Here is a 56,606-nt window from a genome sequence, read left to right on the forward strand (position 1 = left end):
GGGCCCCGGAGCGGCGTGGCAGACCGGTTTTCCGGTGACCCGAATGGCCACACCGGGGGCACGGACTTCGGGTGCGCCCATGTGGGGGAGTGGTCGTCGGGGTTACCGGCCGGGGAGCTGGGCACAACGCAGGCAGGCTCGCCTTGCCGCGGGCATGGGCGGGTGGGAAACGGCGGCGAGCCCCGTTGCCGCGGACCCTGGGCCGATTTATCGTCCCAGCACGATTCGCGAGCAAGATCACAAAATGTGAAGGGGCCGCGACATGGTGGCGAAGAAGACCGCCGCGAAGAAGACCTCGGCCGCCGGCCCCGCCGGTGCGGACGGGGCGGCCAAGGCCGTGAACGGCAAGAAGTCCACGGCCGCGAAGAAGGCGGGCACGGCGGCCCCGGCCCGGAAGAGCGCGACCACGACCACGACCGCGGGGAGCACCACCGCGACGAAGACGGCGAAGAGGACCGCCGCCAAGCGGACGGGTGCGAAGCGGGCCGCCGCCTCGGACGCCGCCGCGTCCGGGGTCGCGGCGGACGGGGCCGGGACGGTGGCGGGGACGGACGGTACCCCGGTGGGGAAGGCCGCCGTCCGGAAGGCACCGGCCAGGAAGACCGCAGTCAGGAAGAAGGCCGCATCCGCGGCACGGGTGGAGAAGACAGGAGCCAGGACGGTGGCAGCGAAGAAGACCGCGGGTGGCGTGACGACGGCCGAGGACGGGGCAGCGGTGCCCCAGGCCCGCGCCGGCGAGCTCGCCGTGCGTCCCGGCGAGGAGCCGTGGACGCCCGAGGAGGTCGCCGAGGCCCGTGCCGAGCTGGAGAGCGAGGTGCTCAGACTCCGGTCCGAGCTGCTCCACTCCCAGCAGGAGCTCACCGGTCTGATGCGGGACTCCGGGGACGGCGCGGGGGACGACCAGGCCGACACCGGCACGAAGAACATCACGCGCGAGCACGAGCTGGCGCTGGCCGCGAACGCCCGGGAGATGCTGGAGCAGTCCGAGCACGCCCTGGAACGGCTCGACGCGGGCACGTACGGCCTCTGCGAGGTCTGCGGCAAGCCCATCGGCAAGGCGCGGATGCAGGCGTTCCCGCGGGCCACCCTGTGCGTCGAGGACAAGCAGAAACAGGAGCGCCGCGGCTGACGGCGCCGCACGGCCGTGCCGTACCCTCGTGCACAGTCAGGCACCTAGGTTGAGGGACTCACGTGACAGAGGCGGAGCGCGTCATCGGTACGCCGGATTCAGCAGGGGCCGACGAGGCGGCGGCTCCCGCAGAGCTGCCGAAGGGCAGGCGGAAGATCGTCGCGCTGCTCGTGGTGGCGCTCGTCGCGTACCTCGTCGACCTCGGCAGCAAGATGCTGGTCGTCGCCAAGCTGGAGGGCCACGAGCCGATCCGGGTCGTCGGCGACCTGCTCAAGTTCGACGCGATCCGCAATCCCGGCGCCGCGTTCGGCATGGGTGAGGCCTTCACGATCATCTTCACCTGCATCGCGGCGGTCGTGATCGTCGTGATCATCCGGCTGGCCCGGAAGCTCTACAGCACCGCGTGGGCCATCGCGCTCGGCCTGCTGCTCGGCGGTGCGCTGGGCAACCTCACCGACCGGATCTTCCGCGCCCCGGGCGTCTTCGAGGGCGCGGTGGTCGACTTCATCGCGCCCGCCCACTTCGCCGTCTTCAACCTGGCGGACTCGGCGATCGTGTGCGGCGGCTTCCTGATCGTCATCCTCTCCTTCCGCGGTCTCGACCCGGACGGGACCGTCCACAAGGACTGAGGGCGGAACCGGTCACCGGCGGCGTCCGGCATACTCGACGGGTGAGTACGAGTCCCGAGGTCCGCACCCTGCCCGTTCCCGATGGCCTGGAGGGCGAGCGCGTCGACGCCGCCATCGCCCGAATGTTCGGGTTCTCCCGTACGAAGGCGGCCGAGCTGGCCGCCGCCGGGAAGGTCCAGGTCGACGGCTCCGTCGTCGGCAAGTCCGAGCGGGTCAGCGGCGGCGCCTGGCTCGAGGTCGAGATGCCCGGCGCGCCGGCGCCGGTCCAGATCGTGGCCGAGCCCGTCGAGGGCATGGAGATCGTCCACGACGACGACGACATCGTCGTGATCATGAAGCCCGTCGGGGTCGCCGCGCACCCCAGCCCCGGCTGGACCGGCACGACCGTGATCGGCGGCCTGGCGGCCGCGGGCTACCGCATCTCCACCTCCGGCGCCGCCGAGCGCCAGGGGATCGTGCACCGGCTCGACGTCGGCACCTCCGGCCTGATGGTCGTCGCGAAGTCGGAGCGGGCGTACACGCTGCTCAAGGCCCAGTTCAAGGAGCGGGTCGTCGACAAGCGCTACCACGCGCTGGTGCAGGGGCACCCGGACCCGATGAGCGGCACGATCGACGCGCCGATCGGCCGGCACCCGAACCACGACTACAAGTGGGCGGTGACCGCCGACGGCAAGGCGTCCGTCACCCACTACGACCTGATCGAGGCGTACCGCGCGGCCTCGCTGCTCGACATCAAGCTGGAGACGGGCCGCACGCACCAGATCCGGGTGCACATGTCGGCCCACCGCCACCCGTGCGTCGGCGACCTCACCTACGGCGCGGACCCGACGATGGCCAAGCGGCTCGGCCTGACCCGGCAGTGGCTGCACGCCGTGCGGCTCGGCTTCGAGCACCCGGAGGACGGCCGGCGGGTCGAGTTCTCGTCCACCTACCCGGCGGACCTCCAGCAGGCGCTGGACCGGATCGCTGCGGAGAGCCAGTGAGCGCCGGCGCGGGCTTCTCGGTACGGGAGGCCGTCGCGCCGGACGACCGCGCGGCCTGCTTCGCCGTCCGCAAGGACGTCTTCGTGGTCGAGCAGCGGGTCCCGCAGGAGATCGAGTACGACTCCTACGACGAGACGGCCGTGCACGTGCTGGCGATCCGCGACGACGGTCTGCCGCTCGGCACCGGCCGGCTGCTGTACGGCGCGGACGCGGCGGGCAAGACCGGCGGCGACGCGGCGGTGGGCTCCCTGGGGCGGCTCGCCGTCACCAAGGCGGCCCGGGGCCTCGGTGTCGGCGCGGCCCTGGTGCGCGCGATCGAGGACGCGGCGCGCGAGCGCGGCCTGGCGGCCGTGGACCTGCACGCACAGACGCACGCCCTCGGCTTCTACGAGCGCCTCGGCTACGCGGCCTACGGACCCGAGTTCCCGGACGCGGGCATCGCGCACCGGGCGATGCGCCGCTCGATCTGAGCTCCGGCGGCCCCTGGGGGCCGCCCCCCGACGGCCGCGCCGCGAGCGCGGCCGTCGTGCTTTCCGCGCCGTCCGGCGCCCTCCGCCGCGGCAGCGGTCCTCCGGCAGTGTCGCGCCCACGGTGCTTTCGTCTGATTCGGGGCGTTCGTGGCAGGGTTGGGACCCTGATCGTCGACGCGCCGGAAGGCGGAGGGCTCCCCGTGGACCAATTGGCCCTGTTGTTCCTGCTGTTGCTCGGCGCGCTGCTCACCGTGCCGCTGGGGGAGCGGCTGGGGCTGCCGGCTCCGGTCCTGATGACCCTGATCGGGATCGTGCTGGCCTTCCTGCCGTTCGTGCCGAACGTCGACATCCCGCCCGAGTTCATCCTGCCGCTGGTCCTCCCGCCGCTCCTCTACGCCTCCGTGCAGCGCACGTCCTGGCGGCAGTTCGCGGCGAACAGACGGCCCATCTTCCTGCTCGCCGTCGCCCTCGTCTTCGTCACCACGGCCGCCGTCGCCGCCGTGGCGGGCGCCCTCGTCCCCGGGCTCCCCCTCGCCGCCGCCGTGGCCCTCGGCGCGCTCGTCGCGCCGCCCGACCCGGTCGCCGCGACCGCCGTCGCCGGCTCTCTCGGGCTGCCGCGCCGTCTCGTCTCGATCCTGGAGGGCGAGGGCCTCTTCAACGACGTGACCGCGATCGTGCTCTACCACGTGGCCATCGGCGCGGTCGTCGGCGGCTCCTTCTCCTGGGAGGAGGCGGGCGCCGAACTGGTCCTCTCCGCCGTCGTCGCCGTCGCGGTCGGCCTCGGCCTCGGCTGGATCAGCAACAAGCTCATGGCCCTGCTCGGCGAGGCCACGCTGCAGACCGGACTCACCCTCCTCGTCCCCTTCGTGTCGTACGTCATCGCCGAGGAGCTGCACGGCTCCGGCGTCCTCGCCGTCCTCGTCGTGGCCCTCTATCTCGCGCACCACGCGACCGACGCCGACGACGTCGTGGGGCGGCTCGCCGGGCAGACCTTCTGGGAGATCGTCGACACGCTCGTGGCGGGCATCGCCTTCGGGCTCATCGGGCTGGAGCTCCACGTCGTCTTCGGGACCGCCGAGGGGCACCTCGGCGAGATGATCGGCTGGGGTGCCGCGGTGGCCGGTGTCGTCGTCGCCGTCCGGCTGGTGTGGCTGCTTCCCGCGACCTGGCTGGCGAAGCGGCTGCACACCCGGCGCGACTACGACGAGGAGGTCCCCATGAGCTGGCGGGAGACCGTCGTCATGTGGTGGGCCGGGATGCGGGGAGTGGCCTCGGTGGCGCTGGCGCTCGCCATCCCGCTGCGCACGGACGACGGCGCGCCCTTCCCCGGCCGTGACCAGATCATCTTCATCGCCTTCTGCGTGATCATCGCCACGCTCGTCATCCAGGGTCTCAGCCTGCCCTGGCTGGTGAGGCGGCTCGGGGTGCGGGCCGACACCGACGCCGAGCGGGAGCTGGAGCGGAACCTCGCGATCCGGGCGGCGAAGGCGGCGCGGCGCCGGCTGAAGGACATCGAGGACCTGGAGGAGCTGCCCGAGGAGGTCCAGGAGCGGCTCCTGCGCGGGGCGTTCGACATCGGGGCGCGGATCAGCCCGGACATGCTGGACGAGGAGCGGCGGGCCGCCTTCGCCGAGCGGGCCGGGCGGATCAAGGCCGTCCAGCGGATCCAGCGCGAGATGATGTCGGCCGCGCGCCACGAGGTGCTGTCGGCCCGGAACGAGCCGGGCGCCGATCCCGAGGTGGTCGACCGGGTGCTGCGCCGGCTGGACGTGCGCAGTCTGAAGTAGCCGCCGTGAGGGAGGATGGCCGCATGGACATCATGCTTTTCCACTCGGTCCACGGCCTGCGCCCGGCGGTGGAGGCCGCGGCCGAGCGGCTGCGGGCCGCCGGGCACGAGGTGCACGTGCCCGATCTCTTCGAGGGGCGGACGGCCGAGACCGTCGAGGAGGGGACGGAGCTCAAGGAGAAGATCGGCAAGGACGAGCTGCTGCGGCGGGCGATCCTCGCCGCGGCCCCGTACTCCGAGCGCGGCCTCGTCTACGCGGGCTTCTCCTTCGGCGCCTCGGTCGCCCAGACGCTCGCCCTCGGCGACGAGCGGGCGCGCGGGCTGCTGATGCTCCACGGCACCTCGGACATCGCCCCGAACGTGACGGTCGACGACCTGCCGGTCCAGCTGCACGTGGCCGATCCCGACCCCTTCGAGTCGTACGACTGGCTGACGTCCTGGTACCTGCAGATGCGGCGGATCGGCGCCGACGTCGAGATCTACCGCTACCCGGGCGCCGGCCACCTGTACACCGACCCGGAGCTCCCGGACTGGGACGAGGCCGCCGCCGAGGAGACCTGGACGCTGGCCCTCGGCTTCGTCGAGAGCCTCTGATCCGACGGAAGAAGGGCGCGGCGGGGGCTCTCCCGCCGCGCCCTTCCCCGGTTGCCGGGCCTCAGAGTGCCCGGCTCCTCAGTGGAGCAACGTTCAGCCTGCGCGGTACGCGGTCCAGGCGCTGCTCATCCGCGCGACCTGGCCCGCGGTGAACTGGTACATGCACGCGTCGTAGGTGTAGTCCATGAAGTTGTGGATGGGGTCCACACCCGCCTTGGAGGCGCAGCTGTCGCGGCCGGTCGGGCACTCGTAGGCCGGGCTCTTCTCGGCCGGGGTGTCGCTCACCGAGTCGCCGGATCCGTTGCAGCCGCCCTGGAACGTGTGGTACAGCCCCATCCAGTGGCCGACCTCGTGGGTGGCGGTGTCGCCCTCGTTGTAGTTGGCGGCGGATCCGCCCGGCAGCGAGGCGTCGAGCACGACCACACCGTCCATGGACGGGCTGGAGTTGTACGAGGACGGGAAGGTCGCCCAGCCCAGCAGGCCGCCGCCGAGGTTCGCGGTGTAGAAGTTCAGCGCGCCCGCGCCGCCCTTGCGGAGGGTCTGCTTCATCTGCTTCTCGGCGGTGGAGCCGGAGGACAGGTTGTACCAGGTGGCGTTGTCCGTGTAGTCGGTTCCGGCCAGGGTGAACTGGAAGTTGGTGTTCACGTTGCCGGTGCCCTGGCCCGCGTACGCGGCGTTGAGGACGGCCATCTGGTTGTTGATCGCGGTGGAGCTGAGCTTGCCGGTCGTGCCGCTGTGGATGACGTGGAAGTAGACCGGGATGTTCACCACGGCCGCGGCGGAGGCGGCGGCGGAGCTGCGGCCGGACGACCGGATCTTGGACAGTCTGTTGTTCAGGTCCGCGTCCATGGCCTTGGCCTGGGCGGCGGTGACCTCGTTGGGCTCGGCGGCGTGGGTGGTGCCGCCCTTCGCCTTGCGGGCGCTGGAGACGGCGTCCGAACCGTCCACGCAGTCCGCGGCGGACGTGCCGGCGGCGGAGGTGGTGACGGGGGAGGCCGAAGGGGCGGAAAGCGGCGCCAGGGCCAAGGTTCCGGCCATCACGGCAGTGCCGAGCATACGACGTGACATGCGCGGCGATATACGGACAAGAGCACGCACTGGTGACTCCTCGCGGGGGGTGGTGGAGAGGGACTTCCTCGCCATCGCGGGGAGATTACGGGTCCATGTCAGCCGTTGATGAGCATTGATCAAGCCCAATCATTCGTGGTGCATTTCGGGGCAACGGGAAGAAAAACTTTCGTGACTTCCGGACTTTGAGACAGAGGCGTAACGGGCGGGGGAGCGGAGACGGGTGGTGTGTCCGGATTCGATCGTCCGAACCCACCACCCGCCGTGATGATGTGATCTCCCGTTAACAATGCGGATCATGGCCGAAAATCGACCATGACGAGGTGTCAGCGCACCGGCTGGTACACCCGCTCGACACGCTGCGTTCCGGTGGCCGTCCGGTACGAGCGCGCCCAGGCGGCCGTCGCGTCCGTACGGGCCTTGTCGGAGACCGTGTAGTAGTCCATCTGCGCCTGCTCGGCGGTCACGTCGAGGACGCCGTAGCCGTGGTGGTCCATGTCCACCCACTTCACATGGCGGTTGGCGGCCTTGATCGCCCCGGCGGCCACCACCGACACCGTGCCGGGCGCGACGTGGAGGATGTCGTCGAGGTTGTCGGAGGTCACCGACGTCACGACGAACTCGGTCGCCGCCGACTGCGACAGCGGGTACGTCGCCGCCTTCACCGGCACGTCGTTGGCCCAGGCCATGTGGATGTCACCGGTCAGGAAGACGGTGTTCCGCACCGATCGCTGGGTCAGGTGGTTCAGCAGCTCCCGGCGGTCGTCCGTGTAGCCGTCCCACTGGTCGACGTTGACCGCGAGGCCCTCCTTCGGCAGCCCCAGCAGCTCCGCGAGCGGGCCGAGCAGGTGCGCGGGCAGGGAGCCGAAGGCCACCGGCGAGATCATCACCGAGGTGCCGACGAGCTTCCACTGGGCGTCCGAGCCCGCCAGACCGGACTTCAGCCAGTCCAGCTGGGCGCGACCGGTCAGGGTGCGCTCCGGGTCGTCGACCGCGCCGCTGCCGACCCCGGCCTGCTGGGAGCGGAAGGAGCGCAGGTCGAGCAGGTGCAGATCGGCCAGCTTGCCGAAGCGCAGCCGCCGGTAGACGGTGCCCTCCGTCGACGCGCGGACCGGCATCCACTCGAAGTACGCCTGCTTGGCGGCGGCGACCCGGTCCGCCCAGGCTCCCTCGGCGCCCGGCGTGTGGTTCTCCGCGCCGCCCGACCAGGCGTCGTTGGCGAACTCGTGGTCGTCCCAGATCGCGACGACCGGGTGGGCGGCGTGCAGCGCCTGCAGGTCCGCGTCCGTCTTGTACTTCCCGTGCCGGGTCCGGTAGTCGGACAGCGAGACGATCTCGTGCCGCGGCTCGTGCGGACGGACGACGTACTTCGCCTCCGGATAGCCGCCGCTGGCGTACTCGTAGATGTAGTCGCCGAGATGCAGGACGGCGTCCAGGTCGGCGCGGGCGGCGAGGTGGCGGTAGGCGGAGAAGTAGCCGGACTCCCAGTTGGCGCAGGAGACCACGCCGAAGCGGACGCCGGGTGTGGCGGCCTCGGCGGCCGGGGTGGTGCGGGTGCGGCCGACCGGGGAGACGGTCCCGCCGGCCGTGAAGCGGAAGTGGTAGGTGGTCGCGGGGCGCAGCCCGCGGACGTCGGCCTTGACGGTGTGGTCGGAGGCGGCGGTCGCGGTGGCCGTTCCCCGGGCCACGGTCCTGGCGAAGGCGCGGTCCTCGGCGACCTCCCAGTCGACCGCGACGTCCGGGCCCGTGCCGGAACCGGGCACGGCGTCGGCGACGGGGGTGACGCGCGTCCAGAGCAGGACGCCGTCGGGCAGCGGGTCGCCGGAGGCGACGCCGTGGAGGAATGCGGGGGCCTCGGTCTCCGCGAGTGCGGGGGAGGCGGCGCCCACCAGCGCCGGTGCGGCGACGGCCGTGACGGCGGCGGCCTTCACGACCGTACGGCGGGTGGGGGCGGAGGATATGAAACGACTGGTCACGGGCAGTCAGATTACTGGCCGGTACGCCGCACGGGCAGGCGAAAACCGGAAAGTTCGCCTGCCCGTCGACACCGTGCCGTCCGGCGGTCCCCGCCGGTGTCACCACGCTCCGGGGGCGGCCCCCGGAGCGCGTGATCAATACACCTAGCCCTTGAGGGCCGCGGTGATCGCCGTGTTGAACTGGTCCGCCGTCAGCGGCGGGTTCTCGCTGCCCTCGGCGGTCAGCGCCTTGCCGTCCATCTTCAGCGTCGGCGTGCCCTTCACGCCGCTCGCGTCGAACGCCGCGGACATCTTCATCGCCCAGGCGTCGAAGGTGCCGTCCTCCACGTTCTTCTTGAACTGCGCGTTGCCCTTCAGCGCGGGCACCGAGTCCGCCACCTCCAGGAGGTAGGAGTCCTTGGCGAACTTGTCCTGGGTCTCCTCCGGGTGGAACTGCGTGGAGTAGAGGGCCGACTTGTACTTCAGGAAGGCCTCGGGGCTCACGTCGAGCGCCGCGCCGAGCGCCGACAGGGCGTTCTTCGACCCCTCGCCCTGCGCGGCGTTGTCGATGAAGGTGGCGCCGACGTACTTGACCTTGTACTTGCCGTCCGCGACGTCCTTCTCGACCACGGCGCCGACCTGCTGCTCGAAGGTCGCGCACACCGGGCAGCGCGAGTCCTCGTACAGCTCCAGGGTCTTCTTCGCCTCCGGCTTGCCGATCACGACCGTGGTGCCGTTCGCGCCCTCGGTGTTCCGGGGAGCCGTGACGTTCTTCGCGTCCTTGGCGGCCTCCCACTGCCCGGGCTTGCCGGCCTGGACGACGAGGTAGCCGACGCCGCCGGCCACGGCCAGCAGGGCGACGGCCGACACGCCGACGATCACCTGACGGCGGGCCTTGTCCTTCTTCGCCTGGCGTTCGCGCTCGACGCGCAGCCGCTCGCGGGCGGCGGCCTTGTTCGCCTGGTTGTTGCGTGCGCTCATGATGTCGATCTCCGTCGGTGTGAGGAAAGAAAAAGGGGGGGACTGGTGCTCAGGCGAGGACGAAGCCCGGGCACGGCGGTCCCCGCCGTCCGACGGAGTGCACGAGGAGACGCGTACGGGACCGGCGCGGCCGGTCCGACGGAAGCCCGCCGCGGCGACCGGACGGGCGGGGCGAGCCGAGGAACGCGGCCACCAGCAGGAGCGGCCGGAACGCGAACGCGGCCACCGCGCCGACCAGGCGGGTCAGTGCCCGCTCGCCGTGCCGCAGCCACGCCGCCGCGCACAGTCCGACCGACACGTGGGCGGCGAGCAGCAGCCACGGCAGGGCCGGATCGGGGGTGTGGAGCAGGGCCGCGACACCGCCGCTCCCGGTGGCGGCCACCCCGGGCAGCGGGGTGCCCACGGAGCCGCCGCACAGCACGTCCACGCCGACCGCCCGCAGCGAACCGGCGACGGGCCCGCCGGCCGGTCCGTAACAGACCGCCTGCCCGGTGGTGAAGACCGTGTCGGCGGCCAGTTCCAGCGGCACCAGCAGACCCGCGATCGCACCGAAGCCGCGCTCGCGGCCGGCCAGCGCGTACGCCACGGCGAACACGCCGGCCGAGATCAGGCCCACGGTGACCAGCGGCAGCGGGACCCGGGACAGCAGCACGTGGGAGCCGGCGGACAGCGTCACGACCAGTGCCGTGAAGAGCGCCGCCCGCAGCATCCTGAGCCGCGTCCCTGATATGTCCATCGCGCTGGAGAGTGTGCCACGTCCTCGTGTATGACCCCCTTAAGGGGAGCCTGTGAACCGGGTCAGAGACCGGGGATCCGGCCGTTGCGGAAGAGATCCACGAAGATCTGGTGGTCGGCGCGGGCCCGGGCGCCGTAGCTGTGCGCGAAGTCCACCAGGAGATCCGCGAAGCCGTCCTCGTCGGCGGCGATCGCCGCGTCGATGGCCCGCTCGGTGGAGAACGGCACCAGCGAGTGACCGCTCGAGTCGTCCGCCGCCGCGTGCATCGTCGCCGTCGCCCGGCCCAGGTCGGCCACGGTCGCCGCGATCTCCTCCGGGTCGTCGATGTCCGACCAGTCCAGGTCCACGGCGTACGGCGAGACCTCCGCGACCAGCTGCCCCGCGCCGTCCAGCTCCGTCCAGCCCAGCCACGGGTCCGCGTGCGCCTGGAGCGCCCGCTGCGAGATCACGGTCCGGTGCCCCTCGTGCTGGAAGTACTCCCGCACGGCCGCGTCCGTCACGTGGCGGGAGACCGCCGGGGTCTGCGCCTGCTTCATGTAGATCACGACGTCGTTCTCCAGGGCGTCGCTGTTGCCCTCCAGCAGGATGTTGTACGAGGGCAGGCCGGCCGAGCCGATGCCGATCCCGCGCCGCCCGACGACGTCCTTGACGCGGTACGAGTCCGGGCGGGCCAGGCTCGCCTCGGGCAGGGTCTCCAGGTAGCCGTCGAAGGCCGCCAGCACCTTGTAACGGGTGGCCGCGTCCAGTTCGATCGCGCCGCCGCCCGCCGAGAAGCGGCGCTCGAAGTCGCGGATCTCCGTCATCGAGTCGAGCAGCGCGAACCGGGTCAGGGACCGGGCGTCGCGCAGCGCGCCCAGGAGCGGGCCCTCGGCCGTGTCCAGCGTGAAGGGCGGCACCTCGTCGTTCTTGGCGCCGGTCGACAGCGAGTGGATCCGCTCGCGGTAGGCGGCCGCGTAGATCCGGACCAGCTCGGTGATCTGGTCGTCGCTGAGCGCCTTGGTGTAGCCGATCAGCGCGAGGGAGGCGGCCAGGCGCTTCAGGTCCCAGGTGAAGGGGCCGACGTAGGCCTCGTCGAAGTCGTTGACGTTGAAGATCAGCCGGCCCGTGGCGTCCATGTACGTGCCGAAGTTCTCGGCGTGCAGGTCGCCGTGGATCCAGACCCGGCCGGTGCGCTCGTCCAGGTACGGGCCGCCGTGCCGCTCGGCCTCGAGGTCGGAGTAGAACAGGCACGCCGTGCCCCGGTAGAAGGCGAAGGCCGAACCGGCCATCTTCCGGAACTTGACCCGGAACGCGGCGGGATCGGCCGCCAGGAGCTCGCCGAAGGCGGTGTCGAAGACGGCGAGGATCTGCTCGCCGCGTGCGGCGGCGGGCTGGGGGACCGACATCGAGAATGCCTCCTGGTGCGGGACGTGGCGCAAAATGGTGCATGACAAAACGGACGCGTGTTCCGTGTCTCTCAACGCGTGACGGTACCCCCGAGTGCCCGGCGGCGAAGACTCCGGAGACGTAGACTTCCACGCTGTCCCCCCAGACTGTCCGCAGCCTGTCATCGTCCATCCGTCGCCCGACCGCCCCCTGTACGAGGCGCTTCGCGACGCGTCTTCTCCGGAGGCCTCCCGCCGTGACCAAGCCGCCCTTCACGCACCTCCACGTCCACACCCAGTACTCGCTGCTGGACGGTGCCGCGCGGCTGAAGGACATGTTCAACGCGTGCAACGAGATGGGCATGACGCACATCGCGATGTCCGACCACGGCAACCTCCACGGGGCCTACGACTTCTTCCACACGGCGAAGAAGTCCGGTGTGACGCCGATCATCGGCATCGAGGCGTACGTCGCCCCGGAGTCCCGGCGCAACAAGCGGAAGGTGCAGTGGGGCCAGCCCCACCAGAAGCGCGACGACGTCTCCGGTTCCGGCGGCTACACCCACAAGACGATCTGGGCGGCGAACGCCACCGGGCTGCACAACCTCTTCAAGCTGTCCTCCGACGCCTACGCCGAGGGCTGGCTCCAGAAGTGGCCGCGGATGGACAAGGAGACCATCTCGAAGTGGTCCGAGGGCCTGATCGCCTCCACCGGCTGCCCGTCCGGCGAGCTCCAGACCAGGCTGCGCCTCGGCCAGTTCGACGAGGCCCTGAAGGCCGCCTCCGAGTACCAGGACATCTTCGGCAAGGACCGGTACTTCCTGGAGCTGATGGACCACGGCATCGAGATCGAGCACCGGGTCCGCGACGGGCTCCTGGAGATCGGCAAGAAGCTCGGCATCCCGCCGCTGGTCACCAACGACTCGCACTACACCTACGCGCACGAGGCCGGCGCGCACGACGCCCTGCTCTGCATCCAGACCGGCAAGAACCTCTCCGACCCGGACCGCTTCAAGTTCGACGGCACCGGCTACTACCTGAAGTCCACGGACGAGATGTACGCCATCGACTCCTCGGACGCCTGGCAGGAGGGCTGCGCCAACACGCTCCTGGTCGCCGAGCAGATCGACACCTCCGGCATGTTCGAGGCCAAGAACCTCATGCCGAAGTTCGACATCCCGGACGGCTACACCGAGGTCACCTGGTTCCGCGAGGAGACCATGCGCGGCATGCACCGCCGCTTCCCGGGAGGCATCCCGGAAGACCGCATGAAGCAGGTCGAGTACGAGATGGACACCATCATCTCGATGGGCTTCCCGGGCTACTTCCTCGTCGTCGCCGACTTCATCATGTGGGCGAAGAAGCAGGGCATCGCGGTCGGTCCCGGCCGAGGCTCCGCGGCCGGTTCGATCGTCGCGTACGCCATGGGCATCACCGACCTCGACCCGATCCCGCACGGACTGATCTTCGAGCGCTTCCTCAACCCCGAGCGCATCTCGATGCCCGATGTCGACATCGACTTCGACGAGCGCCGGCGCGTCGAGGTGATTCGCTATGTGACGGAGAAGTACGGCGCCGACAAGGTCGCCATGATCGGCACGTACGGCAAGATCAAGGCCAAGAACGCGATCAAGGACTCCGCCCGCGTCCTCGGCTACCCGTACGCCATGGGCGACCGGCTCACCAAGGCCATGCCCGCCGACGTCCTCGGCAAGGGCATCGACCTCAACGGCATCACCGACCCCTCGCACCCGCGCTACAGCGAGGCCGGCGAGATCCGGGCGATGTACGAGAACGAGCCGGACGTGAAGAAGGTGATCGACACCGCCCGCGGCGTCGAGGGCCTGGTCCGGCAGATGGGCGTGCACGCGGCCGGCGTGATCATGTCCAGCGAACCCATCGTCGAACACGCCCCGATCTGGGTGCGCCACACCGACGGCGTGACCATCACGCAGTGGGACTATCCGCAGTGCGAGTCGCTCGGCCTGCTGAAGATGGACTTCCTGGGCCTGCGGAACCTGACCATCATGGACGACGCCGTCAAGATGGTGAAGGCCAACAAGGGCATCGACCTCGACCTGCTGGCCCTGCCGCTGGACGACCCGAAGACCTTCGAACTGCTCCAGCGCGGTGACACCCTCGGCGTCTTCCAGTTCGACGGCGGGCCCATGCGCTCGCTGCTGCGGCTGATGAAGCCCGACAACTTCGAAGACATCTCCGCCGTGTCCGCCCTGTACCGGCCGGGCCCGATGGGCATGAACTCGCACACGAACTACGCCCTGCGCAAGAACAAGCAGCAGGAGATCACCCCGATCCACCCGGAGCTGGAGAAGCCCCTCGAAGAGGTGCTCGCGGTCACCTACGGCCTGATCGTCTACCAGGAGCAGGTGCAGAAGGCCGCCCAGATCATCGCCGGGTACTCGCTCGGCGAGGCCGACATCCTCCGCCGCGTGATGGGCAAGAAGAAGCCCGAGGAGCTGGCGAAGAACTTCGTCCTCTTCCAGAAGGGCGCCCGGGACAAGGGGTACAGCGACGAGGCGATCCAGAGCCTGTGGGACGTCCTGGTCCCGTTCGCCGGCTACGCCTTCAACAAGGCGCACTCCGCCGCGTACGGCCTGGTCTCCTACTGGACCGCCTACCTCAAGGCGAACCACCCCGCCGAGTACATGGCGGGTCTGCTCACCTCGGTCAAGGACGACAAGGACAAGTCGGCCGTCTACCTGAACGAGTGCCGGCGCATGGGCATCAAGGTGCTGCCGCCCAACGTCAACGAGTCCGAGTCGAACTTCGCCGCGCAGGGCGACGACGTGATCCTCTTCGGCCTGTCCGCCGTCCGCAACGTCGGCACCAACGTCGTCGAGTCGATCATCAGGTCGCGCAAGGCGAAGGGGAAGTACAGCTCCTTCCCCGACTTCCTCGACAAGGTCGAGGCCGTCGTCTGCAACAAGCGGACCATCGAGTCGCTGATCAAGGCCGGCGCCTTCGACGAGATGGGCCACACCCGCAAGGGCCTGGTCGCCCACCACGAGCCCATGATCGACAACGTGGTGGCCGTCAAGCGCAAGGAGGCCGAGGGACAGTTCGACCTCTTCGGCGGAATGGGCGACGAGGCGAGCGACGAGCCCGGCTTCGGCCTCGACGTGGTCTTCTCCGACGTCGAGTGGGAGAAGTCGTACCTGCTCGCCCAGGAGCGCGAGATGCTCGGCCTCTACGTCTCCGACCACCCGCTCTTCGGCATCGAGCACGTCCTGTCCGACAAGACGGACGCGGCGATCTCCCAGCTCACCGGCGGCGAGCACAGCGACGGCGCGGTCGTCACCATCGGCGGCATCATCTCCGGCCTCCAGCGCAAGATGACCAAGCAGGGCAACGCCTGGGCCATCGCCACCGTCGAGGACCTGGCCGGCTCGATCGAGTGCATGTTCTTCCCGGCCACCTACCAGCTGGTCTCCACCCAGCTGGTCGAGGACACGGTCGTCTTCGTGAAGGGCCGCCTCGACAAGCGCGAGGACGTGCCCCGGCTGGTCGCGATGGAGCTGATGGTCCCCGACCTGTCCAACGCCGGCACCAACGCGCCGGTGATCCTCACCATCCCGACGGTGAAGGTCACCCCGCCGATGATCAGCAGGCTCGGCGAGATCCTCGGACACCACAAGGGCAACACCGAGGTCCGGATCAAGCTCCAGGGCCCGCGGACGACCACCGTGCTGCGGCTCGACCGGCACCGGGTGCAGCCCGACCCGGCGCTCTTCGGCGACCTGAAGGTGCTTCTCGGCCCGTCCTGCCTGGCCGGATAGCGCCGGTCCCGCACGCGGACACCGGAAGGGGCGCGCCCGTCGTCACGGGTGCGCCCCTTCCGGTGCCTGCGGTCGATCAGTTGTGACCGAAGCGCTTCTGCCGCCCCTTGCGGGCCATGTCGCCCGGAGTCACCTGCGAGGCGCGCTGCTCCGCCTGCGACTCCATCGAGGACTGCTGCGCCTGCTGGGCGCCGCGCTCGGCCTGCGACTGCGGCTGCTGACTGCGGTTCTGCTTGCGATTCTTGGCCATGGTGATGCCTCCTCAAGGGGATCTCGGGGCCAGGGCCGCTGTCAGCCTCACATGCCGGGCAATACGCCGCATTTTGGATCATCACCGACAGTGAGCAGTCGGACGGGCCGTGCCGCCGCGTGACATCCGCCACGCCGATGATCGAGTTCCGGCCGTCAACGTCCCCACGGTCGGGCAGACTCGGAGCACTCCGAAGCACTCTTGATCCCGAGGTTCCCGAAAGAAGGTGGGACACGTGGACCGCTGCGTCGTTCTGGTGGACGCCGGCTATCTGCTGGGCGCCGCCGCGAGCCTCCTCGCCGGGGAACCGGCCCGCTCCAGGATCACCGTCGACCACGCCGCGCTCATCCAGGGGCTGCGCGAAGGGGCCGAGGCGGACACGGAGCAGCCCCTGCTGCGCATCTACTGGTTCGACGGCGCACCCGACCGGGTCCCGCAGCCCGAGCACCGCCGGCTGCGCGTGATGCCCCGGGTCACGGTCCGGCTCGGTGCGCTGACCCGCAGCGACGGCCGGTGGGCGCAGAAGGGCGTCGACGCGGCGATGCACGCCGAGCTCACCGAGCTGGCACGCAACCGCGCCTGCTCCGACGTGGTCCTGGTGACCGGCGACGGCGACCTGCTGCCCGGCCTGATGTCCGCCAAGGAACACGGCGTCGCCGTCCACCTCTGGGCCGTCCAGGCCGCCGACGGCGACTACAACCAGTCCGAGGACCTGGTCGCGGAGGCGGACGAGCGGCGCGTCCTCGACCGGGCGTGGATCACCCGCGCCATCCGCGCCAAGGACCTCACGGGACTGTGCGCCCCGCCGCCGGCCCCCCGCCCCGAGATCGCCGCGATCCTCTCCGCCCCGCTGCCCGAGTCGGCGCTCGCCGCCTCCGCCGAACGGGCCGCCGAGGCGCAGGCCGCGGCCGCCGCGGCCGGCCACCCGGCCCCGGACGCCGCCACGCCGGCGCCCGCGGCCGACGGCGCGGCGCCCGCGGTGCCCGCCCCGGCTCCCGGCCGGGGCGTGCCCACGCCCAAGGACCTCGCCGGGCTGCGCGGACCCGGCAGCCCGGCCGCCGTCCCGCCCGCCGGCGCCACCCTGCGCTGGTCCTCCGACAAGGGCTGGATCGAACGCCCCGGCAGTGCCCTGGGGGAGCCGCCCGAGACCGCGTCGCTGCCCACGCTCGCCCAGCTCACCAGCGCCGAGCAGCGCTGGGCCGACCGGGAGGAGGACATCACCACCGTCGGCGGCGACCCCTTCGAGGTCGGACAGGTGTTCGCCCGCCGGTGGATGGAGCGACTTCCCGAGCAGAGCCACGTCCAGAAGCTGGCCACCATGTACCCCCGCGTCCCGCACCGCATCGACGGCGAACTGCTCCGGTACGCGGCCAGGTTCGGCCTGCTCGCCCACAAGGACGACCAGATCGACGAGCACGACCGGTACGCGATCCGGGCCGGATTCTGGCGCGAGATCGATGTCCGGGCCGCCGCGGAGCACGCCCCCGCGGGGGATTAGGGCCGGGGACCCCGTAGGCTCATCCCTCGTGAGTACGGTGTGTGTGGTGCGGGATCTGGTCAAGACGTACCCCGCCACGCGCGGCAGGCGCGGGGTGCCCGCGACCCCCGAGGTCCGCGCCACGGACGGGATCAGCCTGGACGTCCGGGGCGGCGAGATCTTCGGCCTGCTCGGACCCAACGGCGCCGGCAAGTCCACTCTCGTGCGCCAGCTGACCGGCCTGATGCGCCCGGACTCCGGGACCGTCGAGCTGCTCGGCCACGACCTCGTACGCCATCCGGAGCGCGCCGCCCGGCTCCTGGCCTACCTCGGCCAGGAGTCCACCGCGCTCGACGAGCTGACCGTCGCGCTCGCCGCCGAGACCACCGGCCGGCTGCGCGGACTGTCCGCCAGGGACGCGCGGGCCGAGCGGGACGCCGTCCTGGACGAACTCGGCCTGAGCGGGCTCGCCGGGCGCCCCCTGAAGAAGCTCTCGGGCGGACAGCGGCGGCTCGCCTGCGTCGCCGCCGCCCTGATCGGCGCCCGGCCGGTACTGGTCCTCGACGAGCCCACCACCGGCATGGACCCGATCGCCCGGCGCGCCGTGTGGTCCGCGGTCGACCGGCGGCGCGCCGAGCACGGCACCACCGTCCTGCTGGTCACCCACAACGTGATCGAGGCCGAGACCGTGCTGGACCGGGTCGCCGTCCTCGAACGCGGCCGGGTCATCGCCTGCGACACGCCGGCCGGACTCAAGGAACGCGTCGCCGGCGAGGTCAGGGTCGACCTGGTGTGGCGCGAGCGCGCCCCGCTGGACGTGCCGGAGGTCGCCGCCCTGCGGACCTCCGCCCAGGAGTCCGGCAGGCGCTGGACCCTGCGGCTGGCCCCCGACGAGGCGCGGGCCGCCGTCGCCGCGGTGACCGGCGGCGCCGCGTTCGCCGCGCTCGACGACTTCACCCTGGCGACACCCAGCCTGGAGGACGTCTACCTGGCGCTCGGCGGCGCGACCGAGGGACTGGTGAAGGCGTGACGCACCCCGTGAACGTCAGGAGCTGTACGCAGTGAGTACCGTGCCCGCCGAGGCCCTGCCGACCGGCGCCCTCCCGGCCCGGGCGCCCCGCCCGGACGAGGAGGACGGCGCCGCGCCGCTCGCGCCGCGCGCCCGGCTGCTGCCGGCGCTCGCCGCGGTGTACCGCGCGCAGCTGTCGCGCGCCCGGGTCTCCCGCATCCCCCTGCTCTTCGTGGCGACGTTCCAGTCCATCGGGATCATGATCCTGATGCGGGGCGTCGTCGACGGCGGCTCGGAGGCCCGCGCCGTCGTGGCCGGCTCCGCCGTGCTCGTCGTCGCCTTCGTCGCGCTGAACCTGCTCGCCCAGTACTTCGGGCAGCTGCGGGCCGGCGGCGGCCTGGACCACTACGCGACGCTGCCGGTGCCGCCGGCGGCGGTGGTGCTCGGCGCGGCCGGGGCGTACGCCTCCTTCACCGTGCCGGGGACGGTCGTGACCGCGGTCGCCGGCTCCGTCCTCTTCGGGCTGCCGCTCGGGAACCTGTGGATCCTCGCGGCCGTCGTGCCGCTCGCCGGGGCCGCCCTCGCCGGGCTCGGCGCGGCGCTCGGCCTGCTCGCGCCCCGTCAGGAACTGGCCACGCTGCTGGGACAGCTCGGCATGTCCGCGGCCCTGCTGCTCGGCGTGCTGCCCGCCGAACGGCTGCCCGGGGTGGTCGGCTACGCGCGGGACCTGCTGCCGTCCACGTACGGCGTGGAGGCGCTCGCCCGCACCTTCGACCCGCATCCGGACTGGGCTGCGGTCGCTCTCGACCTCGCCGTCTGCGGGGCGGTCGGCGTGGTCTCGCTGGCCGTCGCCACCTGGGCCTACCGGCGGGCGGCGGTCCGCTGAGGCGGCCTCCCGGGGTACCTGGCACGATGGCGGGGTGACCGCACCTCTGACTCCGCCTCACCAGCCGCCCTCGAACGGCGCCGACGCCTCCTGGCCCGCCCCGTACCCTCCGCTGTCCGGGAAGGACGAGGTCCCGAGCACGGCGAAGGAGCTCCGGCAGGCCGCCGTCGTGGCCGCGGTCTCGACGGTCGCGGGCGTGGCGCTGGGCCTGCTGTGGCTGTGGCTCGCCCCCCGGGTGTCGCTGATCTCGGACGGCAAGGCGGTCTTCCTGCGCCACAGCGAAGGGGAGTCCGCGATCGGCGCGGACGGCACGTTCGTGCTCCTCGCCCTGGGCTTCGGCGCGGTCGCCGCGGGCCTCGTCTTCCTGTTCCACCGCTACGGCGGGGTGGCGCTGGTGCTCGCGCTGGCGGTCGGCGGCGTGCTGGGCTCGCTGCTGGGCTGGGGCGTCGGGACGTTCCTGGGACCGACGCACGACGTCGTCGCCCATGCCAAGTCGGTCGGCCCGAACGTCGTGTTCGACGCACCGCTGAAGCTGAAGATGTGGGGCGCCGCGATGCTGGCCTGGCCGCTCGCCGCGATGGTCGTCCACCTGGCGCTGACGGCGGTGCTGGGCCCGCGCGACCCGGAGCCCGAGTGGCCCGACGCGTCGACGCCCCCGCCGGCCCAGGGCTGACACCCGCTCGCGGCGGGGGCCGGGCCGCCCGCGCGCCCCGGCCCCCGCCCGTGGCGTGCCCGCACCGCCGTCCGCCGTGGCGTGGCCCCGGAGGTCGCGCGGGGCGGGTCAGCCGCGGCCGATGGGCGCCACCACCGCCGACGTGAGGGCGGTGAGCGCCGCCGGGGCGAGTTCCACCTCGAGACCGCGGCGGCCGGCCGAGACGCAGATCGTCTCGTGGCCGTCGGCCGACGCGTCGAGGACCGTGCGCAGGCGCTTGCGCTGGCCCAGCGGGGAGATGCCGCCGCGGACGTAGCCCGTGGTGCGCTCGGCCGCCGCGGGGTCCGCCATCGCGGCGCGCTTGCCGCCGACCGCCGAGGCGAGGGCCTTCAGGTCCAGCTGGCCGGCCACCGGCACCACTGCCACCGTCAGTTCCCCGTCCACGTCCGCGACCAGGGTCTTGAAGACCCGGTCGGGGGAGACGCCCAGCGCCTCGGCCGCCTCCTCGCCGTAGCTCGGGGAGGCCGGGTCGTGGTCGTAGGCGTGGAGCGTGAAGGGGGTGCCCGACGCCGCCAGGGCGACCGTCGCCGGTGTGCCGCCCCCGCCCTGGCCCGCCTGTTTCTTCTGCTTCTTCGCCATCGGACTCCTCGGTCAGTTCGGGCTCGTGGGCCCCGTCGTCAGGTCCACCGCCGGCAGCGACGGCAGGTGCCGCAGCACCGCCGTCTCGGCGCGCAGCAGCGTCAGCTCCTCGCGCAGCCGGGTCGCCGTGTCCGGGGCCTGGAGCAGCCGCTGCTTCGCCGGGGTGTCCAGCACCGCCGCCGCCGCCACCAGGTACGACACCACCGACGGCTCGTCCGGCAGGTCGCTCGTCGTCAGGGACCGCTCCCGGGCGCCCGCGAGGCGCTTCTGGTAGTTGCGGAACGCCCGAAGCACCCCCTCGGCGAGGGTGCCCGCCTCGTCGCCCTGCTCCTCCGGGATCTCCTCGACCTCGGCCACCAGGAAGGGCCCGCTCGAGTCCACGGACAGCAGCTTCACCCGGGTCGTGCCGGTCACCATCACCTCGAAGCTGCCGTCCTGGCGCTCCCGGATCGACGCCGCGTCGGCGACGCAGCCGACCCGGTGGAAGGCCTGGATCGGGTCGGGGCCGAAGCCCGCCGCGGGGCCCTTCTCGGGCTGGGCCGTCGGGTCCGGCAGGCCCGGCAGGGTCGGCGCGACCTCACGGCCGTCGCGGATCGCCACGACGGCGAAGCGCCGCGGCTCCGTCTCGTCGGTCTTGAGCAGCTCGCGCATCATGGCGCGATAACGCTCCTCGAAGACGTTCAAGGGCAGCACGAGGCCCGGGAACAGCACCGTGTTCAGCGGGAAGAGGGGGAGACGAGCGGTGGTCACAGCGGTCAAGCGTAATGGCCGTCGGCCCGGCCTCGACCGGCCCGTCCACGACGGACCGGACCGAGCGGGATCGTACGGGCCACTTCGAGCCGTACCCCGTCCCTCGCCTCCAGGAACCTGCCGAGCGGATCCTCGCTCACCAGCGTCCACGGGAAGGACGTCGCGTACGGGCCGATCCGCCGGAACTGCTCCAGCGCCTCCGCGTCGCGCCGGCGCCGCAGCAGGACGTAGACCAGCAGGTTGCGGACCTCCGCTGGCCACGGATCGGCGGTCGGGTACTCCGCGGACAGCGCGACGGCCCGGTCCGCCGCCGCGTCGATCCGGTCCTCCCGGACGTGTCCCGTCCCGGAGAGCAGCTGGGCGAAGGCCGCGCGCGCCGGCAGCGCCTGGATCAGCGAGCCCGGCAGCGCGTCCTCGGCCGCCTGCTCGGCGAAGTCGAAGCACTCGCGGTGCGAGCCGTACCACTGGGCCGAGAGGTACTTGAGCGCGGCGACGTGGCAGCCGTAGTGGTGCGGGGAGCGGCGTACGGCCTGTTCCCACAGCGACTCGAAGACCGTGTGGCTCGCGTGCGTGCCGCGGGCGTGGTCGAGGGCGATGCGCCACGGCACCGGGTCGCGGGGCGCGGCCTCCGCGGCGGCGTCGATCAGCGGCGCGAGCTCGCGCAGCCGCTCGGCGCGGGCCGGCGACTCCCAGGCCCGGCGGACCTCCAGCTGGGCCTTCACGAGGAGGGCGTCGGGGTCGCGGGGCGCGGTGGACAGCCAGTGGGCCAGCCAGGCGTCGCGGCTGTACGCGAAGGTGGCGAGCCGGGCCACGTAGCGGTCCCGGTTCTCCCACTCGGCGGCGTCCCGGGTGGTCGCGAGCAGCTTGGCCGCCGGCTCGGGATCCGCCAGGGCGGCGGCGACCAGAGCCGGGGCGAGCCGCTCGTCCGGCACGTCGAGCAGCACGTCGTCGTCCGGCGGCATCGCGGCGCTGAGCCGCGGTGCGTGCCGGACCATCCGGGCGGTGCCGATCAGGGCGCGGAGCATTGACATGGTGCGGACCATTGAAAACCGCAGGTGGAGACGGCGCCAGTGGGGGACTGTGAAGCTTTGGTGGCGGCGGGAAAGTTGTCCTGTCCGAGGTCAAGACACCGTAAAGAAAGAGGCGGGCTTCGACAGAACCCGCCCCCCTCTTCACTCACGCTACCCCCGACTCAGCAGCCTCGACGCTCCCGCCGCCACCGTGGTGGCCAGCACCCAGCCCAGCAGGATCAGTGCCGTCGAGGCCCACTGCCAGGCGCCTTCGAGCCGCCAGTAGCCGTCCTGACCGAGGTTGATCACCGGCAGCAGCAGATCCAGCGCGTAGAGCGTGGCGCTCCACCGGGGGGCCTCGCCGGCCTTCATCGGCTGGGGGTCGTAGTGCGAGAAGGCGACGGCGCCCGCCGCCCACAGCACGGCCATCCACAGCGCCGCCCGTCCCGGCCGGTAGCCGTACGCCACCGTCCAGTCCTGGAGGTACCCCCACAGCTTCCCCGCCACCGGCAGCGTCTCCCGGCGCCGGCGCTGCTTGGCCAGCAGCACCACCCGCGCGTCCGCGTCCTCGCCGCTGTTGCGCAGCACCGCCGCCAGCCGTTCGTACGGCTCCGGCGCGTACTCCGGGGTCGCCGCCGCCACCCATTCCAGGCGCCGCGCCAGCGGGAAGTGCCCGTACGGCACGAGGTTCTCGTAGACGAAACCGTTCATCGCGAGACCGCCCGGGCCCGGCCAGCTGGTCGACAGGTCGATCAGGGTCACGATCTTGGCGCCGTTCAGCACCACCCGTCCCTCCTCCGGGCGCTCCCCGTTGAACCGCAGCTCCGGAGTCACTATCCGGCGCAGCGACACCTCCTCGCGGTGCGCGCCGTTCAGCAGGAACCGCGCGTAGTGCAGGTCCACCGCGTCCCCGAACCGCCCGTCGTCCAGCCGCACCCCGCCATGGCACTCCACGGGCCTGCGCCGCGCCCCGCTCACCGGCGTGTAGCCGACGCCGTACGGGGGAGTGGCCATCGCCTGCCCGCCCGTGCCCCCGGCGGTACCGCCGCCGGCGCCCTCGTACACCCAGGCCGCGTTCAGGTAGAGCGAGCGCTCCACCGTCAGCTGCGGCGCGTTGAGCGCACGCCGCTGCTGCGCCCCGCGCAGCACGCTGCCGCGCAGGCTGAGCGAGACCCCGACCTTGGCCCCGCGCAGGCTCAGCTCCCCGTGCGTCTCGATCAGCTCCGCCTGGAGGTCCTGCGCCACCACCAGCCCGTCGGCGGTGATCGCCCGGCCGCGCCGGTCCGGCCAGACCCGGATCTGGTTGATCAGCAGGTCCGTGCCGATCTGGGCGTCGGTCAGCCGGATGCCCCGCTCCACCCGGCAGCGCGGCAGGTGCAGGTCGCCCTGGGTGTGCAGGCGCGCCGCCTCCAGCCGGGGTATCGCGCACTCGACCATCCGCACCGTCCCGAAGCGCGCCTCCGGGAGCACGATCTCGGCGTCGAAGCGGCAGCGGTTCAGCTCCACGTACGGGCCGACGGTCCCGCCCGCGAGGTTGAGCACCCCGGTGATCCGCACCCCGCGCAGCTTCAGCGCCGCGACACGCCCGGACCGCGCCGGCGGGCCGTCGAGCAGCAGCAGCGCCACCACGTCGGCGCGGACGCTGCGCCCGGGCCCCCACACGTGTCGCCCGAACGGGTCGTCCCGCTCCGCGTCCCCCTCGCTCAGGTCGCAGGTCCTGCCGATCCTGAAGCCCCGCCACATCGCCTGCTCCGGCCCGGTGAGACCGTCCGGCATTCCGTCCTCGTGCGGCTCGGTCACTGCCGCCCCCTCGCTTTCCACGAACCCGCTTCCCTGGATTCGTACAGCCGTTCTTCCCGCTGAGTGACGGACTGAACGCTAACGGTCAGCTGTGGCGACAAGACGCCACTGTGGCTCGTATCAGCCAGTGATACGGCCGTCCGGCGCTTGTGGGGCGTCTGCGAGAATTGACCCGTGATCTCTCGTATCGACCTGCGCGGCGACGCCCTCCCCGAGGGTGGCGCACTGCGCGACCTGCTGCCCCGTGCCGAGTTCGACGTGGAAGCCGCCCTGGAGAAGGTGCGGCCCATCTGCGAGGACGTCCATCATCGTGGCGACGCGGCGCTGGTCGAGTACGCGAAGAGGTTCGACCAGGTGGAGCTCACGCACGTGCGCGTGCCGGCCGAGGCCCTCGCCGAGGCCCTGGAGCAGCTCGACCCCGCCGTCCGGGCGGCCCTGGAGGAGTCCATCCGGCGCACCCGGATCGTCCACCGCGCCCAGCGCCGCACGTCGCACACCACCCAGGTCGTGCCCGGCGGCACGGTCACCGAGAAGTGGGTCCCGGTCCGGCGCGTGGGCCTCTACGCCCCCGGCGGCCGGTCCGTCTACCCCTCGTCCGTGATCATGAACGCCGTCCCGGCGCAGGAGGCCGGCGTCGAGTCCGTCGCGCTCGCCTCCCCGCCGCAGGCCGAGTTCGGCGGCCTGCCCCACCCGACGATCCTCGCCGCGTGCGCGCTGCTCGGGGTCGACGAGGTGTACGCCGCGGGCGGCGCCCAGGCCGTCGCGATGTTCGCCCACGGCACCGAGTCGTGCGCCCCGGCCAACATGGTGACCGGGCCGGGCAACATCTGGGTGGCCGCGGCCAAGCGGTACTTCACCGGCCGCATCGGCATCGACGCCGAGGCCGGACCGACCGAGATCGCGGTCCTCGCGGACTCCACCGCCGACCCCGTGCACGTCGCCGCCGACCTGATCAGCCAGGCCGAGCACGACCCGATGGCCGCCGCCGTCCTGGTCACCGACTCCGAGGAGCTGGCCTCCGCCGTCGAGGCGGAGCTCAAGACCCAGGTCGCCGCCACCAAGCACGTCGACGACCGGATCGTCCCGGCACTCGCCGGCCGCCAGTCCGCGATCGTCCTCGTCCGCGACCTGGAGGACGGCCTCAAGGTCGTCGACGCGTACGGCGCCGAGCACCTGGAGATCCAGACCGCCGACGCCGCCGCCCTGGCCGACCGCGTCCGCAACGCCGGCGCGATCTTCATCGGCCCCTGGGCCCCCGTCTCCCTCGGGGACTACTGCGCCGGCTCCAACCACGTCCTGCCCACCGGCGGCTGCGCCTGCCACTCCTCGGGCCTGTCCGTGCAGTCCTTCCTGCGCGGCATCCACGTCGTGGACTACACCCGGGACGCCCTGGCCGAGGTCACCCACCACGTCGTGACCCTGGCGGAGGCCGAGGACCTGCCGGCCCACGGCGCGGCCCTCAAGGCCCGGTTCGGATGGAAGGTGCCCGAGAACAAGTGACCGACCAGCAGCAGACCGTCGGCATCGACGATCTCCCCATCCGAGACGAGCTGCGCGGCAAGTCCCCGTACGGCGCGCCGCAGCTCGACGTCCCCGTCCAGCTGAACACCAACGAGAACCCCTACCCGCTGCCCGAGCCCCTGGTGGCGCGGATCGCGGAGCGGGTCGCCGAGGCCGCCCGCGGCCTCAACCGCTACCCCGACCGGGACGCGGTCGAGCTCCGCACCGAGCTGGCCCGCTACCTCACCCGCACGGGCGGCCACCCGGTCGCCGTCGGCAACGTCTGGGCGGCCAACGGCTCCAACGAGGTCCTCCAGCAGCTGCTGCAGACCTTCGGCGGCCCCGGCCGCACGGCCATCGGCTTCGAGCCCTCGTACTCGATGCACGCGCTCATCGCGCGCGGCACCGGCACCGGCTGGATCTCCGGCCCGCGCCGCGAGGACTTCACCATCGACGTCGACGCCGCCGAGCGGGCGATCGCCGAGCACCGCCCGGACGTCGTCTTCATCACCTCCCCCAACAACCCCACCGGCACCGCCGTCGAGGCCGGGACCGTCCTCGCGCTGTACGAGGCGGCCCAGGCCGCCCGGCCCTCGCTGGTCGTCGTCGACGAGGCGTACGTGGAGTTCAGCCACCGCGACTCGCTGCTGCCCCTCATCGAGGGCCGGCCGAACCTCGTCGTCTCCCGGACCATGTCCAAGGCGTTCGGCGCCGCCGGACTGCGCCTGGGCTACCTCGCCGCCCACCCCGCCGTGGTCGACGCCGTCCAGCTGGTCCGCCTGCCGTACCACCTGTCGGCCGTCACCCAGGCCACGGCGCTGGCCGCCCTGGAGCACACCGACACCCTGCTCGGCTACGTCGAGCAGCTCAAGGCCGAGCGCGACCGCCTGGTCGACGAGCTGCGCGCCATCGGCTACGAGGTCACCGAGTCCGACGCCAACTTCGTCCAGTTCGGGCACTTCGGCGGAGCCGAGGGCTCCCACGAGGCCTGGCGGAAGATCCTCGACCGGGGCGTCCTGGTCCGGGACAACGGCGTACCGGGCTGGCTGCGGGTCACCGCCGGCACCCCGGAAGAGAACGACGCGTTCCTCGATGCGGTTCGCGCACTGAAGAAGGAGCAGAGCTCATGAGCCGCGTAGGACGGGTCGAGCGCACCACCAAGGAGACCTCCGTCGTCGTCGAGATCGACCTGGACGGCACGGGCAAGGTCGACGTCGCCACCGGCGTCGGCTTCTACGACCACATGCTCGATCAGCTCGGCCGCCACGGTCTGTTCGACCTCACCGTGAAGACCGACGGCGACCTGCACATCGACTCGCACCACACCATCGAGGACACCGCCCTCGCGCTGGGCGCCGCCTTCAAGCAGGCCCTCGGCGACAAGGTCGGCATCTACCGCTTCGGCAACTGCACCGTCCCGCTGGACGAGTCGCTGGCCCAGGTGACCGTCGACCTGTCCGGCCGCCCCTACCTGGTGCACACCGAGCCCGAGAACATGGCGCCGATGATCGGCTCCTACGACACGACGATGACCCGGCACATCTTCGAGTCCTTCGTCGCCCAGGCCCAGATCGCGCTGCACATCCACGTGCCGTACGGGCGCAACGCCCACCACATCGTGGAGTGCCAGTTCAAGGCCTTCGCCCGGGCCCTGCGCTACGCGTCCGAGCGCGACCCCCGCGCCGCCGGCATCCTTCCCTCCACGAAGGGCGCCCTGTAACCCCATGACCGGCCTCTCCACCATCCTCATCGTCGTCGGTCTCTTCCTCGCCGGCGGTGTGTACTCCTTCTCCAAGCAGGGACTGCCCAAGGGCGTGATCGCCGTCCTCGCCATCGCCTCCGTGATGTGCCTGGCCGCGGGCGTCCTGCGGATCCAGGGAATCTGGGAATGAGCGGAATGAGCACTTCGAAGAAGGTCGTGGTCTTCGACTACGGCTTCGGCAACGTCCGGTCCGCCGAACGCGCCCTCGCCCACGTCGGCGCCGACGTGGAGATCACCCGCGACTACGACCGTGCCATTAACGCCGACGGGCTGCTCGTCCCCGGTGTCGGCGCCTTCTCCGCCTGCATGCAGGGTCTGAAGGAGGCGCGTGGCGACTGGATCATCGGCCGCCGGCTCTCCGGCGGGCGCCCCGTCATGGGCATCTGCGTCGGCATGCAGATCCTCTTCGCCAACGGCATCGAGCACGGCGTGGAGACCGAGGGCCTCGACGAGTGGCCCGGCACCGTCGAGCCGCTGAAGGCGCCGATCGTGCCCCACATGGGCTGGAACACGGTCGACGCGCCCGAGGGCAGCGAGCTGTTCGCGGGCCTCGGCGCCGACGCCCGGTTCTACTTCGTGCACTCCTACGCGGTGCGCGAGTGGACCCTGGAGGTCGGCAACGCCAACATCCGTGCCCCCAAGGTCACCTGGGCCACCCACGGCGAACCCTTCGTCGCCGCCGTCGAGAACGGCGCCCTGTGGGCCACCCAGTTCCACCCCGAGAAGTCCGGCGACGCCGGAGCCCAGCTCCTCACCAACTGGATCGAGACCCTCTGATCATGGCTCAGAAGCTTGAACTCCTCCCCGCCGTCGACGTCCGCGACGGCCAGGCCGTCCGCCTGGTGCACGGCGAGTCCGGCACGGAGACCTCCTACGGTTCCCCGCTGGAGGCCGCCCTCGCGTGGCAGAACTCCGGCGCCGAGTGGCTGCACCTGGTCGACCTCGACGCCGCCTTCGGCACCGGCGACAACCGGGCGCTGATCGCCGAGGTCGCCGGGGCCATGGACATCAAGGTCGAGCTGTCCGGCGGCATCCGCGACGACGCCTCGCTCGCCGCCGCCCTCGCCACCGGCTGCACCCGCGTCAACCTGGGCACCGCGGCCCTGGAGGCCCCCGAGTGGGTCGCCAAGGTCATCGCCGAGCACGGCGACAAGATCGCGGTCGGCCTCGACGTCCGCGGCACCACACTGCGCGGCCGGGGCTGGACCCGTGACGGCGGCGACCTCTACGAGACGCTGGCCCGCCTCGACTCCGAGGGCTGCGCGCGGTACGTCGTCACCGACATCGCCAAGGACGGCACCCTCCAGGGCCCCAACCTGGAACTGCTGCGCAACGTCTGCGCCGCCACCGACAAGCCCGTCGTCGCCTCCGGCGGCGTGTCCTCCCTGGACGACCTGCGGGCCATCTCCGGGCTGGTCCCGGAGGGCGTCGAGGGTGCCATCGTCGGCAAGGCGCTCTACGCCAAGGCCTTCACCCTTGAGGAGGCCCTCGCGGCCGTCGCGGCGGTGGCCTCGTGACCTCCGAGGTCCGCAGGGTGAGCACCGGCGCCCCCTGGGAGGAGCAGTTCGGCTACTCCCGCGCGGTGGAGCTGCCCGGTGGCCTGGTGCTGGTCGCCGGCTGCACCTCGGTGGTCGACGGCCAGATCGCCGACGGCGGCCCGTACGACCAGGCGGTCAACTCCTTCAACGTGGCCTTCGCGGCCCTGGGGAAGCTCGGCCTGGGCGCGGAGCACGTCGTGCGGACCCGGATGTACATCACGCACGCCCGGGACGTGGAGGAGGTCGGCCGCGCCCACAAGGAGCTGTTCGACGCCGTCCGCCCGGCCGCGTCGATGATCATCGTCTCGGGCTTCGTGGACCCGCGGCTGGTCGTCGAGGTCGAGGTGGAGGCGTACCGGCCCGAGGGGGAGGGCGCATGACCCTCGCGGTACGGGTGATCCCCTGCCTGGACGTGGACAACGGCCGGGTGGTCAAGGGGGTCAACTTCCAGAACCTGCGCGACGCCGGAGACCCCGTCGAGATGGCGAAGCTGTACGACGCCGAGGGCGCCGACGAGCTGACCTTCCTGGACATCACGGCCTCCTCGGGCAACCGGGAGACGACCTACGACGTGGTGCGCCGCACCGCCGAGCAGGTCTTCATCCCGCTCACCGTGGGCGGCGGCGTGCGCACCGCCGAGGACGTCGACAAGCTGCTGCGCGCCGGCGCGGACAAGGTCGGGGTGAACACCGCGGCCATCGCCCGGCCGGAGCTGATCCGGGAGATCGCGGAGCGTTTCGGCCGTCAGGTCCTGGTGCTCTCCGTCGACGCCCGGCGCACCCCGGCGGGCACCTTCGAGGTGACCACGCACGGCGGCCGGCGCGGCACCGGCATCGACGCCGTCGAGTGGGCGCACCGCGCCGCCGAGCTGGGCGCGGGCGAGATCCTGCTCAACTCGATGGACGCGGACGGCACCAAGGACGGGTACGACACCGAGATGATCGCGGCCGTGCGCACGCACGTGACCGTGCCGGTGATCGCGAGCGGCGGCGCCGGCCGGCTCGCCGACTTCCCGCCGGCCATCGAGGCGGGCGCGGACGCGGTCCTGGCCGCGTCGGTGTTCCACTTCGGCGATCTGCGGATCGCGCAGGTCAAGGACGCGCTGCGGGAGGCGGGCCACCCGGTCCGCTGAGCCGCCTGCTCTGAGCCGTCGTCAGGAAGGGCCCCTCCGGGGGCCCTTCTTCTTGGCCAGAAGCGCAGGGTAATTTGCGCAATATCTGTTGCGCAATATTTCTTTCGCATCTACGGTCAGGGACATGCCCACTTCCGACAACCGCCGGATCAGCGACCTCGGCACCCTCAAGGCCATCGCCCACCCCCTGCGCATGCGCCTCTACCGGGCGCTGTTCGTCGCCCGCACCGCCACCGCCTCGCAGCTCGCCGACCAGGTCGACGAGGCGGTCTCCCTCGTCAGCTACCACCTGCGCAAGCTGGCCGACCACGGCCTCATCGAGGAGGCCGAGACCCAGTCCGCGGACGGCCGGGAGCGGTGGTGGCAGCCCAGCTCGTACGGCTTCAGCATCCACGACGAGGACGTCCGCGACGCCCCCGAACTCGCCGCCGCGAGCGCCGCCTTCGGCCGCACCGTGCACGAGCAGCGGGCCCGGATATACCACCGCTTCCTCGATGAGCGGCACACCTGGCCCGGCGAGTGGCGCTCCGCCTCCGTCAGCTCGGAGTGGCTGCCCCGCCTCACCGCCGCCGAACTCGCCGCACTCGGCGCGGAGCTGGACGCGGTCGTGAAGAAGTACGACCAGCGGGCCCGCGACGCAGAGGCCGCCGGCGACACCGAGGGGCGCGAGAACGTCGCCGTCCACCTCCACGGCTTCCCCTACCGAGGATGACCCGTTGACCACGACCACGGCTGCCGTCCCCGCCGCCCCGCCGGCCCACCGCGATCGCGGCGTCCTGCGATGGGTCGGGGCCTACACCGCCTCCACCCTCGGCGACAGCGTCTACCACCTCGCCCTGTCCTGGGCCGCCGTCCGAGGCGGCAGCCCGGGTGAGGCCGGTCTCGTCATGGCCGTCGCCGCCGTCCCCCGCGCCGTCCTCATGCTCGGCGGGGGAGTGATCGCCGACCGCTTCGGCCCGCGCCGGGTCGTCATCGCCTCCGACACCGTCCGCTGCCTCGTCGTCCTCGGCGTCGCCGCCTCCCTGCTCGTCGCCTCGCCCGCCCTCTGGGTGCTCGCCGCCGTCGCCCTCGTCTTCGGCACCGTCGACGCCGTCTTCCTGCCGGCCGTCGGGGCGCTGCCGCCCCGGATCGCCGCCCGCGACCAGCTCGCCCGCGTCCAGGGCATGCGCGGCCTCGCCTACCGCGTCGGCGCGGTCCTCGGCGGCCCGCTCGGCGGCCTCGCCGTCGCCCTCGGCGGAACGGCGGCCGCCTTCGGTGTGGCGGGGCTGCTCTTCGCCGCCTCCCTGCCGCTGCTGCTCGGCCTGAAGCTGCGCCCGCTCCCCGAGGAGCCCGCCACCCGGTCGGGCACCGCCCTGCGCGACCTCTCCGACGGCCTGCGCTATCTGCGGGGCCACGCCGTCCTCGGCCCGCTGATGATCGTCGTCGCCCTCAGCGACCTGGGCTTCGTCGGCCCGCTCAACCTCGGGCTCGCCCTGCTCTCCGAGGCACGGGGCTGGGGCGCCGCCGGCATCGGCTGGATCCTGGCCGGCTTCGGTACCGGCGCGAGCGCCGCCTCCCTGCTGCTGGCCGTCAGGGGCCGCGTGCCCCGCGCCGGCGCCGTCCTCGGCTTGACCATCGCCCTGGGCGCCGGGTCCATCGCCGCGCTCGCCCAGGTGCCCCGGCTCCCGGTGGCCGTCGCCGTGGCGCTCTCGATCGGCCTGCTCGCCGGCCTCTCCGGCGCCCTGTGCGGAGCCCTCATCCAGACCGAGTGCGACCCCGCCTACCTCGGACGGGTGACCGCGGTCTCCAGCTTCTTCAGCCTCGGACTCGCCCCGCTGAGCTTCCCGCTCACCGGCGCGGCGGTGAGCCTGTGGGGACTCGGGCCGGTCTTCACCGTCAGCGCCGCGTTCTGCGCGCTGGGCGGGGTGTTCGGGCTGCTCGTCCCGGCCCTGCGCCGCGCGGAACTGCCCCGCGCGGCGGCCTGAGCCGTGCGGGGCGCGGGCGACACGCCCCCTAGGTCCTGTCCGGGCGATCTTCTCGGGCCCGCGACGACGGCTGCGGCGTCTCGCGGCGTTGTCGGAGTCGCCCGAGTGCGCCCAGTACGAGGGCGATCCTCCGCCTTGCGATACACCACATCCGACGCCGCGGGCCGATCCTCGAAGATCGCCAGGACAGGACCTAGATGCCCAGCTGCTTCGCCTGGTGGAGCCGCTCGATCGCGTCCGGCTCGCCCTCCAGGTCCACCTTCGCCGTGTCCTGCCGTCCGAAGAGGAACATCGTCAGCTCGCCGGGCTCCCCGGAGACCGTCACCACCGGGGTGCCGCGGTGCGCCACCGCCGTCTGGCCGTTCGGACGGCGCAGCACCAGCCCCACCGGCGCCTTGCGGCCCAGCAGCCGGGCGCTCTTCTCCAGGCGGGACCACAGCGCGTCCGAGAAGACCGGGTCGAGCTCGCGCGGCGACCAGTCGGGCTGGGCCCGGCGGACGTCCTCGGCGTGCACGTAGAACTCCACCGTGTTCGCGCCCTCGTCCACCTGCTTGATGGTGAACGGGGACATCCGCGGCGGACCCGTTCGGATGAGCCTGATCAGCTCCTCGTACGGCTTGCCGGCGAACTCGGCCTGCACCCGGTCGAGGCGCGCCTTCAGCGGCGGCACGACCGAGCCCGCCGCCGCGTCCGGACGACGCTCGCGCACCACCACGTGGGCGGCGAGGTCCCGGGTCAGCCAGCCCTCGCAGAGCGTCGGTGCGTCGGGCCCGGCCGCCTCCAACAGGTCGGCGAGCAGAAGTCGTTCACGCTTGGCATGGGTCGACATGCACGCCAGCGTACGGCGGTACGGCCCGGTCCGCCCAGTGGACGCCCTGCCGGGAACACCGCACCCTCACGGCACAATGGCCGCATGAGCAGCAATCTCGACCCGGCCATCGCCGCCCGCCTCAAGCGCAGCCCGGACGGACTCGTGCCGGCCATCGCCCAGCAGTACGACACCGGCGAGGTGCTGATGCTCGGCTGGATGGACGACGAGGCCCTGCACCGGACCCTCACCACCGGCCGCTGCACCTACTGGTCCCGCAGCCGCCGGGAGTACTGGGTCAAGGGTGACACCTCCGGTCACGTCCAGCACGTCAAGTCCGTCGCCCTCGACTGCGACGCCGACACGGTGCTGGTGAAGGTCGACCAGGTCGGGGCCGCCTGCCACACCGGGGCCCGCACCTGCTTCGACGCCGACGTGCTCCCGCTCTCCCAGTAAGGTCAGCCGCCATGGATCTCGAGACCTTCCGCAAGCTGGCGGCCGACCGCCGCGTCATCCCCGTCAGCCGCCGCCTGCTCGCGGACGGCGACACCCCGGTCGGGCTCTACCGCAAGCTCGCGGCCGAACGCGCCGGCACCTTCCTCCTCGAATCCGCGGAGAACGGCCGCAGCTGGTCCCGCTACTCCTTCATCGGCGTCCGCAGCGACGCCACCCTCACCGTCCGGGACGGACAGGCCCACTGGCTCGGCACGCCGCCCGTCGGGGTCCCCACGGACGGCGACCCCCTGCAGGCCCTGCGCGCGACCGTCGAGGCCCTGCACACCCCCCGGGACCTCGTCGGCGTGCTCGGCGGCGGCCTGCCCCCGTTCACCGGCGGCATGGTCGGCTACCTCGGCTACGACATCGTCCGCCGGCTGGAGAGGATCGGCGATCACACCGCCGACGACCTCGAACTCCCCGAGCTGACGATGCTGCTCACCAGCGACCTCGCCGTCCTCGACCACTGGGACGGATCGGTCCTGCTGATCGCCAACGCGATCAACCACAACGACCTCGACACCGGCGTCGACGAGGCCTACGCGGACGCCGTCGCCCGGCTCGACGCCATGCAGGCGGACCTGGCCCGCCCGGTCGCCGGCGTCCCCGCCGCCCTGCCCGACTCCGAGCTGCCGGAGTACTCCGCGCTGTGGGGCGGCACGGCCTACCAGGACGCCGTCGAGGACATCAAGGAGCGCATCCGGGCCGGCGAGGCCTTCCAGGTGGTCCCCTCGCAGCGCTTCGAGACCCCGTGCACGGCCTCCGCACTCGACGTCTACCGGGTGCTCCGCGCCACCAACCCGTCCCCGTACATGTACCTCCTCCGCTTCGAGAACGGCTTCGACGTCGTCGGCTCCTCGCCCGAGGCGCTGGTGAAGGTCGAGGACGGGCAGGCGATGGTCCACCCCATCGCCGGAACCCGGCACCGCGGCGCCACCCCGCAGGAGGACCACGACCTCGCCGAGGAGCTGCTCGCCGACCCCAAGGAGCGGGCCGAGCACCTGATGCTCGTCGACCTCGGACGCAACGACCTGGGCCGGGTCTGCGAGCCCGGCTCCGTCGAGGTCGTCGACTTCATGTCGATCGAGCGGTACTCCCACGTCATGCACATCGTGTCCACGGTCACCGGACGGGTCGCCGAGGGCAGGACGGCCTTCGACGTCCTCACCGCCTGCTTCCCCGCCGGCACGCTCTCCGGCGCCCCGAAGCCGCGGGCGATGCAGATCATCGAGGAGCTGGAGCCCTCCCGGCGCGGCCTGTACGGCGGATGTGTCGGTTATCTCGATTTCGCCGGCGACTCCGACACCGCGATCGCCATCCGCACCGCGCTGCTCCGCGACGGCACCGCATACGTGCAGGCCGGGGCGGGTGTCGTCGCCGACTCCGACCCCGTCGGCGAGGACAACGAGTGCCGCAACAAGGCGGCGGCCGTGCTCCGCGCCGTGCACACCGCCAACCGGATGAACGGCGCGTGACAACGTAAGGGATAGTGGGGTACGTGAGTGCTGTTCCCGTACCCCAGCCCCGAGCCGCACGCCCGAACGGCGCGGCCGCCGCGCCCGGCGGCCGTCGCAGCCTGGCCGCGGCCCTTCTGCTCGGCGCCCTCGGCGCCACCGTCGTGCTGCTGTCCGCGGGCCAGATCTGGGCCGAGGGCACCGCGGCCGTCGGCGGCGGCACGCTGCCCGTCGAGGCCGACGGCGGCACCGTCACTGGTGTCCCGACGGCGCTCGCCATCGTCGGTCTCGCCGCGCTGGTCGCCGTCTTCGCCGTGCGGCGCGCCGGACGCCTCCTCGTCTCCGGCCTCCTCGCGCTCAGCGGCGCCGGCGCGGCGCTGAGCGCGGTGCTCGGTGCCTCCGACAGCTCCGCGCTGGACGCGGAGGCCGCCCGCATCACCGGCGACAGCGCCGCCTCCGTGGCCGGCCTGGCCCACACCGCCTGGCCGTACGTGGCCGCCGCCGGCGCGCTGCTGATCCTGGTCGCGGGCCTGCTCGCCCTGCGGTTCGGCCGGAACTGGCCCGCGATGGGCGGCCGTTACGAGCGGGAGGGCAGCCCCCGCGCGGCGCGCAGGACGGCCCGCACCGGCACGGACGCGGACCGGCCCGAGGACCTCTGGAAGGCCCTGGACCGCGGTGAGGACCCGACGCACGAGGACTGACCGCGACGCGTGATCGCCGGGCCACCCCCCGATTCACCTCCGCGGCCCCGCGTGCGGGACAATGAGACCGAGCGTCCCGCGCACGCGCGCGAACCTCACCCCGAGCCACCACCGAGCAACTGCAACGAGGAGCAACTCATGGCGGGCAGCGCCCACGGACACACCCCGGCCGCCTGGACCGGTGTCATCATCTCCTTCATCGGCTTCTGCATCGCCGGAGTCTTCATGGTGGCCGCCAACGTCGCCGGCTTCTGGGCCGGAATCGCGGTGATCTTCGTCGGCGGTGCCGTGGGCCTCGCGATGAAGATGGCCGGCCTCGGCATGCCCAAGGAATCCGACGAGGTCGTCGCCGCGCGTGCCGCCGCGACCGTCGCGGCGCGCTCCTGACGCACGACCGACGCGAAGGCGCAGTCCGGCAGGGCCGGGCTGCGCCTTCACGCGTGAGGGGCGACAATCACCGCGTGGACGCGAAGCCGACGACCCCCGCCGTGACCGAGGACCCCTCCCCGCCCCGCGGCGCGCCCGACCACCGGGCCACGACGGACCTCCCGGCCCCGCCGGGCCCCGGCGGGAACCGCGCGGCGCCGGCCGGACACCCCGGCCCGCCCGGGACGGCGACGTCGCCGGCGTCCCACGCCCCGGCTCCCGCGGGGCCGCCCGGCCCCGGCCACCCCGCCGCCGGCCCCCACGCCCCCTCCGGCCCGCCCGGCGCTTCCTGGGGTCCCGCGGGCCCGGTGTCCGCCCCGCAGCCGCCCCTCCCGGGTGCTCCCACGCCCCGCGGCCTCGTACGCCGGCTGGTCACGCCCGTCGGGACGCTCGCCGGAGTCGCCGCCGCCTTCGCCTACGTCGGGACGGTCGACCCCAACGAGCCCGGGCACTACCCGGTCTGCCCGCTGCTGCGCTTCACCGGGATCCTCTGCCCCGGCTGCGGCGGGCTCCGCAGCGCCCACGCCTTCGTCCACGGGGACCTCGGCGCCGCGCTGGGCGCCAACGCCCTCGCCGTCGTCGGCTACGGCCTCTTCGCCGTCCTCATGGCCGTCTGGCTGATTCGCACCGTCCGCGGCGCGCCGACGCGGCTCGCGGTCTCCCCGCTCGGCTGGTGGGGCGTGGGGGCCGTCCTGGCCCTCTTCACCCTTGTGCGGAACCTTCCCTTCGGCTCCGCGCTGGCGCCCTGAAGTCCCAGCAGATGGGACGCACGTCGCCCGGATGCGGGTGCAGACCCGTCCTGCGGATACCATCGACATGGCTGAACCTGGATCATCACCACCATCACCCTCCCGGAAGGGGGCCTCTCGCGTGAGTGTGCTCGACGAGATCATCGAAGGCGTGCGCGCCGACCTCGCAGAGCGGCAGGCGCGGGTCTCCCTCGACGAGCTCAAGGAGCGCGCCGCCAAGGCGCCGCAGGCCAAGGACGGTGTCGCCGCGCTGCGCGGGGACGGCGTCAAGGTGATCTGCGAGGTCAAGCGCTCCAGCCCGTCCAAGGGCGCCCTCGCCGCGATCGCCGACCCGGCCGGACTGGCGGCCGACTACGAGGCCGGCGGTGCCGCCGTCATCTCCGTGCTGACCGAGGAGCGCCGCTTCGGCGGTTCGCTCGCCGACCTGGAGGCCGTCCGCGCCCGGGTCGACATCCCCGTCCTGCGCAAGGACTTCATCGTCACCGCCTACCAGCTGTGGGAGGCCCGTGCCTACGGCGCCGACCTCGCGCTGCTGATCGTCGCCGCGCTGGAGCAGGAGGCCCTGGTCTCCCTGATCGAGCGCGCCGAGTCCATCGGCCTGACGCCGCTGGTCGAGGTGCACGACGAGGAGGAGGCCGAGCGCGCGGTCGAGGCCGGCGCCCGGGTCATCGGCGTGAACGCGCGGAACCTCAAGACCCTCAAGGTGGACCGCTCCACCTTCGACCGGGTCGTCCCGGAGATCCCCGCGGGGATCGTCAAGGTCGCCGAGTCCGGTGTCCGCGGGCCGCACGACCTCATCGCGTACGCCAACGCCGGCGCCGACGCGGTCCTGGTCGGCGAGTCCCTCGTGACCGGCCGCGACCCGAAGGCCGCCGTCGCCGACCTCGTCGCCGCCGGTGCCCACCCGGCGCTCCGCCACGGCCGGAGCTGACCCCGTCATGACCGCGAGCCACGCCACGCCGACCGTCCCGGGCACCGCCCGGGGCGCCCACGGCGTGCGCGCGGCCGCGGCGGTCCCGCCCGCCGCACCGGGCCGCAGCGGACGGCTGCGTACCGCCGCCGCGCCCGTGGCGGCCCACGCCCCGCTGGCCCGGGGCTGCCGCCCGCGCGGCTGCCGGGCGCCCGCCCGCCGGGTCCACGGCCGCCGTGTGCGGTACGTGATCGGCGACGAGCCGGGCCAGGTCAACGGCATGCGATGGCGCCCGCGCCCCGCGCGCACCCACCACCGCTAGCGGACGCCGCCGGCTCCGTACGGCCACCCGCCGTACCCACCCGGCCCTCCCGACGCCGCCGTACCCGCGTACGGCCGCCGGACCGCCCGCCCGGACCGCCCTCGGCGGACCCGGCGCCGTTGCGGTGCACCGCGGACCCGCGCGCATAACGTGACCATCGTCAGCACGTCATCCGGGGCGCTTCGCCCCGCGAGGAGCAGTCGCATGTCCAGCGAGTTCTTCATTCCCGACCCCGAGGGACAGGTTCCCTCCGCCGAGGGCTACTTCGGCCCCTACGGCGGCAAGTTCATCCCGGAGGCCCTGGTGGCCGCCGTGGACGAGGTCGCCGTCGAGTACGACAAGGCCAAGGCCGATCCCGAGTTCGCCCGCGAGCTCGGCGACCTGATGGTCAACTACACCGGCCGGCCCAGCGCCCTCACCGAGGTGCCGCGGTTCGCCGAGCACGCCGGCGGCGCGCGCGTCTTCCTCAAGCGGGAGGACCTCAACCACACCGGCTCGCACAAGATCAACAACGTGCTCGGCCAGGCGCTGCTCACCAGGCGCATGGGCAAGACCCGGGTGATCGCCGAGACCGGCGCCGGCCAGCACGGCGTCGCCACCGCGACCGCCTGCGCCCTGTTCGGCCTCGAGTGCACGATCTACATGGGCGAGATCGACACCCAGCGCCAGGCGCTGAACGTCGCCCGGATGCGCATGCTCGGTGCCGAGGTCATCCCGGTGACCTCCGGCAGCCGCACCCTCAAGGACGCCATCAACGAGGCGTTCCGCGACTGGGTCGCCAACGTCGACCGCACGCACTACCTCTTCGGGACCGTCGCCGGACCGCACCCCTTCCCGGCCATGGTCCGCGACTTCCACCGGGTCATCGGTGTCGAGGCCCGGCGCCAGATCCTGGAGCGCGCCGGCCGCCTCCCCGACGCGGCCGTCGCCTGCGTCGGCGGCGGATCCAACGCGATCGGCCTCTTCCACGCCTTCATCCCGGACTCCGGCGTCCGGCTGATCGGCTGCGAGCCGGCCGGCCACGGCGTGGCCACCGGCGAGCACGCGGCCACCCTCACGGCGGGCGAGCCCGGCATCCTGCACGGTTCGCGCAGCTACGTCCTGCAGGACGACGAGGGCCAGATCACCGAGCCCTACTCGATCTCGGCGGGCCTCGACTACCCCGGCATCGGCCCCGAGCACTCCTACCTCAAGGACATCGGCCGCGGCGAGTACCGCGCCGTCACCGACGACGAGGCGATGCAGGCCCTGCGCCTGCTGTCCCGCACGGAGGGCATCATCCCGGCCATCGAGTCGGCGCACGCCCTGGCCGGCGCGCTGGAGGTCGGCAAGGAGCTCGGCAAGGACGGACTGCTCGTCGTCAACCTCTCCGGGCGCGGCGACAAGGACATGGACACCGCCGCCCGCTACTTCGGGCTCTACGACGGGGAGGGCTCGCGGTGAGCGGGAACATCCAGCTGCTGAGCGACACCCTGGCCGAGGCGAAGGCGGAGAACCGCGCCGCCCTCATCGCCTACCTCCCGGCGGGCTTCCCGACCGTGGACGGCGGCATCGAGGCCATCAAGGCGGTCTTCGACGGCGGTGCCGACATCGTCGAGGTCGGTCTGCCGCACAGCGACCCGGTCCTGGACGGCCCCGTCATCCAGACGGCCGACGACATCGCCCTGCGCGGCGGCGTCCGGATCACGGACGTGATGCGGACGGTCCGCGAGGCGCACGCCGCCACCGGCAAGCCGGTGCTGGTCATGACCTACTGGAACCCGATCGACCGCTACGGCATCGAGCGCTTCACCGAGGAGCTGGCAGCGGCCGGCGGCGCCGGCTGCATCCTGCCCGACCTGCCGGTCCAGGAGTCGGCGACCTGGCGGGAGCACGCCGACAAGCACGGTCTCGCGACCGTCTTCGTCGTCGCCCCGAGCAGCCGGGACGAGCGCCTGGCCACCATCACGGCCGTCGGCTCGGGCTTCGTGTACGCCGCCTCGCTGATGGGCGTCACCGGAACCCGCGAGTCCGTCGGCCGGGAGGCGGCCGACCTCGTCGGCCGCACCCGGGCCGCCACGGACGGCCGGGAGCTCCCGGTCTGCGTCGGCCTCGGCGTCTCCAACGCCGCGCAGGCGAAGGAGGTCGCCGGCTTCGCCGACGGCGTCATCGTCGGCTCGGCGTTCGTCAAGCGGATGCTCGACGCCGACGACGAGGCGGCCGGTCTCGTGGCCGTAAGGGAACTGGCGGCCGAACTCGCCGAGGGCGTGCGCCGGGCTTCGTAGCCCGTATGGGTGGATCTGGGACCGGGGAGGCGCGGAAGTGCCTCCCCGGTTCGTTGCCCGGAGCGTGAGCGAGAAGAACAGTGACGGGAACCGGAGCGCCCGGGAGCGCCTCCAGCAGCAGCGCGAGCGAGACCGGGCGCGGGAGAGGCAGCGACGCGTCCTGATCGTGTCGGCCGCGGTCGTCGGCGTCCTCGGCCTGGCCGCGGTCGTCGGGGTGATCGCGGCCAACAGCGGTGACAAGGACAGCGGCTCCGACAAGGCGGGTCCGGTCGTCGCCCCGACCGGGGCCACCGGCGGCGACCAGCCGGCGATCCCGACGGGCAAGGCGGACGCGCCCTCCACGCTCACGGTCTGGGAGGACTTCCGCTGCCCGGCGTGCGCGTCCTTCGAGAACGCGTTCCGGGACACGATCCACGAGCTGGAGGCGGCGGGCGCGCTCAAGACCGAGTACCACCTGGCCACCCTCATCGACGGCAACATGGGCGGCAGCGGCTCCCTGCGGGCGGCGAACGCGGCCGCGTGCGCCCAGGACGCCGGGAAGTTCACGCCGTACCACGACGTGCTCTACGTCAACCAGCCCGAGGAGACGGACGACGCCTTCGCGGACAACGCCAAGCTGCTGGAGCTCGCGGCGAAGGTGCCGGGGCTCGACACGCCGGCGTTCCGCAGCTGCGTCGAGGGCGGGACCCACGACAGCTGGATCGGCGAGTCGCACGCGGCCTTCAAGAGCGGCAACTTCAGCGGCACGCCGTCGGTACTGCTGAACGGAGAATCGATCTTCCCGACCAAGGGCAGCGAGCAGATCTCCCCGGCGAACCTGAAGAAGTGGGTCGCCGAGGCGAACAAGGGCAAGAAGCCCGGCACGGCCTCCCCGTCCGCCCCGTGAGCGCCCGAGCGGCCTCTTAGTTACTCAGACGTTGCCGGGTGGGCTGCCGTCCTGCCCGCCCGGCAGGGTAGCGTCGGACCTGCCATGGACCTTGCCTACATTCCCAGCCCGTCGACCGGTGTGCTCCACCTCGGACCGGTTCCGCTGCGCGGCTATGCCTTCTGCATCATCATCGGTGTCTTCGTCGCCGTCTGGCTCGGCAACAAGCGCTGGATCGCCCGGGGCGGCAAAGCCGGCACCGTGGCCGACATCGCCGTCTGGGCGGTGCCCTTCGGCCTCGTCGGCGGCCGGCTCTACCACGTGATCACCGACTACCAGCTGTACTTCAGCGAGGGTGAGAACTGGGTCGACGCCTTCAAGATCTGGGAGGGCGGCCTCGGCATCTGGGGCGCCATCGCGCTGGGCGCGGTGGGTGCCTGGATCGGCTGCCGCCGCCGCGGCATCCCGCTGCCGGCCTACGCGGACGCCATCGCGCCGGGCATCGCGCTCGCCCAGGCGATCGGCCGCTGGGGCAACTGGTTCAACCAGGAGCTGTACGGCCGCCCGACGGACCTGCCGTGGGGCCTGGAGATCACCGCCGGTACGAACCGCGAGGCGGGGATCTACCACCCGACCTTCCTGTACGAGTCGCTGTGGTGCATCGGCGTCGCGCTGCTCGTCATCTGGGCCGACCGCCGCTTCAAGCTCGGGCACGGACGCGCCTTCGCGCTCTACGTCGCCGCCTACTGCGCGGGCCGCGGGTGGATCGAGTACATGCGCGTCGACGAGGCCCACCACGTCCTCGGCCTGCGGCTGAACGTCTGGACCGCGATCGTCGTCTTCGTACTGGCCGTGACCTACATCGTGATCTCGGCCCGGGTCCGCCCCGGCCGCGAGGAGATCGTGGAGCCGGAGAGGCCGGCGAAGCCCGGTGCCGGCGCGGCCGCGGACAAGGCGTCCGGACCGGACGAGAACGCCGCGGAGGCCACGGACACGGATGCCGCGAGCACCGCGGACGCCGAGACCGCGGACGTGCCGCCGACGCCCGACGACGAGCCCGCCGGGAACGGCGCGGGCAACGGCGCGGGTGCGGCCGGCAAGGGCTGACCGACGACACCGTACGACCAGGGGCCGCCCCCGGGACCGAGAGGTCCGGAGGGCGGCCCCTGCCGTATGTCCGCGCACCCCTGCGGCCGGTCAGGCGCGGGCCGCGAGCGTCAGGATCCGCCGGGCGCCCTCCACCACCGCCGCGTCGACGAACCGGCCGTCCGGGAGGGCCAGGGCACCCTCCTCCGTCTGAGCCGCCTTGACGACCTCCTCCGCGGCGGCGATCTCGTCCGGAGTGGGGAGGTACGCCTGCTCGATGACCGGGAGCTGGCGCGGGTGGATCGCGGCGCGGCCGAGGAAGCCCATCAGGCGGCCCCGGGCGCAGCTGGCCGCCAGCGTGTCCAGGTCGCGGATGTCGGGGTGGACCGACTGGGCGGGGGGCGGCAGCGCCGCCGCCCGGGCGGCGACCACGATCCGCCCGCGGGCCCAGTCCAGCCCGCGGTCGTCCCGTACCCCCAGATCCGCGCGGAGGTCCGCCTCGCCGAGCCCGACCCCGTGCACGGACGGGTGGGCGGAGGCGATCGCGTAGGCGTGCTCGACCGCCAGGGCGTTCTCCAGGAGCGGGTAGAGCGGGATGCCGGGGAACTCGTCGGCGATCCGCTGGATGTCGGTGGCGTGGGTGACCTTGGGCAGGCGGAAGCCCCGCAGGCCGGGCAGGGCGGCCAGCGGGGGGATGTCGCGCGGCGCGTGGACGCGGACGTGGACCGGGACGGGGTGCGGGTCGGCGAGCAGGTCCGCGGTGGCGGCCAGGGCGTACGCCTTGCGGTCCGGGGCCACCGCGTCCTCCAGGTCGACGATCACCACGTCCGCGCCCGAGACCAGGGCCTTCCGGACGACGGTGGGCCGGTCCCCGGGGGCGTACAGCCAGGTCAGGGGGAAGCTCATACGGCTCCTTCGCCGCGCAGCGCGGTGATCTCGCCGGGGGTGAGTCCGAGCTCGGCGAGGACCTCCGCGGTGTCGGCTCCGTGCGGCCGGCCGGCCCAGCGGATCGCGCCGGGCGTCTCGGAGAGCCGGAAGAGGACGTTCTGCATCCGCAGCGGGCCCAGCTCGGGGTCCGCGACCTCGGTGATGGTGTCCAGGGCCTGGTACTGCGGATCGTCCAGCACGTCACGGACGTCGTAGACGGGGGCGATGGCCGCCTCGGCCTTGTCGAAGGCCGCCAGCGCCTCGTCCCGGGTGTGCCGGGCGATCCAGGAACCGACCGCCTCGTCGAGGACGTCCGCGTGCGCCGCCCGGCCCGCGCCGTCGGCGAACCACGGCTCGTCGATCAGCTCGGGCCGGCCGACCAGGCGCAGCACGCGCTCGGCGATGGACTGCGCCGAGGTGGAGACGGCCACCCAGGAGTCGTCGGCGGTCCGGTAGGTGTTGCGGGGGGCGTTGTTCCGGGAGCGGTTGCCGGTCCGGGGCTGGACGTAGCCGAGCTGGTCGTACCAGGTGGCGTGCGGCCCGATGACGGAGAGCATCGGCTCGATGATCGCCATGTCGACGACCTGGCCGCGGCCGGTGGCGGTCCTGGCGGTGAGCGCGGTCATCACCGCGTACGCCGTGGCCAGGGCGGCGATCGAGTCGGCCAGACCGAACGGGGGGAGCGTCGGCGGGCCGTCCGGCTCGCCGGTGATCGCGGCGAAGCCGCTCATCGCCTCGGCGAGGGTGCCGAAGCCGGGGCGGTGGGAGTACGGGCCGAACTGGCCGAAGCCGGTGACCCGGGCCAGCACCAGGCCGGGGTTGGCGGCGGACAGCTCCTCCCAGCCCAGACCCCAGCGTTCCAGGGTGCCGGGGCGGAAGTTCTCGACGATCACGTCCGCCTCCGCGGCCAGCCGCAGCAGGGTGTCACGGCCGCCGTGGGTGGAGAGGTCGAGGGTGATCGTCCGCTTGTTCCGGCCCAGGACCTTCCACCACAGTCCGACCCCGTCCTTGGCGGGGCCGTGGCCGCGGGACGGGTCGGGTCTGCGGGGGTGCTCGATCTTGACCACGTCGGCTCCGAAGTCGCCGAGCATCATGGCCGCCAGCGGCCCGGCGAAGAGCGTGGCGAGATCGAGGACGCGCAGGCCCTGGAGGGGAGGGGCGGTCTCGCTTCCGGTACGGGTCATACGGCGTCGACCTCCAGGCCGTCGTGGGAGTCGCGGGCCGCGTCGATCTCGGCGCGGTACGGCATCGAGGACGAGGCGCCCACCCGCTGGACCGACAGCGCGGCTGCGGTCGCCGCCCAGGCCAGCGCCCGGGGGACGGGCCGGCCCTCGGCGAGGGCGACGGCCAGTGCGCCGACGAAGGTGTCGCCGGCGGCGGTGGTGTCCACGGCCTTCACCCGCGGGGCGGCGACGGTGAGGGGCTCGGAACCCCGGGCCGCGTGCAGGCAGCCGGCCGCGCCGAGGGTGATGACCACCTCGGGCACGGACCGCAGCAGCGCCTCGGCGGCGCCGTGCGGGTCGGCGATGCCGGTGAGCGCGGCGGCCTCGTGCTCGTTGGGGACCAGGAGGTCGGTGGCGGCGAGGAGTTCGGGCGGCAGCGGCTGGGCGGGGGCCGGTGTGAGGATCGTGCGGACACCCAGTCGGCGGGCGGTCACGGCGCCCTCGGTCACGGCGGACAGGGGGAGTTCGAGCTGGAGGAGGAGGGCGTCGGCGGTGGCGATGAGCGCCTCGTCGCCGTGGTCGAGGGAGACGACGGTGCCGTTGGCGCCGGGGACGACGACGATCGCGTTGCCGCCTTCGTCGTCGACCACGATGTGCGCGGTGCCGGAGGGGCCCTCGACGGTGCGCAGCAGGTCGGTGTCGACCGAGGAGGCGTCCAGCGCGGCCCGCAGCCGCAGGCCGAACTCGTCGGCTCCGACCGCGCCGATCATCGCCGTCTCGGCCCCGGCCCGGGCGGCCGCGACGGCCTGGTTGGCACCTTTGCCCCCGGGGATCGTCCGGAACTCCCGCCCCATGACGGTCTCCCCGCGCGCGGGGGCCCGCGGGACGAAGGCGACGAGGTCCATGTTGGTGCTGCCGAGCACCACGATGCTGGTCATGGGCGTACTGCCTCCAGATGCGTCATAGCGGCGAGGGTGTCGAAGCCGATGCCGTCGAAGGACGGGACCGACGTCGAGAGCCGGTTCTTGAGGGGGGCGGTCCAGCGCTCGGGCAGCCGGTCGGGGTGACCGGCCAGCAGGCCGGCCACGGAACCGGCGGTGGCGCCGTTGGAGTCGGTGTCCCAGCCGCCGGAGACCGCCGCGCAGACGGAGCGGGAGAAGTCCCCGTCGGCGTGGGTGAGCGCGGCGGCGAGCACGGCGGCGTTGGGCACGGCATGGACCCAGTGGTACCCGCCGAGAGCGGCGTGGAGCCGGTCCACGACCACGTCGAAGTCGGGGGTGGCACGGGCGCTCTCGATGCCGAGGCGGACGGCGGCGGCCAGCCGGGAGCGCGGCGGGATCACGCCGAGCCCGCAGGCCAGGGACCGGTGGACGTCGGCGGTGCCCGTCGCGGCGGCGGCCAGGGTGGCGGCGACGAACATGGCGCCGTAGATCCCGTTGCCGGTGTGGGTGAGGGCCGCGTCCCGGTACGCCTGGGCCGCGGCGGCGGCCGGGTCGCCCGGGTGGGTCCAGCCGTGCACGTCGGCCCGGATCTGGGCGCCGATCCACTCGCGGAAGGGGTTGCGGTAGGCGGCGGTCAGCGGCGGCTCGACGCCGTCGAGGAGGTTGCGGTAGGCGACGCGCTCGGCGGTGAAGGTGCGGCCGGCGGGGAGTTCGTCGAGCCAGAGGCGGGCGACGTCGGCGGTGGTGAAGTCGCGCCCGTACCGCTGGAGGAGGAGCAGGTTCAGCAGGGGGTAGTTGAGGTCGTCGTCCTCCGGCATCCCGTCGATGTTCTCGGCGAGGGAGGTGGCCGCGGAGCGACGGTTCCAGGGGTGGGCGGCCAGCAGCGCGGGCGGGACGCCCCGGGCGGTGAACCAGGAGGAGAGGGGCCAGTTGCCCGTGGCCCGGGCAAGCGCGCGGATCGCGGCCAGCGGCAGCTTCTCGACGGGCTTGCCGAGCAGGCATCCGGCGGCGCGGCCCAGCCAGGCGGCGTGCAGGGCGTCGCGCAGCCGGTCGGGCGGGCCCGCCCCGGGGCGGGGGACGGCGGGGGAGCGGGGCGCCAGGTCCCGGATGGCGGCGAGGGAGGTGGGCTCCGCCGGCGACAGCGGGGAGGGCAGGGCGGCCAGCTCGTCGAGGAGGTGCTCCGCCAGGGGACGCAGATCCGGACGGGGCCCGGGGGAGGCGCCGGCCGCCGTCGGCGCGGGGCTGCCGCCCGCGGCGGCCCAGCGGGCGGCGATCGCGATGGCGTCGCGACCGTCCTCCGCGGCCTGGCGGAGCTCGTGGCCGACCAGGTCCTCCGGCTGGACCCAGGTGACGCGCAGGTTCATCGGGCCGCGCTCGTCAGCGCCGTGTACGCCGCCTCGTGCTCGCGCCGCCGGGCCGTGTCGCGGGCGAAGACCTCGTGGGCGACCGCCGCCAGCGCGGTGGCCGGGGCGTGCAGGTCCAGCCGGCTCGCCTCCGCCACCTGCTTCACCCAGTCGGAGGGCACGGCCGGCTCGCCGCGGAGCGCGCCGACGATCGCGCCGGCCATCGTGGCGATCGAGTCGCAGTCACGGCCGTAGTTGACCGCGCCGAGCACCGTGCGGCGGTAGTCGCCCGCGCCGGCCAGCAGCATCCCGAGCGCGACCGGGAGTTCCTCGATCGCGTGGAGCCGGGACGGCCGGCGCGCGCCCAGCGAGGGGGCGCGGTAGTCCGGGCCCACCGTGTCGAAGGGGGCCACCGCCTCGCGCAACGGGATCAGCGCGGACTCGACGTCGTCGTGGCGGGCCGCGACCTCGCACACGGCCTCGATCGCCGCCCGGGTGCCGTCCTTGGCCAGGGCGAGCGCGGTGTCGACCACCGACTCCGGTGTGGCGCCCGGCGCGCACGCGGCGGCCACCGCCGCCGCGAACACCCCGGCCGCCTCCCTGCCGTACGAGGACTGGTGGGCGCCGGCGATGTCGAGCGCCTCCGCGTACGCCCGCGCCGGATGTGCCGCGTTGACCAGGCCGACCGGCGCCATGTACATCGCCGCACCGCAGTTGACGATGTTGCCGCTGCCCGCCTCGCGCGGGTCCACGTGGCCGTAGTGGATGCGGGCCACGATCCACTTCTCGGCGAGGAAGATCCGCTGCAGCGGGAGGGCCTCGGCCTCCAGCTCCGGGATCCAGACGGGGGTGCCGACGAGGTCCGGGACCAGGTGGTCGGCGACCGCGTACGCGTCGAGGTGGTCGCGGACCTTCTCGTACACCCGGATCAGCGCGTGCGTCATCAGGGTGTCGTCGGTGACGTGCCCGTCGCCCTTGTGGTACGGGGCGATGGGCCGCGCCGTGCGCCAGGCGTCGCCGTTCCAGGGGCCGACGATGCCGGTGACCCGGCCGCCGTGACGCTCCAGGATCTGTTCGGGGGTGTAGCCCTCGACCGGGCCGCCGAGCGCGTCGCCGACGGCCGCACCGAGGAGACTGCCGGTGATCCGGTCATCCAGTGTGGGTGTCATGTCGGAATTGTCCACCCGGGGTGGCCAGTTCCGTGTCTCCGAGCGACCCGGCGAGTTCGACGAGGTCGGTGCCCGCGAGCCGGGGGAGCGCGCAGCCGGCCAGGGTGCGGCAGGCGTCGCGCCAGCTGGCGGGGAGCGAGTCGCCGCCGCCGAGCGCGCCCGTGAGCGCGCCCGCCAGGGCGGGGGCGGAGTCGGCGACCCGGGAGAGGCAGGCCGCCGCCGGCACGGCGGAGGCCGCTTCGCCGCGCGCGGCGGCGGCCAGGGCCAGGGCGACGGGGACGGTCTCGGCGGCGGCGATGCCGTAGCTGTAGACGTGGTCGACGATCTGGTGCTCCAGGAGCGGCACGAGCGCGAAGGCGCTGGTCGCCTCCTCGGCCATCGCCACGGCCTGCCGGGCGTTGCGGCCGATCTCGGTGGCCGGGGGCAGCTGGTCGAGCGCCGCGGCCACGGCGTCGCCGACCGGCGCCCCGGCGAGGGCGACGGAGACGGCCGCGGCCATCGCGCGGGCGCCGTGCACCCCGTCGCCGTCCTGGGTGTAGCGGGCGTCGAACTCGGCCAGTTCGGCGGCGGCCGCCGGGTCGCCGGGGTGGACCAGGGCGAGCACGGTGGCGCGCACGCAGGCGGCGTCGTCGAAGTAGTGCGGATTGTCGTGCCCGGTGGCGGGCGGGCGCAGTCCGGTGGCGAGGTTGCCGAGTCCGGCGCGTACGGAGATCCGGGCGCGCAGCGGGAGCACGGCGGACTCGACCTCGGGGGCGCGGTCGGCCGCCGCGGCGATCTGGCAGGCCAGCGCGTTCCAGGCGAGGTCGACGGCGGCGCGGATCCGCCGCTCGGGCGGGAGCGAGGCGAAGAGCGGACCCGCGGAGGCGAGGAGGGCCTCGGCGGTGAAGACGGCCCACTCGGCGTCGTCGGAGGGGCCGAGGCGCAGGGGCTCGGGGGGCTGGTTCAGGGCGATGGGCACGGGGAGCGTGGTGGTGGCGTTCTGCTCCGCGAAGGTGTCGAGCTCGCGGGTGAGGCGGCGGGTCCACTCGGGCATGCGGGCGGCGCGATGGCGGGCCGCGGGCCAGCCCGCCGCGTCGCCGGCGGCGAGGCCGAGGAGCAGTCCCTCGATGCGGTGCCGGGGCACCGGGGTGCACGGCGCGGCGGGGGCCGCCGGAGCCTCGGGCGCGGGGTGGAGGCCGTGCGCGAGGTGGGTGCCGCCGGGGTCCGGGGTGCCCGGCTCGGCGGTGAGCAGGCCGATCGCCTCGGAGCCGAGGACGGGAAGGTCCCCCGGTCCCGCGGTGCCGGCCGGGTCGGGGCGGTTGTCCACAGTGGTCACGGAGCGACCTCCTCGTCCGTCGTCAGCAGGTCCGCGATGTCGAGGACGTGGTAGCCCCGCATCGAGGGCAGGCAGCTGCCCGTCACCGGGCCGATCGCCGTCGCCCATTCCTCCGGGATCGCCGACACGCCCGCCGAGGCCCCGGCGAGGGCGCCGGCGACGGCCGCCGTGGTGTCCGCGTCGCGGCCCATGTTGACCGCGGTCAGGACGGAGGTGCGGAAGTCGCCGCGGGCCGCGGCGAACGCGCCGAACGCCAGCCCCACCGCCTCCGGCGCCAGGTCGGTCCACGGGTAGCCGCCGATCACGACCGCCGAGCGGACCGTGCGCTCCCGGGTCAGCGCGTCGGGCTGGACGCGCTGCGCCGCCACCACCGCGCGGCGCAGCGACCGGGCCGTCCAGGAGTCCATCGGGACGACCGAGAGCGCCGCCGCGATCACCGAGGTCACCGAGGCGCCCCCCATCGCCGCCGCCACGCCCGCCGCGACGGCCTGGCCGCCGTAGATGCCCTCGCCGTCGTGACTGACGCTGCCGTCGACGGCGACGAGCCGGGCGGCCTCCGCCGGGCGGCCCGCCGCGAAGACGCCGAACGGGGCGGCGCGCATGGCCAGACCGTCCGACCAGGCGTGCCGGTGCTGTGCGGAGATCGGAGCGGCCAGCCCGCGCCGGAGGTTCTCCAGCGTGCCGCGTTCGCTGAAGCCGGCGCCGCGGAAGGGCCCCTCGTCCTGGTCGGCGATCCACTGGTGCCAGGCGTGCTCCGCCTGCCGGACCGTCAGGGCCGAGCCGTGCCGGGCGAGCAGCAGACCGGAGAAGATGGCGTACTCCGTGTCGTCCGTGCCGGCCGGACGGTCCGTCACGAAGCCCTCGATCCGGCCCCAGCGGCTGCGGATCTCCGAGGGGCGCATGTTCTCGGCGGGCGCGCCGAGCGCGTCGCCGACCGCGAGGCCGAGCAGCGCGCCCCGGGCCCGCTCGCGCGCGTCGCACCCCGCTGTCGCGGCCTGCGCCGTCGTCTCGCTCACCATCCCACTCCCCTTTCACGGTTCCTGAATCTGTGCCACGTACGGGGCGGGAGGAGACGGCGAAACGTCTCTGTCACCCGCCTGACACCACCGGTGAACACCCGCGGCAGACCCGGGCGGGCTGCGTCATGTCCCCGTCCCGACGCCGAAGTCCGTTCGGAGAACACTGAGGTGAGCCTTAGTAAGTACGGCCTGCCTTGCTGGCGGGACCCTTACATCGCGCGTATTTTCGAGGTGTTGAGGGGCGGCGGGGTCGGCCCGACCCGCCGAGAAGACAGGGGAGAGGCATGTCCATCATCGAAACCGAGGCAACGCTCCACGAGGCCCACCGCGACAACCACACGCACCGCGACGTGAACGGCGGCTGGCTGCGTCCGGCGGTCTTCGGGGCGATGGACGGCCTGGTCTCCAACCTCGCCCTGATGACCGGCGTCGCGGGAGGCGCGGTCTCGCAGCAGACCATCGTGATCACCGGCCTCGCCGGACTCGCGGCCGGCGCCTTCTCGATGGCGGCGGGCGAGTACACCTCGGTCGCCTCGCAGCGAGAGCTCGTGCAGGCCGAACTCGACGTCGAGCGACGCCAGCTGCGCAAGCACCCGATCGACGAGATGGAGGAGCTGGCCGCGCTGTACGTGTCCCGGGGCGTCGAGCCCGCGCTGGCCCGCGAGGTCGCGATGCAGCTCTCCCGGGACCCCGAGCAGGCGCTGGAGATCCACGCCCGCGAGGAGCTGGGCATCGACCCCGACGACCTGCCGTCGCCGACGGTCGCCGCGGTCTCCTCGTTCGGCTCCTTCGCACTCGGCGCGCTGCTGCCGGTGCTGCCGTACCTGCTCGGCGCGACCGCGCTGTGGCCCGCCGTGCTGCTCGCGCTCCTCGGGCTCTTCGCCTGCGGCGCCCTGGTGGCCCGGGTGACGGCCCGCAGCTGGTGGTTCAGCGGGCTGCGCCAGCTGGTCCTGGGCGGAGCCGCCGCCGCCTTCACGTACGGACTCGGCATGCTCTTCGGCGCCGCGCTCTAGATCCCGACGCCCCGGCGGGCCCGTACCCCCGGCCGTGCCGGGCACCACCGGTCCGCGCCGTGCCCGCCGGGCCCCCGCGTACCACCGGACCCCCGCCCCACCTGGGACGGGGGTCCCGGCGCAGGCGCTGTGACGTATCTCCCTGAGCGGATTCGGGGAACCGGTGAGACACTATGCACAGCGCTACATACCTAGCCGTTACTCGGCGGTTTCGAGCCCTTAACCACCGGGCATGAGGCGTAAGCGCCGCGGGCAACGAAGCCCGCTCTGCGACGGGTCGCCGGAGACCCCCCGGACCCATCGATCCGTCCCCCGCGAGGACCGTCGTCCTCGCTGCCCCACAGGTGAACCAAAGCCACCGCTCCGTATCCGCGGTGTCCGCATGTTGGAATGCGCTATCCACTTTTCGAGAAGCCAGCCATCATGTAACCTGCACGAAATTTCGCGGAGGGCCAACGTCGTCCCTCGGCTGCTGCATATGCCACGACGACGACGGGAGAGCCGATGCGTTCCGACGCCTGGTCGCCCATGGACGGTCGCCCTGCTCCGCAGGGAATGTACGACCCCCGTAACGAACACGACGCCTGTGGTGTCGGGTTCGTGGCCACCCTCACCGGTGTTGCCAGCCATGCGCTGGTCGAGCAGGCGCTGACCGTACTGCGCAACCTCGAGCACCGCGGCGCCACCGGCTCCGAGCCCGACTCCGGAGACGGTGCCGGCATCCTCCTCCAGGTCCCCGACGCCTTCCTGCGCGAGGTGACCGACTTCGAGCTTCCCGAGGCCGGCGCGTACGCCGTCGGCATCGCCTTCCTCCCTGCCGACGGCTCCGCACAGGCCGTCTCGCAGATCGAGACGATCGCCGCCGAAGAGGGCCTGACCGTCCTCGGCTGGCGCGAGGTCCCCGTCGCCCCCGAGCTCCTCGGCGCCTCGGCCCGCGCCACGATGCCGGTCTTCCGCCAGATCTTCGTCGCCGACGGTGAGAGCACGGGCATCGTCCTGGACCGCAAGGCGTTCGCGCTCCGCAAGCGCGCCGAGCGCCAGGCCGCGACGTACTTCCCGTCGCTGTCCGCCCGCACGATCGTCTACAAGGGCATGCTGACCACCGGACAGCTGGAGCCCTTCTTCCCGGACCTGTCGGACCGCCGCTGCGCCACCGCCGTGGCCCTGGTCCACTCCCGGTTCTCCACCAACACCTTCCCGAGCTGGCCGCTGGCCCACCCGTACCGCTTCGTCGCGCACAACGGCGAGATCAACACGGTCAAGGGCAACCGCAACTGGATGGTGGCCCGCGAGTCCCAGCTCGCCTCCGACCTCTTCGGCGACGCCGCGCTCGACCGGATCTTCCCGGTCTGCACCCCGGACGCCTCCGACTCGGCCTCCTTCGACGAGGTCCTGGAGCTGCTCCACCTCGGCGGCCGCTCGCTGCCGCACTCGGTCCTGATGATGGTCCCGGAGGCGTGGGAGAACCACGAGTCCATGGACCCGGCCCGGCGCGCCTTCTACCAGTACCACTCCACGATGATGGAGCCCTGGGACGGCCCGGCCTGCGTCACCTTCACCGACGGCGTCCAGGTCGGCGCGGTCCTCGACCGCAACGGTCTGCGCCCCGGCCGCTACTGGGTCACCGACGAGGGCCTCGTCGTGCTGTCCTCCGAGGTCGGCGTGCTCGACATCGACCCCGCCAAGGTCGTCCGCAAGGGCCGCCTGCAGCCCGGCAAGATGTTCCTCGTCGACACGGCCGAGCACCGGATCATCGAGGACGACGAGATCAAGGCCGGCCTGGCCGCCCAGCACCCCTACCAGGAGTGGCTGGAGACCGGGGAGATCGAGCTCTCCGACCTCCCCGAGCGCGAGCACATCGTGCACACGCACAAGTCGGTCACCCGCCGCCAGCAGACCTTCGGCTACACCGAGGAAGAGCTCCGCGTCATCCTCGCGCCGATGGCCCGCACCGGCGGCGAGCCGCTCGGCTCCATGGGCACGGACTCGCCGATCGCGGCCCTCTCCGAGCGCCCCCGGCTGCTCTTCGACTACTTCACCCAGCTCTTCGCGCAGGTCACCAACCCGCCGCTGGACGCCATCCGCGAGGAGCTCGTCACCTCGCTGCGCTCCTCGCTGGGCCCGCAGGGCAACCTGCTGGAGCCGACCTCGGCCTCCTGTCGCAGCGTCACGCTGCCCTTCCCGGTGATCGACAACGACGAGCTGGCCAAGCTCGTCCACATCAACGCCGACGGCGACATGCCCGGCATGAAGGCCGCGACGCTCTCCGGCCTCTACCGGGTCTCCGGCGGCGGCGACGCGCTCGCCGCCCGCATCGAGGCGATCTGCGCCGAGGCCGACGCCGCGATCGAGGGCGGCGCCCGCCTGATCGTGCTGTCCGACCGGCACTCCGACGCCGAGCACGCGCCGATTCCCTCGCTGCTGCTCACCGCCGCCGTCCACCACCACCTCATCCGCACCAAGCAGCGCACCCAGGTGGGTCTGCTGGTCGAGGCCGGCGACGTCCGCGAGGTCCACCACGTCGCGCTCCTCATCGGCTACGGGGCCGCCGCCGTGAACCCGTACCTCGCGATGGAGTCGGTCGAGGACCTGGTCCGCGCGGGCACCTTCATCGAGGGCATGGAGCCCGAGCAGGCCATCCGCAACCTGATCTACGCGCTCGGCAAGGGCGTCCTCAAGGTCATGTCGAAGATGGGCATCTCGACCGTCGCCTCCTACCGCGGCGCCCAGGTCTTCGAGGCCGTCGGCCTCGAGGACGCCTTCGTCGAGAAGTACTTCAACGGCACCGCCACCAAGATCGGCGGCGCCGGCCTGGACGTCGTCGCCAAGGAGGTGGCCGCCCGCCACGCCAAGGCGTACCCCGCCTCCGGCGTCCCCTCCGCGCACCGCGCGCTCGACATCGGCGGCGAGTACCAGTGGCGCCGCGAGGGCGAGCCGCACCTGTTCGACCCGGAGACCGTCTTCCGCCTGCAGCACGCCACGCGCAACAAGCGGTACGACATCTTCAAGAAGTACACCGAGCGGGTGAACGAGCAGTCCGAGCGGCTGATGACGCTCCGCGGCCTGTTCGGCTTCACCTCCGAGCGCCCGTCGATCCCCCTCGACGAGGTCGAGCCGGTCTCCGAGATCGTCAAGCGCTTCTCCACCGGCGCCATGTCGTACGGCTCCATCTCCCGGGAGGCGCACGAGACGCTCGCCATCGCCATGAACCAGCTGGGCGGCAAGTCCAACACCGGTGAGGGCGGCGAGGACCCGGACCGCCTGTACGACCCGGCGCGCCGCTCGTCCATCAAGCAGGTCGCCTCCGGCCGCTTCGGCGTGACCTCGGAGTACCTGGTCAACGCGGACGACATCCAGATCAAGATGGCGCAGGGCGCGAAGCCCGGCGAGGGCGGCCAGCTGCCCGGCCACAAGGTCTACCCGTGGGTCGCCAAGACCCGGCACTCCACCCCGGGCGTCGGCCTGATCTCCCCGCCGCCGCACCACGACATCTACTCCATCGAGGACCTGGCTCAGCTGATCCACGACCTCAAGAACGCCAACCCGGCGGCCCGCATCCACGTGAAGCTGGTCTCCGAGGTCGGTGTCGGCACGGTCGCCGCCGGTGTCTCCAAGGCCCACGCGGACGTCGTCCTCATCTCCGGCCACGACGGCGGAACGGGCGCCTCGCCGCTCACCTCGCTGAAGCACGCCGGTGGTCCCTGGGAGCTCGGCCTCGCCGAGACCCAGCAGACCCTGCTGCTCAACGGCCTGCGCGACCGGATCGTCGTCCAGACCGACGGCCAGCTCAAGACCGGCCGCGACGTCGTCATCGCCGCCCTCCTGGGCGCCGAGGAGTTCGGTTTCGCGACCGCGCCGCTCGTCGTCTCCGGCTGCGTCATGATGCGCGTCTGCCACCTGGACACCTGCCCGGTCGGCATCGCCACCCAGAACCCGGTCCTGCGCGACCGCTTCTCCGGCAAGGCCGAGTTCGTCGTCAACTTCTTCGAGTTCATCGCCGAGGAGGTCCGCGAGATCCTCGCCGAGCTCGGCTTCCGCACCGTCGAGGAGGCCGTCGGCCACGCGGAGCTGCTGGACACCAGCCGCGCCGTGACGCACTGGAAGGCGCAGGGCCTGGACCTGGCCCCGCTCTTCTTCGTGCCGGAGCTGCCCGAGGGCGCGGTCCGCCACGCCCTGATCGAGCAGGACCACGGACTGGAGAAGGCCCTCGACAACGAGCTGATCGAGCTCGCCGCCGAGGCGCTCAACGCGGCCACCGCCGAGGAGGCCCAGCCGGTCCGCGCCCAGGTCGCGATCCGCAACATCAACCGCACGGTCGGCACCATGCTCGGCCACCAGGTGACGAAGAAGTTCGGCGGCGCGGGCCTGCCCGCCGACACCATCGACATCACCTTCACCGGCTCCGCCGGCCAGTCCTTCGGCGCCTTCCTGCCGAGCGGTGTCACCCTCCGCCTGGAGGGCGACGCCAACGACTACGTCGGCAAGGGCCTCTCCGGCGGCCGGATCGTCGTCCGCCCGGACCGCGGCGCCGACCACCTCGCCGAGTACTCGACCATCGCCGGCAACACCATCGCGTACGGCGCGACGGGCGGCGAACTGTTCCTGCGGGGCCGCACCGGCGAGCGCTTCTGCGTCCGCAACTCCGGCGCCCTGGTCGTCTCCGAGGGCGTGGGCGACCACGGCTGCGAGTACATGACCGGCGGCACGGCGGTCGTCCTCGGCGAGACGGGCCGCAACTTCGCGGCCGGCATGTCGGGCGGTGTCGCCTACGTCGTCGACCTCGACCGGGACAACGTCAACTCCGGCAACCTGGACGCGATCGAGACCCTGTCGAACGCCGACCGGACGTGGCTGCACGATGTCGTGCGCCGCCACCAGGAGGAGACCGGCTCGACCGTCGCGGAGAAGCTCCTCGCCCACTGGTCCGTGAACGTGAACCGCTTCAGCAAGATCATCCCGACCACGTACAAGGCAGTGCTCGCCGCCAAGGACGCCGCTGAGCTCGCCGGTCTCTCCGAGCAGGAGACCACCGAGAAGATGATGGAGGCGGCGACCCATGGCTGACCCCAAGGGCTTCCTGACCACCGGGCGCGAGGTCGCCAAGACCCGTCCGGTGGGCGAGCGAGTCAAGGACTTCAACGAGGTCTACGTCCCCGGCTCCCTGCTGCCGATCATCAGCAAGCAGGCCGGCCGCTGCATGGACTGCGGCATCCCGTTCTGCCACAACGGCTGCCCCCTCGGGAACCTCATCCCCGAGTGGAACGACTACGCCTACCGCGAGGACTGGGCGGCGGCGTCGGAGCGGCTGCACGCGACCAACAACTTCCCGGAGTTCACCGGCCGCCTGTGCCCGGCTCCGTGCGAGGCGGCGTGCGTGCTCGGCATCAACCAGCCGGCCGTCACCATCAAGAACGTCGAAGTCTCCATCATCGACAAGGCGTGGGACGCCAACGACGTCCGGCCGCAGGCGCCCGAGCGGCTGTCCGGCAAGACCGTCGCCGTCATCGGCTCGGGCCCGGCGGGCCTCGCCGCCGCCCAGCAGCTGACCCGGGCCGGCCACACGGTCGCGGTGTTCGAGCGCGCGGACCGCATCGGCGGCCTGCTGCGCTACGGCATCCCCGAGTTCAAGATGGAGAAGCGGCACATCAACCGCCGCATCGAGCAGATGCGCGCGGAGGGCACCAAGTTCCGCACCGGTGTCGAGATCGGCCGCGACATCACCGCCACGGACCTGCGCAAGCGGTACGACGCGGTCGTCATCGCCGCCGGCGCGAC

At 72.9% G+C, this 56,606-nt stretch carries 53 protein-coding genes (1 of these 53 only partly in view); 35 read left to right on the forward strand and 18 right to left on the reverse strand.

The window, feature by feature from the left end; translation table 11 throughout:
- Positions 1-262: 262 nt before the first annotated feature.
- From ACE1OA_RS25650 to ACE1OA_RS25675, 6 genes are all read left to right on the forward strand, one after another.
- Positions 263-1,129: a TraR/DksA C4-type zinc finger protein gene (locus tag ACE1OA_RS25650; protein ID WP_432753450.1), complete on the forward strand. Its 867-nt coding sequence runs from the start codon at positions 263-265 to the stop codon at positions 1,127-1,129.
- 62 nt (positions 1,130-1,191) lie between these two features.
- The gene (gene lspA, locus ACE1OA_RS25655) at positions 1,192-1,758 is read left to right on the forward strand and encodes a signal peptidase II (protein ID WP_356603311.1); all 567 of its coding nucleotides are present in this window, start codon (positions 1,192-1,194) and stop codon (positions 1,756-1,758) included.
- 41 nt (positions 1,759-1,799) lie between these two features.
- Positions 1,800-2,741, forward strand: coding sequence for an RluA family pseudouridine synthase (locus tag ACE1OA_RS25660; protein ID WP_432753451.1), 942 nt, complete (start codon positions 1,800-1,802; stop codon positions 2,739-2,741).
- Positions 2,738-3,211 carry a GNAT family N-acetyltransferase gene (locus ACE1OA_RS25665; RefSeq protein WP_356603315.1) on the forward strand — a complete coding sequence of 158 codons (474 nt, stop codon included), beginning with the start codon at positions 2,738-2,740 and terminating at the stop codon, positions 3,209-3,211. Before ACE1OA_RS25660 ends, ACE1OA_RS25665 begins: the two co-directional genes overlap by 4 nt.
- A 200-nt stretch (positions 3,212-3,411) precedes the next feature.
- Positions 3,412-4,998 (forward strand): Na+/H+ antiporter, encoded by a 1,587-nt coding sequence (locus ACE1OA_RS25670; protein ID WP_356779856.1) that lies wholly within the window; start codon positions 3,412-3,414, stop codon positions 4,996-4,998.
- Positions 4,999-5,021: 23 nt separating this feature from the next.
- On the forward strand, positions 5,022-5,591 hold the full coding sequence (locus tag ACE1OA_RS25675) for a dienelactone hydrolase family protein (protein WP_432753452.1): 570 nt from the start codon (positions 5,022-5,024) through the stop codon (positions 5,589-5,591).
- A 93-nt stretch (positions 5,592-5,684) separates the two neighbouring features.
- On the opposite strand, the gene ACE1OA_RS25680 is transcribed toward ACE1OA_RS25675, so the two are convergent.
- From ACE1OA_RS25680 to ACE1OA_RS25700, 5 genes are all read right to left on the reverse strand, one after another.
- Positions 5,685-6,629 (reverse strand): zinc metalloprotease, encoded by a 945-nt coding sequence (locus ACE1OA_RS25680; protein WP_384870466.1) that lies wholly within the window; start codon positions 6,627-6,629, stop codon positions 5,685-5,687.
- Positions 6,630-6,985: 356 nt separating this feature from the next.
- Entirely contained in the window at positions 6,986-8,635 is a 1,650-nt protein-coding gene (locus tag ACE1OA_RS25685) for an alkaline phosphatase D family protein (RefSeq protein ID WP_386542478.1), read from the reverse strand.
- A 144-nt stretch (positions 8,636-8,779) separates the two neighbouring features.
- The gene (locus tag ACE1OA_RS25690) at positions 8,780-9,595 is read right to left on the reverse strand and encodes a DsbA family protein (RefSeq protein WP_356603323.1); all 816 of its coding nucleotides are present in this window, start codon (positions 9,593-9,595) and stop codon (positions 8,780-8,782) included.
- A gap of 49 nt (positions 9,596-9,644) precedes the next feature.
- A complete protein-coding gene (locus tag ACE1OA_RS25695; RefSeq protein ID WP_384870470.1) occupies positions 9,645-10,331 on the reverse strand; it encodes a hypothetical protein in 687 nt (228 codons plus the stop codon).
- A gap of 62 nt (positions 10,332-10,393) precedes the next feature.
- Positions 10,394-11,716 (reverse strand): DUF2252 domain-containing protein, encoded by a 1,323-nt coding sequence (locus tag ACE1OA_RS25700; protein ID WP_356603327.1) that lies wholly within the window; start codon positions 11,714-11,716, stop codon positions 10,394-10,396.
- Positions 11,717-11,952: 236 nt separating this feature from the next.
- Here ACE1OA_RS25700 and dnaE point away from each other — a divergent pair, with 236 nt between their 5' ends.
- Positions 11,953-15,492 (forward strand): DNA polymerase III subunit alpha, encoded by a 3,540-nt coding sequence (gene dnaE / locus ACE1OA_RS25705; protein ID WP_432753453.1) that lies wholly within the window; start codon positions 11,953-11,955, stop codon positions 15,490-15,492.
- Positions 15,493-15,568: 76 nt separating this feature from the next.
- On the opposite strand, the gene ACE1OA_RS25710 is transcribed toward dnaE, so the two are convergent.
- The gene (locus tag ACE1OA_RS25710; protein WP_187282634.1) at positions 15,569-15,742 is read right to left on the reverse strand and encodes a hypothetical protein; all 174 of its coding nucleotides are present in this window, start codon (positions 15,740-15,742) and stop codon (positions 15,569-15,571) included.
- 235 nt (positions 15,743-15,977) lie between these two features.
- On the opposite strand from ACE1OA_RS25710, the gene ACE1OA_RS25715 reads away from it, so the two are divergent.
- Genes ACE1OA_RS25715 through ACE1OA_RS25730 form a run of 4 tightly spaced genes read left to right on the forward strand, consistent with a single transcriptional unit; the run spans position 15,978 to position 19,787 of the window.
- A complete protein-coding gene (locus tag ACE1OA_RS25715; RefSeq protein WP_356603331.1) occupies positions 15,978-17,240 on the forward strand; it encodes an NYN domain-containing protein in 1,263 nt (420 codons plus the stop codon).
- 37 nt (positions 17,241-17,277) lie between these two features.
- A complete protein-coding gene (locus tag ACE1OA_RS25720) occupies positions 17,278-18,249 on the forward strand; it encodes an ABC transporter ATP-binding protein (protein WP_356779866.1) in 972 nt (323 codons plus the stop codon).
- A 31-nt stretch (positions 18,250-18,280) separates the two neighbouring features.
- Positions 18,281-19,114, forward strand: coding sequence for an ABC transporter permease (locus ACE1OA_RS25725; RefSeq protein WP_384870475.1), 834 nt, complete (start codon positions 18,281-18,283; stop codon positions 19,112-19,114).
- 34 nt (positions 19,115-19,148) lie between these two features.
- Positions 19,149-19,787: a DUF2567 domain-containing protein gene (locus tag ACE1OA_RS25730; protein WP_356603333.1), complete on the forward strand. Its 639-nt coding sequence runs from the start codon at positions 19,149-19,151 to the stop codon at positions 19,785-19,787.
- Between the two features lie 108 nt (positions 19,788-19,895).
- On the opposite strand, the gene ybaK is transcribed toward ACE1OA_RS25730, so the two are convergent.
- The 4 genes from ybaK to ACE1OA_RS25750 form a co-directional block, all read right to left on the reverse strand.
- On the reverse strand, positions 19,896-20,405 hold the full coding sequence (gene ybaK, locus ACE1OA_RS25735; protein WP_356603335.1) for a Cys-tRNA(Pro) deacylase: 510 nt from the start codon (positions 20,403-20,405) through the stop codon (positions 19,896-19,898).
- Between the two features lie 12 nt (positions 20,406-20,417).
- On the reverse strand, positions 20,418-21,155 hold the full coding sequence (locus ACE1OA_RS25740; RefSeq protein WP_386542481.1) for an LON peptidase substrate-binding domain-containing protein: 738 nt from the start codon (positions 21,153-21,155) through the stop codon (positions 20,418-20,420).
- 5 nt (positions 21,156-21,160) lie between these two features.
- Positions 21,161-22,198, reverse strand: coding sequence for a hypothetical protein (locus tag ACE1OA_RS25745; RefSeq protein WP_386542482.1), 1,038 nt, complete (start codon positions 22,196-22,198; stop codon positions 21,161-21,163).
- A 138-nt stretch (positions 22,199-22,336) separates the two neighbouring features.
- Positions 22,337-23,965, reverse strand: coding sequence for an oxidoreductase (locus ACE1OA_RS25750; protein WP_356603341.1), 1,629 nt, complete (start codon positions 23,963-23,965; stop codon positions 22,337-22,339).
- A 174-nt stretch (positions 23,966-24,139) separates the two neighbouring features.
- Between ACE1OA_RS25750 and hisD the strand changes: the two genes are divergently transcribed.
- The 10 genes from hisD to ACE1OA_RS25800 all read left to right on the forward strand — a co-directional run bounded on the left by hisD (position 24,140) and on the right by ACE1OA_RS25800 (position 31,861).
- The gene (hisD, locus tag ACE1OA_RS25755) at positions 24,140-25,465 is read left to right on the forward strand and encodes a histidinol dehydrogenase (protein WP_356603343.1); all 1,326 of its coding nucleotides are present in this window, start codon (positions 24,140-24,142) and stop codon (positions 25,463-25,465) included.
- A complete protein-coding gene (locus ACE1OA_RS25760; RefSeq protein WP_356603345.1) occupies positions 25,462-26,595 on the forward strand; it encodes a histidinol-phosphate transaminase in 1,134 nt (377 codons plus the stop codon). The genes hisD and ACE1OA_RS25760 overlap by 4 nt, the downstream gene beginning before the upstream one ends.
- Positions 26,592-27,185 (forward strand): imidazoleglycerol-phosphate dehydratase HisB, encoded by a 594-nt coding sequence (gene hisB / locus ACE1OA_RS25765; protein WP_356603347.1) that lies wholly within the window; start codon positions 26,592-26,594, stop codon positions 27,183-27,185. The genes ACE1OA_RS25760 and hisB overlap by 4 nt, the downstream gene beginning before the upstream one ends.
- Before the next feature lie 4 nt (positions 27,186-27,189).
- Complete coding sequence (locus ACE1OA_RS25770) at positions 27,190-27,357, forward strand: hypothetical protein (protein WP_356603349.1); 168 nt, start codon at positions 27,190-27,192, stop codon at positions 27,355-27,357.
- Between the two features lie 5 nt (positions 27,358-27,362).
- Positions 27,363-28,004, forward strand: coding sequence for an imidazole glycerol phosphate synthase subunit HisH (gene hisH, locus ACE1OA_RS25775; protein ID WP_432753454.1), 642 nt, complete (start codon positions 27,363-27,365; stop codon positions 28,002-28,004).
- 2 nt (positions 28,005-28,006) lie between these two features.
- Positions 28,007-28,744 carry a bifunctional 1-(5-phosphoribosyl)-5-((5-phosphoribosylamino)methylideneamino)imidazole-4-carboxamide isomerase/phosphoribosylanthranilate isomerase PriA gene (priA, locus tag ACE1OA_RS25780; RefSeq protein ID WP_432753455.1) on the forward strand — a complete coding sequence of 246 codons (738 nt, stop codon included), beginning with the start codon at positions 28,007-28,009 and terminating at the stop codon, positions 28,742-28,744.
- Positions 28,741-29,145: a RidA family protein gene (locus ACE1OA_RS25785; RefSeq protein ID WP_356603355.1), complete on the forward strand. Its 405-nt coding sequence runs from the start codon at positions 28,741-28,743 to the stop codon at positions 29,143-29,145. Before priA ends, ACE1OA_RS25785 begins: the two co-directional genes overlap by 4 nt.
- On the forward strand, positions 29,142-29,897 hold the full coding sequence (gene hisF, locus ACE1OA_RS25790; RefSeq protein WP_147977570.1) for an imidazole glycerol phosphate synthase subunit HisF: 756 nt from the start codon (positions 29,142-29,144) through the stop codon (positions 29,895-29,897). Before ACE1OA_RS25785 ends, hisF begins: the two co-directional genes overlap by 4 nt.
- A gap of 124 nt (positions 29,898-30,021) precedes the next feature.
- Positions 30,022-30,609, forward strand: coding sequence for an ArsR/SmtB family transcription factor (locus ACE1OA_RS25795; protein ID WP_432753456.1), 588 nt, complete (start codon positions 30,022-30,024; stop codon positions 30,607-30,609).
- A gap of 4 nt (positions 30,610-30,613) precedes the next feature.
- A complete protein-coding gene (locus tag ACE1OA_RS25800; RefSeq protein ID WP_384870483.1) occupies positions 30,614-31,861 on the forward strand; it encodes an MFS transporter in 1,248 nt (415 codons plus the stop codon).
- 193 nt (positions 31,862-32,054) lie between these two features.
- On the opposite strand, the gene ACE1OA_RS25805 is transcribed toward ACE1OA_RS25800, so the two are convergent.
- A complete protein-coding gene (locus ACE1OA_RS25805) occupies positions 32,055-32,690 on the reverse strand; it encodes a TIGR03085 family metal-binding protein (protein ID WP_432753457.1) in 636 nt (211 codons plus the stop codon).
- 84 nt (positions 32,691-32,774) lie between these two features.
- Between ACE1OA_RS25805 and hisI the strand changes: the two genes are divergently transcribed.
- From hisI to lgt, 11 genes are all read left to right on the forward strand, one after another.
- Positions 32,775-33,125, forward strand: coding sequence for a phosphoribosyl-AMP cyclohydrolase (gene hisI, locus ACE1OA_RS25810; RefSeq protein ID WP_147977566.1), 351 nt, complete (start codon positions 32,775-32,777; stop codon positions 33,123-33,125).
- Positions 33,126-33,136: 11 nt separating this feature from the next.
- Positions 33,137-34,639: an anthranilate synthase component I gene (locus ACE1OA_RS25815; RefSeq protein WP_356609699.1), complete on the forward strand. Its 1,503-nt coding sequence runs from the start codon at positions 33,137-33,139 to the stop codon at positions 34,637-34,639.
- 14 nt (positions 34,640-34,653) lie between these two features.
- Positions 34,654-35,319, forward strand: a complete 666-nt coding sequence (locus ACE1OA_RS25820) for a TIGR02234 family membrane protein (RefSeq protein WP_356609701.1) — start codon at positions 34,654-34,656, stop codon at positions 35,317-35,319.
- A gap of 138 nt (positions 35,320-35,457) precedes the next feature.
- A complete protein-coding gene (locus ACE1OA_RS25825) occupies positions 35,458-35,706 on the forward strand; it encodes an HGxxPAAW family protein (RefSeq protein WP_384870486.1) in 249 nt (82 codons plus the stop codon).
- A gap of 347 nt (positions 35,707-36,053) precedes the next feature.
- Positions 36,054-36,494: a DUF2752 domain-containing protein gene (locus ACE1OA_RS25830; protein ID WP_356609745.1), complete on the forward strand. Its 441-nt coding sequence runs from the start codon at positions 36,054-36,056 to the stop codon at positions 36,492-36,494.
- Between the two features lie 121 nt (positions 36,495-36,615).
- Positions 36,616-37,425: an indole-3-glycerol phosphate synthase TrpC gene (gene trpC / locus ACE1OA_RS25835; protein WP_147977562.1), complete on the forward strand. Its 810-nt coding sequence runs from the start codon at positions 36,616-36,618 to the stop codon at positions 37,423-37,425.
- A 115-nt stretch (positions 37,426-37,540) separates the two neighbouring features.
- A complete protein-coding gene (gene trpM, locus ACE1OA_RS25840; RefSeq protein WP_356609747.1) occupies positions 37,541-37,726 on the forward strand; it encodes a tryptophan biosynthesis modulator TrpM in 186 nt (61 codons plus the stop codon).
- A 204-nt stretch (positions 37,727-37,930) separates the two neighbouring features.
- The gene (gene trpB, locus ACE1OA_RS25845) at positions 37,931-39,169 is read left to right on the forward strand and encodes a tryptophan synthase subunit beta (protein WP_356609705.1); all 1,239 of its coding nucleotides are present in this window, start codon (positions 37,931-37,933) and stop codon (positions 39,167-39,169) included.
- Positions 39,166-39,990 carry a tryptophan synthase subunit alpha gene (trpA, locus tag ACE1OA_RS25850; RefSeq protein ID WP_356609707.1) on the forward strand — a complete coding sequence of 275 codons (825 nt, stop codon included), beginning with the start codon at positions 39,166-39,168 and terminating at the stop codon, positions 39,988-39,990. The genes trpB and trpA overlap by 4 nt, the downstream gene beginning before the upstream one ends.
- A 64-nt stretch (positions 39,991-40,054) precedes the next feature.
- Positions 40,055-40,876, forward strand: coding sequence for a DsbA family protein (locus ACE1OA_RS25855; protein ID WP_356609709.1), 822 nt, complete (start codon positions 40,055-40,057; stop codon positions 40,874-40,876).
- A gap of 84 nt (positions 40,877-40,960) precedes the next feature.
- Positions 40,961-41,962, forward strand: coding sequence for a prolipoprotein diacylglyceryl transferase (gene lgt, locus ACE1OA_RS25860; RefSeq protein ID WP_356609711.1), 1,002 nt, complete (start codon positions 40,961-40,963; stop codon positions 41,960-41,962).
- Positions 41,963-42,052: 90 nt separating this feature from the next.
- Here lgt and ACE1OA_RS25865 read toward each other — a convergent pair whose 3' ends face one another.
- The 7 genes from ACE1OA_RS25865 to ACE1OA_RS25895 are packed head-to-tail and all read right to left on the reverse strand — an operon-like array spanning position 42,053 to position 49,815.
- Positions 42,053-42,847: an HpcH/HpaI aldolase/citrate lyase family protein gene (locus ACE1OA_RS25865; RefSeq protein ID WP_356780566.1), complete on the reverse strand. Its 795-nt coding sequence runs from the start codon at positions 42,845-42,847 to the stop codon at positions 42,053-42,055.
- A complete protein-coding gene (locus tag ACE1OA_RS25870) occupies positions 42,844-44,052 on the reverse strand; it encodes a CaiB/BaiF CoA transferase family protein (RefSeq protein ID WP_384870492.1) in 1,209 nt (402 codons plus the stop codon). Before ACE1OA_RS25870 ends, ACE1OA_RS25865 begins: the two co-directional genes overlap by 4 nt.
- The gene (gene rbsK, locus ACE1OA_RS25875) at positions 44,049-44,969 is read right to left on the reverse strand and encodes a ribokinase (protein WP_432753458.1); all 921 of its coding nucleotides are present in this window, start codon (positions 44,967-44,969) and stop codon (positions 44,049-44,051) included. The genes ACE1OA_RS25870 and rbsK overlap by 4 nt, the downstream gene beginning before the upstream one ends.
- Complete coding sequence (locus tag ACE1OA_RS25880) at positions 44,966-46,336, reverse strand: ADP-ribosylglycohydrolase family protein (RefSeq protein WP_384870494.1); 1,371 nt, start codon at positions 46,334-46,336, stop codon at positions 44,966-44,968. Before ACE1OA_RS25880 ends, rbsK begins: the two co-directional genes overlap by 4 nt.
- Positions 46,333-47,484, reverse strand: coding sequence for an ADP-ribosylglycohydrolase family protein (locus ACE1OA_RS25885; RefSeq protein ID WP_384870496.1), 1,152 nt, complete (start codon positions 47,482-47,484; stop codon positions 46,333-46,335). The genes ACE1OA_RS25880 and ACE1OA_RS25885 overlap by 4 nt, the downstream gene beginning before the upstream one ends.
- A complete protein-coding gene (locus tag ACE1OA_RS25890; RefSeq protein ID WP_384870498.1) occupies positions 47,465-48,799 on the reverse strand; it encodes an ADP-ribosylglycohydrolase family protein in 1,335 nt (444 codons plus the stop codon). Before ACE1OA_RS25890 ends, ACE1OA_RS25885 begins: the two co-directional genes overlap by 20 nt.
- Positions 48,796-49,815 carry an ADP-ribosylglycohydrolase family protein gene (locus ACE1OA_RS25895; protein WP_432753459.1) on the reverse strand — a complete coding sequence of 340 codons (1,020 nt, stop codon included), beginning with the start codon at positions 49,813-49,815 and terminating at the stop codon, positions 48,796-48,798. The genes ACE1OA_RS25890 and ACE1OA_RS25895 overlap by 4 nt, the downstream gene beginning before the upstream one ends.
- 287 nt (positions 49,816-50,102) lie before the next feature.
- Here ACE1OA_RS25895 and ACE1OA_RS25900 point away from each other — a divergent pair, with 287 nt between their 5' ends.
- The 3 genes from ACE1OA_RS25900 to ACE1OA_RS25910 all read left to right on the forward strand — a co-directional run.
- Positions 50,103-50,831: a VIT1/CCC1 transporter family protein gene (locus tag ACE1OA_RS25900; protein ID WP_356609727.1), complete on the forward strand. Its 729-nt coding sequence runs from the start codon at positions 50,103-50,105 to the stop codon at positions 50,829-50,831.
- A gap of 504 nt (positions 50,832-51,335) precedes the next feature.
- Positions 51,336-55,895, forward strand: coding sequence for a glutamate synthase large subunit (gltB, locus tag ACE1OA_RS25905; RefSeq protein ID WP_356609729.1), 4,560 nt, complete (start codon positions 51,336-51,338; stop codon positions 55,893-55,895).
- Positions 55,888-56,606 carry the 5' end (the start) of a glutamate synthase subunit beta gene (locus ACE1OA_RS25910; RefSeq protein ID WP_356609731.1) on the forward strand. 742 nt of this gene lie beyond the right edge of the window, so 719 of the gene's 1,461 nt are visible here — the first part of the coding sequence; its start codon is at positions 55,888-55,890; its stop codon lies off the right edge, out of view. Before gltB ends, ACE1OA_RS25910 begins: the two co-directional genes overlap by 8 nt.

Source organism: Streptomyces sp. JL2001 (assembly GCF_050917515.1).
Classification (GTDB): domain Bacteria; phylum Actinomycetota; class Actinomycetes; order Streptomycetales; family Streptomycetaceae; genus Streptomyces.

What these genes read in the sequence shown, in the direction of transcription:
- ACE1OA_RS25650 (WP_432753450.1), top strand. Translation starts at nt 263, where the DNA reads ATGGTGGCGAAGAAGACCGCCGCGAAGAAGACCTCGGCCGCCGGCCCC.
- ACE1OA_RS25675 (WP_432753452.1), top strand. Translation starts at nt 5,022, where the DNA reads ATGGACATCATGCTTTTCCACTCGGTCCACGGCCTGCGCCCGGCGGTG.
- ACE1OA_RS25680 (WP_384870466.1), bottom strand. Translation starts at nt 6,629, where the DNA reads ATGGCCGGAACCTTGGCCCTGGCGCCGCTTTCCGCCCCTTCGGCCTCC.
- ACE1OA_RS25690 (WP_356603323.1), bottom strand. Translation starts at nt 9,595, where the DNA reads ATGAGCGCACGCAACAACCAGGCGAACAAGGCCGCCGCCCGCGAGCGG.
- ACE1OA_RS25695 (WP_384870470.1), bottom strand. Translation starts at nt 10,331, where the DNA reads ATGGACATATCAGGGACGCGGCTCAGGATGCTGCGGGCGGCGCTCTTC.
- ACE1OA_RS25700 (WP_356603327.1), bottom strand. Translation starts at nt 11,716, where the DNA reads ATGTCGGTCCCCCAGCCCGCCGCCGCACGCGGCGAGCAGATCCTCGCC.
- ACE1OA_RS25710 (WP_187282634.1), bottom strand. Translation starts at nt 15,742, where the DNA reads ATGGCCAAGAATCGCAAGCAGAACCGCAGTCAGCAGCCGCAGTCGCAG.
- ybaK (WP_356603335.1), bottom strand. Translation starts at nt 20,405, where the DNA reads ATGGCGAAGAAGCAGAAGAAACAGGCGGGCCAGGGCGGGGGCGGCACA.
- ACE1OA_RS25745 (WP_386542482.1), bottom strand. Translation starts at nt 22,198, where the DNA reads ATGGTCCGCACCATGTCAATGCTCCGCGCCCTGATCGGCACCGCCCGG.
- hisB (WP_356603347.1), top strand. Translation starts at nt 26,592, where the DNA reads ATGAGCCGCGTAGGACGGGTCGAGCGCACCACCAAGGAGACCTCCGTC.
- ACE1OA_RS25770 (WP_356603349.1), top strand. Translation starts at nt 27,190, where the DNA reads ATGACCGGCCTCTCCACCATCCTCATCGTCGTCGGTCTCTTCCTCGCC.
- hisH (WP_432753454.1), top strand. Translation starts at nt 27,363, where the DNA reads ATGAGCACTTCGAAGAAGGTCGTGGTCTTCGACTACGGCTTCGGCAAC.
- priA (WP_432753455.1), top strand. Translation starts at nt 28,007, where the DNA reads ATGGCTCAGAAGCTTGAACTCCTCCCCGCCGTCGACGTCCGCGACGGC.
- hisF (WP_147977570.1), top strand. Translation starts at nt 29,142, where the DNA reads ATGACCCTCGCGGTACGGGTGATCCCCTGCCTGGACGTGGACAACGGC.
- ACE1OA_RS25795 (WP_432753456.1), top strand. Translation starts at nt 30,022, where the DNA reads ATGCCCACTTCCGACAACCGCCGGATCAGCGACCTCGGCACCCTCAAG.
- ACE1OA_RS25805 (WP_432753457.1), bottom strand. Translation starts at nt 32,690, where the DNA reads ATGTCGACCCATGCCAAGCGTGAACGACTTCTGCTCGCCGACCTGTTG.
- hisI (WP_147977566.1), top strand. Translation starts at nt 32,775, where the DNA reads ATGAGCAGCAATCTCGACCCGGCCATCGCCGCCCGCCTCAAGCGCAGC.
- ACE1OA_RS25815 (WP_356609699.1), top strand. Translation starts at nt 33,137, where the DNA reads ATGGATCTCGAGACCTTCCGCAAGCTGGCGGCCGACCGCCGCGTCATC.
- ACE1OA_RS25825 (WP_384870486.1), top strand. Translation starts at nt 35,458, where the DNA reads ATGGCGGGCAGCGCCCACGGACACACCCCGGCCGCCTGGACCGGTGTC.
- trpB (WP_356609705.1), top strand. Translation starts at nt 37,931, where the DNA reads ATGTCCAGCGAGTTCTTCATTCCCGACCCCGAGGGACAGGTTCCCTCC.
- lgt (WP_356609711.1), top strand. Translation starts at nt 40,961, where the DNA reads ATGGACCTTGCCTACATTCCCAGCCCGTCGACCGGTGTGCTCCACCTC.
- ACE1OA_RS25865 (WP_356780566.1), bottom strand. Translation starts at nt 42,847, where the DNA reads ATGAGCTTCCCCCTGACCTGGCTGTACGCCCCCGGGGACCGGCCCACC.
- ACE1OA_RS25870 (WP_384870492.1), bottom strand. Translation starts at nt 44,052, where the DNA reads ATGACCCGTACCGGAAGCGAGACCGCCCCTCCCCTCCAGGGCCTGCGC.
- rbsK (WP_432753458.1), bottom strand. Translation starts at nt 44,969, where the DNA reads ATGACCAGCATCGTGGTGCTCGGCAGCACCAACATGGACCTCGTCGCC.
- ACE1OA_RS25880 (WP_384870494.1), bottom strand. Translation starts at nt 46,336, where the DNA reads ATGAACCTGCGCGTCACCTGGGTCCAGCCGGAGGACCTGGTCGGCCAC.
- ACE1OA_RS25885 (WP_384870496.1), bottom strand. Translation starts at nt 47,484, where the DNA reads ATGACACCCACACTGGATGACCGGATCACCGGCAGTCTCCTCGGTGCG.
- ACE1OA_RS25900 (WP_356609727.1), top strand. Translation starts at nt 50,103, where the DNA reads ATGTCCATCATCGAAACCGAGGCAACGCTCCACGAGGCCCACCGCGAC.
- gltB (WP_356609729.1), top strand. Translation starts at nt 51,336, where the DNA reads ATGCGTTCCGACGCCTGGTCGCCCATGGACGGTCGCCCTGCTCCGCAG.